This is a genomic window from Neobacillus sp. GCM10027624 (assembly GCF_042675345.1).
Classification (GTDB): Bacteria; Bacillota; Bacilli; order Bacillales; family Cytobacillaceae; genus Neobacillus; species Neobacillus cucumis_D.
In genome coordinates this window covers 805,521-863,191 of sequence record NZ_JBHTHD010000011.1, presented here as the reverse complement: position 1 = coordinate 863,191, position 57,671 = coordinate 805,521, and the positions used below count along the sequence as shown (strand labels likewise).

The window sequence follows — 57,671 nt, the reverse complement described above, 5'->3', positions numbered from 1 at the left end:
GTACAGCTGCATTATCCACTTCAAGGACATCAATAGGATCTTCATTTTCTAACCGATATTTATTGACCCCAATAATTGTTTCTTTTTTAGAGTCGATTAGGGCTTGGCGACGTGCAGCTGCCTCTTCAATCCTCATCTTTGGCAAACCGGTTTCAATCGCCTTTGCCATCCCCCCCAGCGACTCCACTTCTTGTATATGCTCCCAGGCTTTGTGTAGCAATTCATGTGTTAAGGATTCCACATAATAGGATCCGCCCCAAGGGTCGACGACATTACAAATACCCGTTTCTTCTTGTAAATAAAGCTGTGTATTTCTTGCAATCCGTGCCGAAAAATCAGTCGGCAAGGCTATGGCTTCATCCAGGGCGTTCGTATGCAAGGACTGAGTATGTCCTAATGTTGCTGCCATTGCTTCGATGCATGTTCGGGTTACATTATTAAAGGGATCCTGTTCTGTCAAACTCCAACCTGATGTTTGGGAGTGAGTACGTAGTGCCATTGATTTTTCATTTTTAGGGTCAAACTGTTTGATAAGTTTTGCCCACAATAAGCGAGCCGCCCTCATCTTAGCTACTTCCATAAAAAAATTCATCCCAATTGCCCAAAAGAATGATAACCTCGGGGCAAAAGAATCGATCTCAATACCGGCTTTCAGTCCGGTTCGAACATATTCCAATCCATTCGCCAATGTATAACCAAGCTCAATATCCGCAGTTGCTCCTGCCTCTTGCATATGGTAACCGGATATACTGATGCTGTTAAATTTCGGCATATTTTGTGAGGTATAGGAGAAGATGTCTGCAATAATTCTCATAGATGCCTTAGGCGGATAAATATAGGTATTACGGACCATATATTCTTTTAAAATATCATTTTGGATGGTACCGGTTAACTGTGATTGGTGCACACCTTGTTCCTCGGCAGCTACAATATAAAAAGCCAAAATTGGAAGTACAGCACCATTCATCGTCATGGATACCGACATTTTATCCAAAGGTATCCCGTCAAATAATATTTTCATATCCAATATGGAATCGACAGCCACGCCTGCTTTGCCTACATCACCTTCAACCCGAGGATGATCTGAGTCATAGCCGCGGTGGGTCGCCAAATCAAAAGCAATGGACAAGCCTTTTTGTCCGGCTGCCAAATTCCGGCGGTAAAAAGCATTACTTTCCTCCGCTGTGGAAAAGCCGGCATATTGTCTTATCGTCCATGGTTGATTTATATACATTGCAGGATACGGCCCTCTCAAGAACGGCGCCATTCCTGACAGAAATCCCAAATGTTCCATATCCGTTAGGTCAGCGTGTGTATAAAGAGGTTTCACTGAAATGTTCTCTAATGTTTTCCAGCTGTCAGCCATGTCCTTTGGTAGTTGAGGAATAGGTGAAGCAAAAGTGTCACGAAATGACATTTTTGTAAAATCAGCTACTTTGTTCATTCTCTTATTCCTCCTTTCTTTTGAAGATCAACCAACTTTTCATATGCGTTAACATTCGGATGGATAAAGTCATCCACCCCTGCCTCTATATACAAGGCTGTATCTTTTTCAGATGGATTACCAGCCAATACAACTACTGTTTCTTTTTTATATTCTTTAATGCTTCTTACCAATGAAGGAACCAGCTCAAGATAGTCCTCATTCTTTCCCACAATGACGACAATGCCGGAATTAGAACTTCTAAATTGATCCACTGTCTCGGTTATCGTTTGATAGCTTTCCTGCAGGATTACATGAAAACCACCAACCTCAAAAAACTCCGTAACGAAGTCTGCCCAGCTTTTATAGTTAGAAACTGATCCGATATTGGCAACAAATACTAACGGGTGATGACCTGTTCTTTTCTTGTACTCTTTTGCATCCTCACGTAAAGACTCAAAAGGTTCTGCCCCCCTATGAATACGGACAGGACAAACAGAAGGAGTCTGTTCAATTGAAATACAAATTACTTGAAAAAGATCATCGATTGATGCACCGGCGCTTGCCGCTTTAATAGCGTTTTCCATGGTATGATTATTGATAAAATCTTGTATTTCATCTTTTATATAAAAGTAATCGACGGTAGAATAGTTATAATTAACTTTATCGTTACTAGCTGAAATGGAATCATGGCTCTCAATTTTCTCGTTCAAATTTGGATAGATGTTTGTACCAATGATCTTGTCTTTCCGGCTTTTGATATTTTCCATTCTTACATCAGCTGTCTTGGAAACTATATCCTGCGGAAACCCTTCTAAGAGTGCATTGTACATTCCACCTAGTTCTTCTATTTGTTGAAAAAGTTCCCATGATTTTTCAGCTAAAGTATAAGTTAACGTTTCAATGTACCATGAACCTCCCGCAGGATCAGTAACCTTAGACAAATTTGCTTCCTTATCCAAAATCATATGGGTATTCCTTGCGATTCGACGAGAAAACTCATCTGGCAATCCAATGGCCTCATCAAAAGTAGAAACATGAAGACTGTTGACCCCGCCAATAACTCCGGCAAAAGCTTCAGTTGTCCCCCGGAGAATGTTAACGTAAGGATCATGAATCGTTTTCGTCCTTGCAGAAGTTCTTCCTTGAATGAACATCTTTTGGGAATTTTCATTACCGCCTAATTCCTTCACAATTTTGGCCCACAACAAACGAGCCGCTCTGAATTTTGCAATTTCCATAAAAAAATTGGAACCAATCGAAAATGAAAAAAATATTCGCTGTGCTACATCATCGATTGAAATGTCGTGATTCTTCAAATTGCGAAGGTATTGTAAACCTGTAGCAATGGCAAAAGCCAATTCCTGAACAGCATTTCCCCCTGCATCATGGTAAGGATGGGCTTGGACCACAATTGTTTTGAGTTCCGGTGAGTGGTTCAACGACCACCTTGTCATCTCGGACATCATTTCGAATGCTTGATTGATGGGATATGGCAAAACTCCCTTTTGAACTAATTGTCCGATTGGGTCCATCCCGATACAGCCTCTTATTCTATTAAAATCTTGATTTTGCTGCTGAAGATAAGCTATAAATGAGGCGAAAAAAGGGAATCCGCTTATCCCGGTTTCGATAAAAATCGGGACCTCTTCTAAGTTAATCCCCTGGAAAGCCTGTTGAAAATCTTGGAGCGAGTCCATTGAAACACCACTAAGATTTACCTTCTTTTGGTCTGGCAATGCTATAGCCGGGTCGGACCATCTAGTTTCGTTCAGTACTAAATGAAGCATTGTCAGCCCCTTTTCCAAATCATTTTGTGCTGCCAGATTAAACTCTTCCGGATTCGAATAGGCGATTTCCTGACACACTTTCCATGGCTCTTGCTGAAAACCCGATTCATGTGTGCCGCGTAAATAAGGAAAATCTCCTGGCATTGTGGACAAATAAGGATATTTTTCAATATCCTCTTTACGATACAATGGCTGTAAAGCAACACCTTCATAAGTATCCGTAACCAGCTTTTCTTCAATAGTCGCTCCTTTTAGGGTTTTCTCAGCCACTTCTCTCCATTGTTGAAATGTCGGTGTGGGAAAATCATCAAACAAATGTTGTTTAATTTTAGGAATTTCACTTTTCACGTTCATGGTATCGAGCGACTCCCTTCCGATTCTTTGTCTAAAAATCTGATAAAAAAATTTCTTATGATTTCGGTTTCACTAAAAAGAGAGGCTGCCCATGTTCCACCAGCTGACCATTTTCTACGAGGACTTCAACAATTTCACCGTTCATGTCAGCTTCAATTTCATTAAAAAGTTTCATTGCCTCGAGTATACATACAACTGTAGATTTCTCAACTTTCTCACCAATACTAACAAAAGGTGCGGCATCCACAGCTGGTGCTCGATAGAAAGTTCCCACCATAGGGGAAACGATTTTAGAAAGATTTTCGTTGGAACTAATTTGAGGACTTTTAAGTACCTTTTCTCCCCCTTCCTTTGTAGCAGCTGCTTCAACCTGTGTTTTTGTATGCACCTTGATGGCATTAGTATTGGATTCCATAGCTAGTTGAGTGACAGGCTGATTTGCCAGCACCGTATTTTTACTTTCCTGAACGATAGAATGGTTTGTTGAAACATTTCTTTGTATCGAAATTTTCGAATCGCCTTCTTCAATTTCTAATTGTTCAATGGAGGAGTCATCGATGAGCTTGATCATTTCTCTAATTTCCTGGATTTTAAACATTAGTTGTCTCTCCTTTATAAATGTTAATAAGCGTTATGCCTCTATCAGTAACGGATTCAATTCAAGAAATTTTGTATTAAACTCTCCTTTTACAAAAGATTCATGTTCAAGTAATGTTTGATGAAACGGAATCGTGGTGTTGATGCCACTGATGACAAATTCATCAAGGGCCCTTTTCATACGTTGAATGGCTTCCTCGCGGTCTTTTCCCCAAACAATCAACTTTGCGACCATCGAATCATAAAAAGGTGAAATCACACAACCTGGATAAACAGCACTATCCACTCTTACACCATAACCACCTGGAGGCAGATAAGTTTCTACTTTCCCTGGTGATGGCATAAAATTCTTTGCTGGATTCTCGGCATTTATACGGCATTCAATTGCCCAGCCGTTTATTTTAATATCACTTTGGTTAAAGGAAAGCGGATATCCTGCTGCAACTAAAATCTGCTCCTTAATTAAGTCAATACCCGTTATTAATTCCGTAACAGGATGTTCAACTTGAATACGAGTGTTCATTTCCATGAAATAGAAATTACCGTGTTTATCCAACAGAAATTCAACGGTACCCGCTCCATGGTAATCAACAGCTTCTGCAGCGCTTACAGCTGCAACCCCCATCTGTTCCCGGAGCCATTGTTCAAGCGCTGGTGATGGCGCTTCTTCAACCAGCTTTTGATGGCGGCGCTGGATAGAACAATCTCTTTCGCCTAAATAAACAACATTTCCATGCATATCCCCGATAATTTGTATTTCAACATGACGAGGTTCCTCAACATATTTCTCAAGATAAACACCTGGATTTCCAAACGCCGTTTCTGCTTCCTTCTGCGCTTGGCGGATTGCTCTTCGCAATTCCTCTTCATCCTCTGCTACCCGCATGCCCTTGCCTCCACCGCCAGCTGTTGCCTTTACAATAACTGGAAATCCAATTTCCTTTGCAATCATTACTGCTTCTTCCAGGTCTTTGATCAGACCGTCCGTGCCAGGCACAGTAGGTACCCCAACATTCTTCATGGTTTCTCTCGCGACAGACTTATCTCCCATTTTGTTAATGGCTTCAGGGTCAGGGCCGATAAACGAAATATTACAATCAAGGCAAATTTCCGCAAAGGTTGCATTTTCCGCTAAAAATCCATATCCTGGATGAATGGCATCCGCATTGGTTAATAAGGCAATGCTCATGATATTCGTGACATTTAGATAACTTTCCTGAGTGGCGGTTGGTCCAATACAATACGCTTCATCTGCCATGCTCACATGTAATGCTTCACGGTCAGCTTCTGAGTAAACGGCAACCGTTTTAATTCCCATTTCTTTACATGCCCTGATCACACGAACGGCAATCTCACCACGATTAGCAATAAGTATCTTTTTAAACATGTGCCATTTCCTTTCTGACTGCAACTTTATATAACGGCTGTCCAAAGTCGACGAGCTGTCCCTCTTCAACCAGGATATTTTCAATTACACCATTAATATCTGATTTCATTTCATGGGTTAACTTAAGGGCTTCCACGGTACAATGTCCAATTTGTGATCCGATTTCCACGATATCGCCTTTTTTTAATAAAGGATGAAACATTCCTACATATTGGGATTGAAGGACGTGTGGTTGTGGATTCTTATCTATTAAACTTTCCAGTACCTCGGATGTGTCGGAAATTTGCTCCTCAGATCTATTAACAAGTTGTTGTACCGTTTCGTTTACTGTAAAAGTTTGTTTTGCAGAACCTTTTTTGATTGAAATTCGGAAACTCCTATTTAAAACTTCTAATTTTTCGAGAGATGAATGTTCAACTAATCTTAACATTTCTCTGATTTCAAGCATTTTGACCATCGGTTGTACCTCCATATTGATTTCAGCTTAATTGACAAATTATATATTTATATCAAACTTCAAAGTACTAGACCTCCTATTTATATTTAAAAGGATTTACAAAGTTTGATATTCGCTTACAAGTTGGGATCTATTAGGTTTTTATCCCGATGTTAATTTAACCTGTTTTTATATCGTAATTTATTTGCGATAAATGCGATAAATCCATAGGTTGCTTTTTAGTAAAATGGTAGGTCAAGTAAGTATAATGAATTTTTGCACTAGCAAGATTATCACATAGCGAACACTTAATTTGATACGATGCTTTGGTAACATGAGGAGTTTCTAACAATGGCAAGGTTTCTTTCATATGTTTGGTACACACCCACATACTTTCACTCCTTCATTAATTTTTTCCATATTTTCAAATTATCTATGTGTCAAATCTAGTATTTTTTTATTACCCGAAAGTTACTGATAGCAATTAATTGGAAAGAAAGACATTATTAAAAGGATTTATCACGAAATTAAAAATTGCTATATATATTGAAGAAGAACATCCTCTCGAATTTTAAAATTGCTGTTAGAAACCATAGATTTTTAAAACTTAACAGTTGAGTGAGCGCTCGTTCGATTATTTATTCCTTACGTTTAAATTTGTACCAGAACTATCCTATAACCACTGTAATCAGAACAGTTTCTGTTGGCATACCCTGTTAAGTCCTCCTTGTTTTAATTATCTGTTGAAATTCCATTTCATCAGATTTAGAATATTCGAATATTTTTAAATCTTATTTTGATTATAATCATTAATATTAATTAAATAAAATTAAAAATTTTAATTTATAATTAAGTATCACTAATATTGAGAGTCGCATTATTGATACTTTTTGAACTCTGTAGAAGTAGACATAAAAAGATGACTCCTTTAAGAGAAGTCACCTCGAATTCACATAATCAATTTACATAAACTATTTCATAACCTATCACATATATTGTCACATAAACTAGGTTGCTTTGCAGCCTTTAAAATTTCGTTACGTCAATTGGTTCAATACCTTCAGGGGCACGTAGAAGGCTGAATGAAACGATCCTTTCCCTTTTGCAACTGTTGAACCCAGCACAACTCCGGCCTATTTGTTGCTGCGTAATAAATCTTTTCCAGTAATATTGTGTTATACAATATTCAAACCTACTTATGATACGGTTTGTCCTGATATGTGTAACTGCAAGTTTTCGCTTAGACCCAGTGTGCGCGCTGTTAAAGTATGAATTCCGTTATAGAATTCCGGGTTATTTACTAGTGACAGGCCATAAGAAGGAATCATTTCTTTTATTTTCGGTTCCCATGCTTTTAGATGTTGCGGGAAGCATTTCTTTATTAGCTCAAGCATGACGTGAACGGCGGTAGAAGCACCCGGAGAAGCGCCGAGAAGGGCAGCGATCGAGCCATCAGCGGCACTAACAACTTCTGTACCAAATTGAAGCGTTCCTTTGCCTCCTGCAGCAGTATCTTTAATAACTTGTACACGTTGTCCTGCTACTACGATATCCCAATCTTCGCTTTTAGCGTTGGGAACAAATTCTCGTAACTCTTCGATCCGTTGTTCTTTCGATAACATCAGTTGCTGAATCAGGTATTTTGTCAATGGAACGTTTTTTGCACCTGCGGCTAACATAGTTAAGACGTTGTTCGGTTTTACAGATCCGAATAAATCTAAATTTGAACCATTCTTTAAGAATTTTGGTGAGAAGCCGGCAAATGGTCCAAAGAGCAATGATTTTTTGTTGTCGATAAATCGCGTATCAAGATGCGGCACAGACATTGGCGGAGCACCAACTGCAGCTTTGCCGTATACTTTGGCATGATGCTGCTTAACTACCTCCGGATTGTTACATACCATGAATAGTCCGCTTACCGGGAATCCCCCAATATGTTTACTTTCAGGAATACCCGTTTTTTGCAGTAAATGAAAGCTTCCTCCACCTCCGCCGATGAAGACGAATTTTGCCGTATGACGTTCGATGGCACCTCTGTCGTTCCGCACTTTCAATTCCCAAGATCCGTCACTGGTACGTTTAATATCCTCAACCTTATATTTGTATTTGATATCAACGTTTTTATCCTTTAATTGTTCAAACAACATTCGCGTTAAAGCGCCATAGTTTACATCCGTTCCTGAGTCAATTTTTGTTGCCGCTATAGGTTCCTGTGATGTACGGCCTTCCATAACAATTGGGATCCATTCCTTCAATTTTTTCGGATCATCAGAAAATTCCATCCCTTGAAACAGAGGATTGTTCGAAAGCGCTTCAAAACGTTTTTTCAGAAAGGCAACATTTTCTTCCCCTTGTACTAAACTCATATGAGGCAGTTGTCTAATAAAGACCTGCGGATTATGGATCAGATTGCTGTTTACTAGATAAGACCAAAACTGTCTTGAAACATGAAACTGCTCATTAATGTTTATAGCTTTGCTAATATCTATGGATCCGTCCGGTGTTTCGGGGGTGTAATTAAGCTCGCACAGGGCAGCATGGCCTGTACCTGCATTATTCCATTCGTTAGAGCTTTCTTCTCCGGGGGTTGCGAGCTTCTCAAGCACGGTAATTTTCCAGTCCGGTACTAATTCTTTCAGCAGTGACCCCAAAGTCGCACTCATGATTCCAGCACCAATTAAGATAACGTCTGTTCTATTTTGTCTGTTACTCATTTTTCCCATCCTTATCTCCTGAGTTTGTAGAAAATTTGTGGGCGCTCCTGCTTGCACGCTGTTCGAGGGAAGCCATCCAGTAAGAAACCTTTTTGGCAGTCATCTTTTGATAACCGTTCACGAGCCATTCCTATTGTTACCTCATCGGGAACAAGCTCTCCTTTATCCATGAATGATTTCGCTACCTTTGCGGGCGCCCGGGAGTACCATTAATACTAAATTCACCGTAGTCCCCCTCCTGCTATTTAAATAGGTTTTAAGGAGGGCACTGAAGAGAATTAGACATTAAAATAAAGAATGAAAAAACAAAGTGGGAATAGAGCACTCGCTATTCCCACTTTGTCAACAGCCCCTCATGGGGATTCATTTTGGCTTTATACTAATAACTAAACTAAGACCTGAAGATTCTCGGATTGTTTCCCAATATATTTTGCTTCTGGACGGAAAATGGTATTATCTAGTGACTGTTCAATGACATGGGCTGTCCAGCCAACCATCCGGCTTACAGTAAAAGTTGGCGTAAACAAACTAGGAGACATATCAATTGCCTTCATCACTGCAGCTGCATAAAATTCAACGTTCGTATTGAGCTTTCTTCCCGGTTTATATTCCTCCAGCAACTGAACTGCAAGCTGTTCAACAAAAGAGGCGAGTTCCAGCCATGCATCATCCGCTCCAACTTGTTTCACAATTTCACTTAGCGCTTCTGCCCGTGGATCGCGTGTTTTATAAACACGGTGCCCAAAGCCCATTAGATATTCTTTCCTCTCCAGCTTTTGGCGAATCCAAGTTTCTGCAATTTCCTTATCCGTAATCTCATTTAACATGTCTATTACGCCAGTAGGTGCGCCGCCATGCAATGGACCCTTCATTGTTCCAATCGCTCCTGTTACTGCAGAAACCATATCGGATTCTGTAGAGGACACCACTCTGGATGTAAAGGTTGAGGCGTTCATCCCATGCTCCATCGTTAATATCATATAAGCCTCCAGCGCCTTTGTATGGGCAAAAGAAGGTCGCTCTCCGGTTAACATATAAAGATAGTTTTCAACATGCCCCATTTCCTTACTTGGCTTGACAATCTCTTTACCGTTTACTTTTCGATAAATCATGGCCGTAATGACGGGAATAACTGCAGTTAATCGAATGGCTTGTTCAATAGTAGGCTTCCAGCCAAATTCCTCCGTACCTAGAGCAGATATGGCGGTTCGGACTTGGCTCATGATCTCCATGTCAGGAGGAAGTGTTTGAATTAATGAATACATATAGAAAGGTAAATAACGGTTATTTGTCAATAATTCAGAAACAATTTGTTTTTCCTGATCTCCCGGCAAGTATCCAAACCAGATTAAATAGGCAACTTCTTCAAAAGTATAATGTAAAGCTAATTCTTTCGCATTGTAGCCCCTGTAAATTAATCTTCCTTGTTCTCCATCAACCAAGCTTATAGCGGTTTCAGCAGCTACTACATTTTTTAAGCCCTTTTGAAACATATTTACTCCCTCATTTCCTATATTAATCTTTTATTTGATGAAGACTATTTCATTCCCCTCTTTTAGTTAGATCGTTCTTCCAACCAGTCACCAATGGTTGGATACGTAATTTTTGAAGCTTTACTGCCAAAAGCAATAGATGTATGTCCAACAGGTAATTTGATATATTGCTTATCTTTGCTGGAGATGTGATTCATCAATGATTCTACTTGATGCGGCGGAGCAATATTATCTATTTCACCTGATAGGTTCAACACATTTGCAGTGATTTCCTTAAGGCTTACCTGCCGGCCACGGATCATCAGCTCCCCTTTAATCAATTTGTTTTTTTGATAAAAATCTCTAATCCACTGACGGTAGCTTTCACCTGGAAATGGAATCCCGTCGTTTAACCATTTTTGCAAAAGTTTAAAGCTCCTTAGGAAACCTTCATCCTCAGCTCGATCGAAAAGACTGACATAGGGCCCGTAAATGTTAGCCATCGGTTTGAGCAATTTGTTTCCTATGTCAATCATTTCAGGCGGAATATTACCGAGTGTTTGGACCACTTTATCAATATCAAAATACTGTTCATCCAGCATGGCGCCGTATAGTCCAGATTCTTCAAAATCAAAGGGAGTTGTCATAAAAACAAGGTTGCGTATTGGCAATTCGGGATGCAATGATGCAAATATGGATGTTATCGTACCACCCATGCAGTAACCAAGGATTGACACTTCTTTCGCGTTGGATTTCCGCATTATCTTGCGAACTGCACGCGGAATATAGTCCAAAATATAATCATCCAATTTCATATTTTTATCTTCGAGGCCAGGTGTACCCCAGTCGAGAAGATAGACATCAAACCCCCTATTGACCAAATACTCAACTAGACTGCTCCCCTTGGCTAAATCCATGATATAGGGTTTATTGATTAAGGCATAAACCAAAAGAAGCGGAATTCTATGTTTTTTCGGATGTTCAGAAATATATCGATACAGCTTCGTTTTGTTTCTGGACCAGATAACTTCTTTCGGTGTTGGTCCCACTTCAGGATCGGCGTCTTGCATTAATACTTTGGTTGCTTCTTTTGCACGTCTATACATCTGTTGATAATCATTAGGCATGTTTTCAAAAAATTTTTCGAATTCTACTGGAAAAAGAACGCTCATGACTACACCCCTTAAATAGATTAATAATGTATGCTAATTTTAAAGAAACATTTATGAATTATTAGTTTTGATAATACTTGGGGAATTTAATAGATTAATGATATGATTCAGCTTATTGTCAAGACTCTTCATATCCTTTTTTAAATTGGCAAGATCATTTCGCCTTGTCACCAAATCTCCTTGATTATCAATCGATTCTTGGACGAATTCCTCAATATTATCCACCTTGGCATCTAAATTGACAATCTGGGCAGAAATATGGGCAAGATCATTCTTTGATGGCAGATTTACAGATTCAAAATAACGTTCTGTTGTTTCATTCACCATTTTCTTGAATTGAAGGTTCATTTCCAACAGCTGTCCAATCCATTGAGAAGGAAATTCCTTCGTCATTTTCTCATCCAATAAGTTAGTATATTTGGAATAATACTCTTTCCAGGTTTCATAAAAGTTTAAGCTTTCAGTCATCCTTTTCTCCTCCAATTATCCGAATTATTATAAATGAAGATTCGCTATTCTTATTAAAATGGAATTTTTATGTGTTAAGAGTTTACCAATATTTTTTTAAATTCTTCTGTTAAAAGCGGAACCACCTCAAACAAATCACCCACAATACCATAGTCTGCAATTTGGAAGATTGGTGCTTCCGGGTCTTTGTTAATGGCCACGACAATTTTAGAGTTAGACATCCCTGCTAAATGCTGAATGGCACCGGAAATACCACAGGCAATATACAAATCAGGGGTGACGACTTTTCCCGTCTGACCGATTTGCATTGAATAATCGCAGTACTCGGCGTCGCATGCGCCGCGGGAAGAACCCACTGCCCCACCCAGAACATCTGCCAGTTCCTGAAGCAGCTTAAAACCTTCGGGCGATTTAACCCCGCGACCACCAGAAATCACTACTTTCGCTTCTGATAGATCAACACCGACTGAAGATTTTCGTACTACTTCTGTTACAATCGTCCTCAAGTCTTGGATATCAGCATAAAAACGCACAATCTCAATCGGTCTGGTGCTTCCTTCGACTGGGATGTTATTTGGCCGGACAGTTGCGAACGGGATACCAGATATTACTTTCCTTTTTTCAAACGCTTTTCCTGAGTATATTGGACGTGTAAAGATAACTTCATCATCTTCAACCTGAACATCAACAATGTCGGATACAAGTCCAAGACCGTAACGCCCAGCAATGCGCGGTGCAAGATCCTTCCCGATTGCTGTGTGGGGCATGAGAATTGCTTGCGGCTCAACATGTTCAATTATCTGGCATAACGCTTGAGTGTAAGCATCTGTCGTATATGCATCCAGTACTTCATTGCCAACGATAAAAACTTTATTCGCTCCATGTTTCCCTAAAATATTTGCATAATGTGTGGCACTACTGCCGAAAGCGACAGCAATAATTTCCCCATCTTCCGCAATCCGTTGCGCTGCAGCCAGCGCCTCAAGTGAGACACTTCTTAGTTTTCCAGCTTTAGCTTCCGTCATTACAAGTACTTTTCTCATGTTGTTATGACCTCCTATGTTAAATGACCTTCGCTTCACTGCGAAGAAGTACAGCCAGTTCAGAAACTTGAGTCTTAATCTCCCCGTTTAGCATTCGGCCTGCACCTTTTTTCGGTGGAAAAAATATCTCTGTTGGAATAGTTTTTACTTCTAGAAATTTATCGAAATCTAAATCACCAATCTCTAAGCGCTCGATCGGTTTATTCTTCGCTTTCATGATGCCCGGAAGTGAAGGATAACGCGGTTCATTTAATCCCTGTTGTGCTGTGATCAAAACTGGAAGTGAAACAATGACAACCTCTTTGTCTCCTTCCACGTCACGTTCGACAATCGCCCTGTTCCCATCAATCTGCAGTTTTGTAACCGTGGTCACTTGTGGAATATTGAGTGCCTCCGCAAGTCGTGGCCCCACTTGTCCACTGCTATAATCAACCGCCATATTACCTCCGAGTATGATGTTAAAATCCCGATCTTTAATAACAGCCTCAAGGATTTTCGCTGTACTGTATTGATCAAGGTTTAGATCTTCGCTATCCACTCTCACCGCTTTATCTGCACCCATGGCAAGCGCCGTACGTAACGCATTCTCTGACCGTTCTGGTCCAACTGTGATAACCGTTACTTCTCCACCATGTTCTTCACGCAATTGGATGGCTTCTTCAATTGCATATTCATCGTAAGGATTGATGATGAAATTTGCACCTTCTTCACTAATGGTACCGTTTTGGAGTACAATTTTCTCTTCTGTATCGAATGTTTGTTTCATCAAAACCAGGATGTTCATTTTTGTCTCCCCTTGAAGTAATTTTTTAATCTATAAATTCCTTGTAGGCAATGCGGCTTCAAAAATCCCGGAAACTTTTACTTCACCTACACTGTTTTTCGCCAGTACTTCTCCCACTACCAGGTTGTCAGGCTTTTTGTCTATCACTCTGCCAATAATTTCAATAGATTCGCCGGGAAATGTCATTTTACTAAACCGCGCTTGTATTTTCTTAATGTTTTTTCTGGGAATCCATGTTGTAACGCCTTGTGATAACATCCCCATGATCAACATTCCATGAGCAATGATTCCTGTACCGGCTTGCTCCCCAACCTCTTCTACCGTATGCAAGGGATTAAAGTCTCCAGAAGCTCCGGCAAATCTTACGAGCTGTACTCGAGTAATCGGAGCTTTTATTATAGCGGGGAATGGATCCCCTACTTGTACATCTTCATAATACATGCTCCATTCTTCCTTTCTTATCAAATATTATTTAATGCCGATGGATTACCGTAATTCTGGATTTTGCCACCAATTCGCCTCTTTGGTTTGTATATTGGTTTTCTTCGGTAATAAAATCCATACCGCCAGTCGAACCCATTTTTGTATCAGCACGAATAATCTTACTCCTAACAGAAAGCTCATCCCCGGCATATATATCGCTTAAGTATTCGTACTCTTGCTCACCGTGTAATATTTTAACGGGATTTAAATTCAATAATTCCATTTTTTCCTGAAAGCCATAACCGCCATGGTAATCAATGATTTGCAAAAAGGTGAGCGGAACAGGAATACCTTCATAGCCAGCTTCTTTAGCTGCCTCCAAGCTATAGAAAATGGGATTGTCATCGCCAATCGCGATCGCTAATTCTTTTATTTTTCCTTTTTCCACTAGCATGCTGTATGGCTCTAACTCAAGCCCGAGTAATTCTTTCACATTTGCCACAACCCTATCACCTCTATTAACTTTAAATTTCAATTAATCGTTAATGAAATTTAAACTTTCTAATCTTTTAGCAGATTTTCAGCAATAACAAGACGCTGAATCTCTTGCGTTCCTTCATAAATTTGGGTGATCTTGGCATCTCTCATATAGCGTTCTACGGGATATTCTCTTGTGTAACCATATCCGCCAAATACTTGCAGTGCCTCCACTGTTACCTCCATTGCGGTGTCCCCCGCAAACAGTTTGGACATTGCAGACTGAAGGCCATAAGGAATGCCTTGATCCTCACGCCATGCCGCTTGGTATGTAAGTAAACGGGCGGCTTCGATATTTACTGCCATGTCGGCTAGCTTTATTTGGATGGCTTGCAGCGAACCAATCGGTTTCCCAAATTGAATCCGTTCCTTGGCATAAGCAAGAGATTTATCAAAAGCCCCCTGAGCAATTCCAACTGCCTGTGCAGCAATTCCATTCCGGCCTCCATCCAGAGTCATCATCGCAATCTTAAATCCTTCTCCTATTTGCCCCAGAAGGTTTTCCTTAGGGACTCTGCAATCCTCAAAAATCACTTCCGTGGTTGCGGAAGAGCGAATGCCCATCTTTTTCTCCTTTTTACCTACAGAGAACCCAGGGTAATCCTTCTCTACAATAAATGCAGCAATTCCCTTATGCCTTAATTCCGGATTAGTCTGTGCAAATACGATATAGAAGTCTGCATATCCTCCGTTTGTAATAAAAATCTTTGATCCGTTCAAAATCCACTCATCCCCTGCGGGAACAGCTGTAGTTTTCATCCCGCTGGAGTCTGATCCAGATCCAGGTTCTGTCAAGCAATAAGCCCCCATGCTTCTTCCTTCCGCCATGGCCCTTAAATATTTTTGCTTTTGCTGTTCCGTTCCAAACTTATATACCGGCCATCCGGCTAACGATGTATGAGCGGATAGCGTTGTCCCCATGGAAGCATCTACTCGTGACAACTCTTCCACTGCGATCACATAGCTCAAATAATCGGCACCTGCACCTCCATACTCCTCCGGCCAAGGGATCCCGCATAAACCCAGCTCGGCCATTTTGTGCCAAATGTTGATGTCAAAGTACTCTTCTTCATCACGCTGCGAAGCTGTCGGCTCGCATTCATTCAGCGCGAACTCACGCACCATTTTTCGCATCATTTCATGCTCTTCTGACAATTGAAAGTTCATTTTTTGGTCTCCTTTAAATATGTTTTATAAACACAAGCTTTTAAAATTGCTGGAAAAAACCACAGATTCTTTAAACATGACAGCTGATTGAGCGCTCGTTCGTATATTTGTTCCTGATGCAAATTTGTATCGGAACGATCCTTTGAATTGCTCGCTCCATAAATCGCCATCCTTAGATTGAGAATATTCAAATATTTTTAAATCCTATTTTGATTATAATCATTAATTTTAATTAAATAAAATTAAAAAAATTAACTTGTAATTAAGTACCACTAATATTAAAGGTCGCAAATTAAAAAAGATGACTCCTTTAAAAGAAGCCACCTTTATTTACATACTCTCACATATATTGTCACATATATTGTCACCTGAGCTAGGTTGCTTTTCAGTCTTTAAAATTTCGTTACATCAATTACTTCAATACCTTCAGCGGCACAATGCTCATGATATCTTTTCAGGAATGTTTCCCAATTGTCTCTTGCTAGAATTTCCCCATTCTCACCAATGTAATCTAGTGTTCCTTCTACTATATTGAAGGTAATAACATCTTCTTCCCCTACAGCCTGAGGTGTATGTTGAGATCCTGCAGGCTCATAAACCATATCACCAGGCTTGGAGATCCATTCATCCTCTAGGTATCTCCAAGAACCTTGAACGGTGTATACTATGACGGTTCCTGGATGGAAGTGGGCCGGAAGCTGCATACTCGCAGGGACATATAATAACGTAACTGTTTGCCCTGTCACAGGGTTTGCCTTAAGCAGTTTAAATTTAGCATCTCCAAAATAAGGAATCCAAGGTAAATCATCTGGACAAACATTATTTGCATGATATGCTACTACATCTTTTACTTCTTTCATTTCTATCGCCTCTTTCAAAGTATTTTTGTTGTTGTCAGCGCTTCCATTATTCAGCTAAATACAATAGTAAATTGATTAATTTTAGTTTATTTATAATTATCATCTAAGTAAAATGGCTATTTTTAATATATATATAAGTATTAGTAACTTACACTATTAAATTGATAAGTTAAGAAGCTATGTTTTAGCTGAAATTTACTTTGCACCAAGGCCACCATCGAGAACCAATATTTGTCCCGTACAATAATCAGAAGCTGTTGAAGCAAAGTAAAGGACAGCTCCTGCTAAATCATTGTCTCTGCCCAATCTTCTCACTGGAACTTGGGCGGCAATGAAATCACCAGCTTTGTTTACTAAAGTTCCTGGGATTTCTGGGTTATTCATTCCAGTAGTGAACACTCCAGGAGCAATTGAATTAACATTAACTCCATGGCGGCCCCACTTAACTGCTAGATCCTTTGTTAAGGTCATTACTGCACCTTTACTTGTTGTATATCCTACAGAATCTACGGCTTCCGGGTCAGTACCTTTGAAGCCGATACTGGAAGAAATATTAATGATTTTACCATATTCGTTATTAATCATATGTTTTCCAACAGCCTGACACATCAAGAATGTTCCCGTTACATTTGTATTGAGCATTGATTGCCAATGCTCTAAAGGCATATCCGCAGCCGGCGCTTCAAAAACAGTTCCACTGTTATTCACTAAAATTTCGATTTTTCCGAATCGAGAAACAGCTTTTTCCACTCCTTGAACCACAGATTCAGGATTTGTCACATCCAACGCCAGGGCAAGTGCTTGTCCGCCTAACGTTTCAATTTCTTTCACAACTTCTTCGCAAACCTCTTTACGACGTGAGCAAACAACTACGTTTGCACCAGCTTCAGCTAACGCCAGGGCCATTACACGTCCAAGGCCGGCCCCCCCGCCGGTAACAATTGCGGTTTGTCCTGTTAAGTCAAATAATTGGTTTAATGCCATTCTGGGTTTCCTCCTGTATTTTAGAATATTCTAAGATTTTTAAATCTTATTGATATTCATTATACTTATAGTTTATAATTAAATAAAATTAAAGATTTTAATTTTTAAATTAGTTTTACTAATATACAAGGGGTACAGCCATGAATCTTGAACAGTTAAAATATATAGTTGAAGTTGCAAAATACAATTCTCTATCAATAGCAGCCCAGAATCTACATGTAACCCAATCCACAATAAGCCAAGCCATTACACACCTGGAAAAAGAGTTAGGTGTTAAAATTCTCAAGCGTTCACGTGGACACGGGGCTGTGCCAACTGATGAAGGCAGAGAAATTCTCAAACTTTCCTATGAATTACTGAAAAAGCTTGAGGAAATAAACGAGAAAGCTAACTTGATCAATTCCGCCGATGTGGGGGAGCTTAGAATATCTTCTTTACCGGGATTAATGACATTTTTAGTTAAAGCGATTGCTGCTTTTAGAGTTGATTATCCGCATGTAAGGTTAAAGATTGCTGAAAAAAGCGGATCAAATGCCATTGAAACTGTCCGACAACATAAAACAGACATCGGGCTGATTACCTATTCGCCTGATTGGAACATAAACATCGAAGGATTAGTTTTTGAAACATTAATAGAAGGGAAACAAAAGGTATATGTATCCAAGCATTCCCCCCTGGCATTTCTTGGTACCATAACTCCTCAAGAGATAGTTGATCAAACACTAGTCACATATAACGGAGAGTTTATGCAGTATTTTGTTCAAGATTTTTTCAACAAAAATAAGCCCATGAAAACTTTATTCATTTCAGATAATATCGATGGAGTTGGCCAAGCCATCATTGAAGGTCTAGCTATTACATTTGCTCCTGATTTCGTCATGAAAAACTATCCACATGTCATCAATGGAGATATCATACCGATTGATTTAGTGAATTATGATGCTGTGAATATTTCATTAGGGTTGGTTCGCTCAGAGAACAAACATTTATCCTCTTTTGCCAAAAAATATATTCAATATTTAAAATCCGAGATTATTAAGTAGAATTAAGAAAGAAAAAAGAGAAGCATCTTGATCCCTTTTGGGTCTAAGCTTCTCTTTTTACCTCTTTAGTATGAATAAATAAGTATTTTATCTTCTATATTGTTATAGAGGACTTTTGCCTTTCCCCTCCACCATAAGTTAAATGGGAACTAACCGTAAAAGATGCCTCCGTTTTCCCTTTTACTTCATCAAGTGTTACACCCTCTTGAATTTCCATAAGAACCATTCCTTCGGATGTAAAATCAAATACAGCTAAATCCGTAATCAATCGATGGACCACCCCTTGACCTGTCAACGGGAGAGTACATTGTTTTTTGATTTTGGATTCATTGTACTTATTGGTGTGTTCCATTATGACTACAATTCTTTTGGCACCATGGACAAGGTCCATCGCTCCCCCCATACCCTTAATCATTTTTCCGGGGATCATCCAATTGGCCAAGTCCCCTTGCTCGGAAACCTCCATACCGCCCAGGATGGCCAAATCAATGTGACCTCCCCGGATCATGGCAAAGGACTCAGCACTATCGAAAAACGAACCGCCTACTACCGCAGTAACTGTTTCTTTCCCAGCATTGATAAGATCAGGATCTTCATTACCTTCAACGGGATAGGGACCAATGCCAAGCAATCCATTTTCAGATTGCAATAATACTTGGACTTCATCCGGTATTTCGTTTGCCAGTAAAGTGGGCATGCCGATTCCTAGATTTACATTCATTCCATTTTCAATCTCTTGAACAGCACGCTTAATGATTTTTGTTCTGGAATCCATCACTGATTATTCCTCCTAGAAAAACTGCTTTGAATTATGTTTACCAGGTTACCTTTAAGATTGTGCAAATGCAGGTCTGACAGTACGGCGCTCAATTCTTTTTACATACCCGGCTCCTTCCAGTATCCTTTGGACATAGATACCAGTTGTATGAACCTCATCTGGATCAAGGGCACCTGGTTCAACCATTTCCTCCACTTCGGCAATCGTCACTCTGCCTGCTGTCGCAGCGAGCGGATTAAAGTTCCGTGCCGTCTTCCGGTAAACAAGGTTTCCTAATGGATCTCCTTTCCATGCCTTAACGAAAGCAAAATCTCCAACAATACCTTCTTCAAGAATGTGCATTTTCCCATTAAAAAGCCTATGTTCTTTGCCCTCAGCAATTGGGGTGCCAATACCGGTTGGTGTATAGAAACCAGGGATACCGGCTCCTCCAGCCCGAATTCTTTCAGCCAGTGTTCCTTGAGGAACAAGTTCAACTTCTAATTCTCCACTTAAAAATTGCTTTTCAAAGATCTTGTTCTCCCCTACATAGCTGGCCACCATTTTCTTTATCTGCTTATTGGCAAGAAGTAAACCGAGCCCCCAATCATCCACTCCACAATTGTTGCTGACGATTGTCAGGTCTCTTGTCCCCTTCTCTTTTAACGCCAGAATCAGCTTCTCAGGAATTCCCGAAAGACCAAAACCTCCAACGATGATGGTTGCACCATCCTGAATATCTTGAATTGCTGCTTCAAATGTTTCGATTACCTTTCCGAACCTTGTCAATTATTTACACCCCGCATTTTTAAGCTTAATTTTGTACGACATACTTATCATTTTTTACTTACTATGTTCATCAGAGTAAGTCTCGGACATCTTTTCCCGACACTCCCAGCACTCACTGCGATTTTGTTCCATGATGGCTAATGCTTGATTACAATACACACAACGCTCTATTTCGGAAGTTTCCTTTAAAAATTGACTCATTTCTTCCCCCTCCTCGATTCTTCATGGTTTTTATACACTCACTGGCTCCTCAGATTTTACTGTTTTTGGACTTGTCTTTACGGAACGTACCCCGATCCAAAACAACAAACCAATAACGAACATAATCAATGAAGTCACTTGAAACCCATAACGATATCCAATAGACTGAGTCCCGGCATATTGGACTAGGTACCCGAATACAAGAGGAGCAATAATACTGGCTGAACTGGAAAGTGCTACGTAGGTACCTTGAGCTTTTCCTATATTTTTGGGAGAGAAAAAATCCATCAACACAGCTGGTGCGAGTGAAAGAATGACAATCGCAAATCCAGGAGCGAGGATGAAGAGTACAATCGAGATAGCAGAAGAATTTACGACACTTGCGAGATATAGACAAATAGCAGATAGTAGCATCGTAAGACCTGCAAGATTTATCCGAGCTTTACGAATATCTTGTGTTTTGCGATAAAGCCTGTCTGAAATAAGCGCAAATCCAATTTGGCAAACAGCAGCGAAAAGAAACGGTAATGACACTGCCAGTTTTAATGTTTTACCGTTAAAATGTTCAATATTGGTAAAGTATGCCGGAAACCATACCGATTGGACCGCCAATAACCAATAGGCACAACCAGCACATAAAACGGTAATAATAAAATTTCTCGAAAAAAGATGAGGTAGAAACTGGCGCCAAGAAACCTTGGATAGGGTTGCTGAATGCTGTTCCTCTTGCTCCATTTTAGGCAAACCAATTTCTTGTGGACTTTCTTTACCAAAAATCATCCATAAAATAAGTACAATAAAGCCTGTAATCCCCATTGCAATAAAAGCAGCTCTCCATCCATTACGACTAATCAATGAAATTAGTAATGGCGAAGCTATTGCAGGACCGATTGTTGCTCCAAAAAGCACTGCACCAAACCCTATCCCATGTCTGTGTTTCGGGAACCATTTTCCGATTAAAGACGTTGATATGGCAACCGCTGGACCTTCGCCAGCTCCCAAGATCATTCTTGTAGCCACCAGTAAGGACAAACTGGAAGCGAATGGTGTGGAAAATTGAACAAGCAGCCACACAAATGAGATCCAGGTTAGCATTTTTTTCGTATTTTTGGAATCGGCCAAGCCTCCAAGAATGAAAGAAGAAAAGGTAAATAACCAAAAGAAGGTGCTTCCAACAATTCCCCATTGCGAAGGGCTTAAATGCAACTCCTTCATTACGGGAACAGAAACCAAACCAATGATAATCTTATCAACCTGGTTGATCATACCTGTAGCAACAAGAAATATTAAAATTATCCAAGAATATTTTGGTGTTTTCAATATAAAAATCTCCCCTTACTTTTACTATTTTGGGAAATCCTTTGCCAAAATTCTAAAAGAGACTCCCTATCGCACGATTCCAATGGTGTTCCTATGAAACAATTTAAAAAGTAAATTAATGATAGTTAAACCCACGTTATCTATTAATTTTTACTTCATTCATTTCCATTACCTAATGTTTTCTGTCATACCACCAGCTGTTTTTTCACGGATGGGAATACCGCCGCGGCCCGTTTTACCTGTTTGCTCATCCATAAACATTGCAAAATCAGGTGCAATTTCACGTCCATTAGGCATCGTAAGCCATAATCTTAGTAAATGACGTTTACGTTCCGGTTCTTCATAATCTTCATAAACAGTTCGTGAATGAAGAACAGTATAATTATTAACAAATTGCATATCCCCAGGTTCCAACATCATATTAAAATGCATATTTTCATCATGAAGGAGGGAATCTATCAAGTCATATGCTTCCATTTCAGTTTTTGACAAATAGATACCTGTTTTCGCTTGTGCAGATTCCACATATCCACGGTTATATCTACAGCTTAATTTACCTTTGTAATAGCTAAAGACCGGAGAAGAGTAAACTGGTGATTCTCCTGGTGATTCCTCACCACGGCGGTCCAAATAATAGGGACGATAGAGAATACCAAGATACTCCGGGTATTTCTCAAGAATTTCATTATAAACAGCCATCGAACTTACGATACTGCTAAATCCCCCGGTTTTAGCTTTTCGAAGACTTAATAAACCTACTACATCAGATCCATCCGGATGAAAGGGAAGATGAGCTTTCGTTTGGTAACCGCGCACATTCGAATCATTAATGTTAAGTCCTTGGTCAATGACATGCCCCAAGAGGTCCCCTTTTGCATTTTGGGTAACAGGCGTACCCATATGAAGACCGAGACCCCAGAAAACAATGCTCGTTTCCTCATCGGTATACCTTTCTATTGGTAATCCACGAATTAATAAAAAGCCCTTCCCATTCTCCAGTTCTTTGACAAAGTAAGCAATCTCATCGGTGAGTTCCGGAATTGGAAAATCATCCTTGGTAAAATCAGGTGCTTTTAAACCCTTTTGTTTCACTTTAATTAAAGCGTTTTCAAGAGATGTAATCGCTTTTGCAGATAAATAATAAATCCATGAATCATCTTTAGTCAGATCAATTCCTTTCCAAACTGATGGCCCTAGAATTTTTTCCCTTAAAATGGACGGCATATAGACTACTCCCTTCTTTTTTCTAATTTAAATTTACCTTGTTTTTATATGTATCCCCCTTTCACAAAAATGAAAGCGCTTTTAACAATAACTATTACAATGGTGTAAATAGTTATTACATTGATTATATTCATAATTTTCAGTGAAATAAAATTAAAGATTCCAATGTGCAAATAAGTATTTCTTATTTACATACTGGGACACAGTACAATCATGAGCCAGAACCATAATACAACGTAACATCACCATTTTTCTTATTCATTGAAAAACTTTCTCTTATTTCAGATTAAAAATATTAATTTACAAATCAATATCTTTAATTTTATTAAATTAATTCTAATATGTAGAATCAATAATAGAAACAGATTAATCCATTACAAAATCACTTCAACTTTAGGTTGTTGAATTGAAACAGGAGGTTGAACTATGGACTTAAAGTTATCCGGAAAAAAAGCACTAATCGTAGGAGGAAGCCGGGGGATTGGGAAAGCGGTTGCCCGCCAGTTGGCTCTGGAAGGTGCAGATTGTACAATTTGTTCCAGAAACGAATCCACTCTAAATGCTACGGCTGAGGAATTGGCGCAGGAGACAAACAGAAATATTTATCCTATTGTGGCAGATACCACAGATCCTGCCTCAATCCAAAATTTAGTTGAACAATCAGTAGCCGCAATGGGCACCATCGATATATTAATCAACAGCGGAGCCCGGGTCGGCGGTGGAGAGCCAGAAGATTTTCACGGTATTAAAGATGAGCTTATTTTGAAAGACTTTGAAGAGAAGTATATGGGCTATTTCCGCTGCATGCGGGCGGTTACTCCTTATATGATTCAAAATAATTGGGGACGCATTATCAATATAAGCGGTCTAGCTGCCAGAATCGGCGGCAATTATTTTAGTTCCGGTCCTCGCAATGCATCTGTTGTCCATTTAACCAAATCTGCATCACTGGAATTAGGCAAGCACGGAATTAATGTCAATGCAATTTACCCAGGTATTGTCGACACAGAAACGAATAGATCACGAATGACTAATGAGGAAGCATTAAGCCATGCGGCCGCATTGAGTCCGCTTAACCGCTTAATTACAGCGGAGGAAATTGCCAACGTAGTGACCTTTTTGGCATCACCTTTGTCAGCATCGATCACTGGTGACGTTATTTCAGTAACAGGCGGCATTGGGAATAATGTTTATTATTAAGACTATTAGAAAATTGAATATGAAAAATCAAAAAACGAGCCTCTTAAAATCTGAGGCTCGTTTTTTTCGAACTTTTTATAAACGTTAAGATTAATTATTATATTTGGTGTTACTTAAGAACTTGCGGATCTTAGACACAGTCGATTCAATGTTCTTGGGGAATACAGCCATGTGCGCAAAAAAACCGTGGACCATACCGGCTTCACATGCATATTCAACCTGTACGCCAAAGCATTTCAGTCTTTCTGCATAAGCCCTTCCCTCATCCCGAAGCACATCGTTCTCAGCAGTAATCACAATTGCTGGCGGGAGACCAGATAGATTTTTAGCAATCAAGGGAGAAGCACACTCATTACACCGATCTTCCTCATTTCTTAAATACTGATCACGGAACCAAACCAATTGCTCCCGATCCAGACCGAATCCTTTGGAGAATTTTTGATGGGATTCCGTATTGAACTCAAGGTTTGTCGGAGGGTAGATCAGGACCTGTGCGGTGATATCGGGACCTTTTCTATCTCTCGCCAACATTGCGACTACGGTCGCCAAATTTCCGCCAACACTATCCCCGCCTACAGCCAATCTAGTAATATCTCCGTTAAAGATGGATCCATTTTTATAAACCCATTCCAATGCTGCATATGTGTCTTCGACCGGAATCGGGAACTTATTCTCAGGGGCAAGGCGATAGTTTACAGATACCACAATACTTTTCGTTCTAATTGCAATCATTCGGCAACTGGAATCTACCGACTCAATATCGCCCAGAACCCATCCACCGCCATGGTAGTAAACAAATAGCGGGAATGGGCCTTCCCCTTTAGGTATGTATATCCTGCATTTAATTTCATCATCCAGACTCACCGGAATCATTTTATCCTCTACCTTTGAAAGCGGCTCTAAAGTCACTTTAGCACCCGGAGCTTTCGAAAGCATCTCTCTTACAGTCTTTGGATCCATCTTATGAATAGGGGGCATCTGATTAAATGCCTGTAAATATTTCTCTGCTTGCGGATCTAAATTTGCCATGTAACATCATCCTTATCTTTATTTTTTACGAAAATTTAAAATGGTGATTTCTTTCACCATTTTCGGATGAAAAAAATCACCATACTGCTTGTGATAAGAAAAAAGGGTGTTCTAACTATAACTTTGAGATTATTTAACCGGTACACCGTCGATATAAAACTCGAAATCCGGAGCAATTTTTCGGCCATTTGGCATCATAAGCCACAATCTTAATAAATACCGTTTCTTATCTTCCTCTTCATAATCTTCAAAATGAGTTCGCGAATGAAAAACGGTGTAATTATTAACGAATTGCATATCACCCGGCTCCATCATCATATCAATATGAAAGTTTTCATCATGAGTAAGGGAATCAATAAAATCAAAAGCTTCAATTTCCTCTTGTGATAAAGGGATACCTGTTTTCGATTGTGCTGATTCAACATATTGACGTATATATCTGCAGCTCAATTTACCATCATAATAGCTAAAGATCGGTGATTGAACTACGGGAGCTTGACCTTCAGTTTCTTCCCCGCGAAGATCATGAGCGAAAGGACGATAGAGTATGTCGAGGTACTCAGGGTGCTTCTCTAAAATTTCATTATAGATCGCCACAGCACTTGCAATACTGCTTAAACCGCCGGATTTGGCTTTGCGAAGACAAAGTAATCCGACGACATCAGCTAGATCTGTGTGATAGTCAAGATGAACATTTGTTTGGTAACCACGTACTTTTGTATTATCATTAAAGTCTTTACCTACGTTTTTGATGTGCCCTAACAGTTCCCCATTTTTGCTTTGAATGATCGGCAGACCCATGTGTAGTCCGAGTCCCCAGTAAACGATTGCTGCTTCTTCGTCAGTATATCGATCCATAGGTAATCCCCGAATTAAAAGAAAGCCTTGCCCGTTCTCCAATTCGTCAATAAAATAAGCAACCACTTCTGCAAGGTCAGGTATCAAGAAATCCTCCTTTTTAAAATCAGGTGCCTTTAATCCTTTTTGTTTAACATGTAATACAGCCTTATCAAGAGCTGCGATAGTCTCTTCTGACAGATAATAAATCCATGAATCATCCTTTGCCAGGTCAGTTCCTTTCCAGGATGATCTCCCTTGAACTTTTTCATTTAAAATAATTGACATAAATAAGCCTCCTCCAAGAATAAGTTTTCTAGAAATTCGCGTTTGCGAGAAAAATAGACCAACTATTGTGAATTTATCGATTTTAGTATACTTATAATTTTAATTTAAATAAAATTGTTATTTCTAACTAATAAATAAGTATTATTAATATGATCAATCTCTAAAACTGGTACATTCAAAATGCAGAATGCTTTCAAATGTTTAAATTTTCAATTGACCCCCAGCTTTTATTGCAGTTTGACTTTGCTTTGCAGGACGCACACCAATCCAGAACAATAATCCGATCACAGCCATTCCTAAAGCAGTCACTTCAAACCCATAGCGATATCCAATTACCTCTGTCGCCGCATATTGGATTAAATAACCGAATACGAGCGGAGCAATAATACTTGTCGAACTTGAAAGAGCAATGAAAGTTCCCTGTGCTTTCCCAATATTTTGAGGAGAATAGAAATCCATCAATATGGCAGGGGCAAGGGAAAGAATGACATAGGCAAAACCTGGAGCCAGTGTAAACAACAAGATGGAAATCGCACTTGATTTCACAGTAATGGCCAAATATACACAAACGGCCGATAACACCATCATGGAGCTAGCGAGATTAATTCGTGCTTTACGAACATCACCTGTTTTGCGATACAGCCTATCTGATGCAAGCGAAAATCCTATCTGACATAACGCGGCAAAAAGAAAAGGTAAAGACACCGCTAGCTTCAATGTTTGACCATTAAAGTGTTGAATTTTAGTAAAATACGCTGGGAACCACACGGCCTGAAGGGATAATAACCAATAAGCACATCCCCCGCATAACACGGTAAAAATAAAATTTTTAGAGAAAAGATGCGGTAGAAACTCACGCCAAGACACTTTGGAAAGAGTCGATGATTGCTGAACCTCTTTATGATACGAAGGCAGTCCGATTTCTTCGGGACTTTCCTTCCCGAAAATCATCCATAAAACTAGCACAATAATTCCAACGCATCCCATCGCAATAAAAGCAGCTCTCCATCCATGTAGTTGGATTAAGGAGATTAATAGCGGCGAAGCAATTGCAGATCCGCCCGTTGTCCCCAAAAGAACTGCGCCAAAGCCTATGCCATGTCTATGTTTTGGGAACCATTTCCCCATTATCGAAGTGGATAGTGCCGGGGCCGGCCCTTCGCCTGCTCCCAAAAGCATTCTTGTGATGACCAGTAGTGAAAGACTTGAAACAAAAGGTGTTACAAACTGTACTACCAACCAAATCAAAGACATCCAGGCCAGCATTTTTTTCGTATTTATAGAGTCAGCCATGCCGCCAAGAATGATAGAGGAAAGGACAAAAATCCAAAAGAATGAGCTTCCAACGATTCCCCATTGTGAAGGGGTTAAATGAAATTCATTCATAACAGGAACGGAAACCAAACCAATGATAATTTTATCTACTTGGTTGATCATTCCGCTAATAACGAGAAATAGTAGTATAATCCAAGAATATTTTGGAGTTTTCAAGCTGTAATCCCCCTTATGATTACCATTAAGGGAACACTTTTGCTTATATTTAGAAAAAGTGTCCCCCTTATTGTAAGAAATCAGATTGTAACGTTAAGTTTCTGCGGCTAGAGCTATTACTTCAGGTTTTCTACAATCCCGCCGGATGTTTTTTGGCGGACGGGAATACCGCCGCGGCCTGGTTTACCAGTTTCCTCATCAATAAACATCGCAAAATCAGGTGAAATTTCACGACCATTTGGCATGGTTAGCCACAATCTTAATAAATGGCGTTTACGTTCCGGTTCCTCATAGTCCTCATATTGAGTACGCGAGTGCAGAACGGTATAATTATTTACGAATTGCATATCACCTGGTTCCAACATCATATTAAAATGCATCGTTTCATCATGAAGGAGCGAGTCTAGCAAGTCTAAGGCTTCTATTTCAACTTTTGACAACTTAATCCCTGTTTTCGCTTGTGCTGATTCGATAAATAGACGGACATATCGGCAACTCAATTTACCATCATAAAAACTAAAGATTGGTGAAGTAAATACAGGAGATTCCCCAGGTGCTTCCTCACCACGGCGGTCAAAGAAGAATGGACGGCAGAGAATTCCAAGATACTCAGGGTGCTTCTCCAAGATCTCATTGTAAACAGCCATCGAACTTACAATACTGCTGTAGCCCCCAGATTTTCCTTTTCGAAGGCTTAATAAGCCAACTACATCGGATCCGTCAGCGTGAAACGGAAGATGCAGTTTTGTTTGGTAACCGCGAACATTTGAATTTTCTAGGCTCAATCCTTGATCAATGACGTGCCCTAAAAGGTCACCATTTGCATTTTGCGATACTGGAATACCCATGTGAAGCCCGAGCCCCCAGTAAATAATGTTCGCTTCTTCATCGGTGTACCTTTCCATCGGTAATCCGCGAATTAATAGAAAGCCTCTCCCACTCTCCAACTCTTCCACAAAGTAAGAAATCTCATCTGCAAGATCCGGAATCGGAAAATCCTCCTTGTTAAAATCCGGTGCTTTTAACCCCAATTGTTTAACATGATCTAAAGCGTTTCCAAGGGATGCGATTGTTTTTTCAGATAAATAATAAATCCATGATTCATCTTTCGCCAGCTCTACACCTTTCCATGCCACTGATCCTTGAACTTTTTCCTTTAATATAGTTGTCATAAAAAATCCTCCTTAAATAAAATGATTAGTTTTTTATTGAACTTCCAATAATTGTCTTAGCTCTCTGCGTAAAATTTTCCCTGTTGAGTTCTTAGGCAACTCTTCCAAAATTTCTACTTGACTAGGAAGCTTGTACTTTACCAACTTATCCTGACAGAATTGGATAATATCATTTATTGTAATCTTCTCATCCTTGACAGTTACATAGGCTTTTACTATCTCACCGTATTCGCCATCAGGGACACCGATTACTGCCGCTTCCACAATGGCCGGATGCTGATACAATACCTCCTCCACTTCACGTGGATAGACATTGTATCCACCAACAATGATGATGTCCTTCTTGCGGTCCACAATGTAGAGGTATCCTTCTTCATCCATTGTGGCAAGATCACCAGTGTAAAACCATCCATCCATAAATGCAGCTGAAGTGGCTTCTGGCATGCCCAAGTAACCCTTCATGACATTCGGCCCTTGAACTACTAATTCCCCGACTGCTCCTCTTGGCAATTCATTACCCCATTCGTTGACTACCTTGCTTATGACACCAGGAATATTCACACCAATAGAGCCAGGTTTCCGGGTTCCCTTTAAAGGGTTAATGGCGACAAGGGGAGCCGTTTCCGAAAGGCCGTACCCTTCTAGGATAGAGACATTGAACTTATTTTGAAATTTTTGCAGCAGTTCAACCGGTATGGAAGCTCCTCCAGAGATACACACGCGAATGGATGAGAATTCTTCCGCAGTCACTTCGGGTAATTGGTTAATGAAGCTATACATTGTCGGAACTCCAGCGAACACAGTTGCCTTTCTGTCGCTGATAGCCCTGACCACTTCAGCGGGGCTGAATTTAGGCTGGATCAGGATCGTTGCCCCGCAAGCAATTGGTGCACTCAGACAAACTGTCATACAGAAAACATGGAACATTGGCAATACAGCTACTACACGATCTATATTTTGAAGCTCCAATAATTTTGATATCGAGTCAGCATTTGAAGCCAAGTTCCGATGCGATAACATGGCACCCTTTGGTTTACCGGTTGTTCCAGAAGTGTAAAGAATGACTGCAAGATCTTCTTGATTGATGGAAGGGCTTTCATAAAAGTGAGTGCTTGTTCTTGTTAGTTGCTTCCATGTCCATTCCTGATCCTCTGTCTCGGTATAAATGACCAGCTTTAGATTATCCAATTGTTTTCTTACGTCTGTTAATTTTGGTTCTACAGATACATGAGCAATGACTGCTTTCGCTTGACTATTCTCTAATATGTAGCCGATTTCCCCCTGGGTAAACAAGGGATTGATTGGAACAACAAATGCCCCCAGCCGTAGGATACCGTAGTACGAAATAATAAATTCTGGGCTATTCCCCAATATAAGTGCCACTCCATCCCCCTTTCCAACTCCTTGGGCAGACAATCCAGCAGCGACTCGATCAACCAGCTGACTAAATTCCTTATAAGTAACACTTTTATCTTCATAGATATAAGCAATACTATCTGGGAAATTTTTCGCACTCCTTTTCAGATTTTCATCTAAATTAAAACTCATGAAAATAACCCCTCCTTTTACTCACATACAGGCGTTTGAACACCCACTATTGTGAATATTTAAAATTTTGTTACTTTAAGTATACTTATAAATAATAATTAAATAAAATTAAAGATTTTAACTTATAAATAAGTATTCCTAATTTGCATCAATAGCTCAGTTGACACCTTGACTTATTAATAAATAAATGGAAAAAAACCAACACTTTATTTATACGAATTTCTAATAGATGGCATTGTTAGCCCTAGGCAGATTGAATTGTTAAAAGGCAGCATATCAAATTGATATGCTGCCTTTAATTTATTGGTTAACTACCTTTGAATTCAATTTAATTTCCTTATTAGATTTAAAGGACCATTTCATCATCGGAGGTGTTACAACTGTTGTTACAATAACAACAACAATAATTGTAGCAAATAAATCCTGAGTAATTAAATTGGATGCTAGACCCATTGATGCAACGATTAATGCAACTTCACCACGTGAAACCATTGCTGAACCAATTCCCATTGAGCTTTTCCAACCAAATCTAGAAAGTTTTGCCCCTGCACCTGCACCAACAAATTTCGTTAAAATGGCTAAAAAGCTAAGTAAAATAATAAGACCTAAATGATCAAGAATGCCAGTAAACTCAGCCGAAATGCCAATGTAAGCAAAGAATATTGGAACAAAAATTGAATAACTTAGTGTTTCAACTTTTTCAAAAACCTCATGTTTGAATTTTGTTAAGCCGATAGCGATACCGGCAATGTATGCTCCAATAATATTAGCAACACCAGTATATTCAGCCGCAAATGCATATACAAAACATATAATTAGCGCAGATGATATAACAGCCTCACTTACAGGTAATTTTGTGAATTTATTCATTACCCATGGAACAACTTTCCAAGCAATGAAGATAGCTACTACAAAGAACAATACTTTCTTTATTACCAATGTTGTTAAAGATACTTCCCCACCGCCAGCAAAGGACATTAATATTGCCAAAATTAACATTACAACAACATCATCCAAGACGGCGGCGCCCAATATTACACTACCTTCAGTTGTCTTTAATTGATTCATTTCTTTAAGAGTTTGAACGGAGATACTTACACTCGTAGCAGAAAGCATTACACCCAAAAACCAAGATTGCATATTAGATAAATCCATCATGATTCCTGTAAAGTACCCCAAAAATAATGGAACAATAATTCCGCCGAAACCCACAAATGCAGATGATTTTCCAGATCGTTTAAATTCATCAAGATCAGTTTCCAGGCCAGCAATGAACATTAACAAAATAACACCAATCGTACTAAATGTTGATAAAGTGTCTGATGCACTGATTAATCCAAAAACAGATGGCCCTAATAAGACCCCTACAATAATTTCTCCCAACACGGAAGGTTGACCTAGTTTCACACTCAATCCTCCCGCAAGTTTTGCAGCAATGATAATTAGTGCTAAGTGAAGAATAAACATATAATTCCACCTTTCAAAAATTTATAATTTCTCTCTATGGAGAGCAAATAAAGAGGTCATCCACAAAGGACATAGTTATTTTGAAGCAAATAAAATAATCGCCAACTAAAAAATTAACATTTACCCCTCTCCTAATTTGTTTCTAAATGCAAAAAAGAGCCAGTTATTCCAAAAATAGGCTCTTAAAAACATACAAAAAAGCCCGTCAACCAAAGGGCATAAATACCCCTTGGTGACAGGCTCCTCCATACGTGCAATATATAATTAATATCATTTTAACAAACTTTATAGTATTTTTCAATACCGATTTTCTAATCCCATTTCTTTATTTTGTTGATTATTTTTTCCTTCAGCACCATTAAAAAGGTGGTTTCACCCTTTTGGATTTTTTGTTTGTTCCATTCATTGGTGCTGGCAACGGTAATGAGGATAAGTCCTGCAACCAGCAGATATCCCCACCAAGGCATATTCCCCCAATAGGGTCTAGTTTGTAAAAAAACATTTAAAAGCAACACTCCAGAGCCAATAAAGAAGTACGATTTAATTTGCAGGAACATTCCTGCTAACAACGAAAGCAGGGATAATGAACCTAAAATAATCGCATCGTAAATGGTTGAACTAGCCAGCCCATCTTGGATTAAAAGAATTGCAACCACACATAGGACGGCCCATTCAAGTGGTTTTGTCAGGCTTGTATAATGACCTTTTAATTTGACTCGTATTAATATCACCACGACCACTAGCGGCAATACCATTGCCTCACGGTCCCATAATGCCGGAATATTCAAATCTGTTACAACCGAGTAGTAAGGCTGCAATAAATAAAGGCTCCCTAACATCACAATCAAAACAGAATAATTTTCTGGAACCCTTTTTCGCTGCATCCGAATGGAAGCAGAGATAAGCAATCCCGGAAGTGCATCTGTCCAGACAGATTGATCAGTAAAATAATACATAAACGAAAAAAATAAAAATGCAATAACCGTGTATCCATCTAGCTTTATTTCCTGTGGTTGGTTTCCAAGCTCAATAAATTGTTTATAGATCAATTGACCAACCAGAACCAATAATATGCCTATTCCTCCAGAAAGGAGCATCTTTTCAACCGGAACCAAAGTGTCCAAAAAGGAAACTTCAACGGTTGCAATAAAAGCAATAAATAGCGGAAGAACTACAAATTGATCCCATTTAATCTTGTGTAATAAAACCAATACAGCAATCGTATAGAAACAAGTAGTTAAATATGGACCCCACCCGAACGGATAAGCATTCAGTGTACAGCAAAGCCCCAATAAAGAGAAAGGTACGAGATAATATACCGTTCGTTTTTTGTATATTGGGTCAGCCACCAGCCAAAATAAAGCGAGCACGATACTTGTAATTGGGAATTCGTAGTACCGTTTCAGCGAATCAAATAGATGGTCCATACCAAGTGAAGTAACACAAAAAACGCTGGTAAAACATCCATAGAGAAAAAGCTTTATCTTCCACTCGTCCCCTGCCTGCCTTGCGCTTATGGCATAGACAATAATAGCAATGACAAAACTTGCCCAAGCCGTATCGCGATCAAACAACCACGTAAACCCAAGTACTGCCGGGGAAAGGATATGGCCAATCCATGCAAAGGCAGATGATAGATTTTGATCTTTAATTCGCCATAGATAACTAATGAATAGCAATACAACAGCACTCATACTCGCAATCAATGATTTCGTCATATGATTAAATTCAATTTTCAAGGACAGGGCATGAATACAAGAAAAATAGGTCAATAATGTTGCCATTCCAATGAAAAACGGTACCCATTTTGTCCCGATTCTTTTGTACAAATACGAATACATCCCTACCCCAATCAGGAGGACAAGCGGTTGTACCCATGGTTCGTTATCTGAACTTAAATAAGATTGACCAATGGCCAATGTATAAAAAATTTGGGATAAGAATATGGAGGTATGTTCTAACCTCTTTTCTTTTACCTGTTTCCAGCCGAAACTTGACAATAAGACAAGAATTGCCCCACTGGCAAAATTAACTGTGTTCCCATAATCATTTTCATATAATACCGAATGAGCATTTATTTCACTGCCAAAGGCAATAATTGAAAGCCCAAAAGTACTTGGTAACATCCATTGTGATGCTTTTTTATAAAGCAACCTTTTCTCCGATTTTAACAGTAAATAGGCACTAGGGACGAGCAATAAAAGCATTACCCCTAACTCCCACCATTTTTGGAATACGAATGCTGCCAGAATAGCGATTCCCATAACAACTAACCCAACATCCCTTGAGCTAATTCTTACAATTTCCAAGTATGCTCCTAAATGTAAAATCCCAAATAGAATAAATAAAAGGAAACCTGTAAAATACAGTGTTAACGAAAAATGGAAATCTATTACCAAACTTAAAAAGGAGAGTGCTTCCATGATTGCCACCGTCAAGAAGACTGAACTAAAATACGGGAATATTACTCTAGAAGTGTGATGGGATAAATACGTAAAATTAGCAGCAATAATAAGATATGCAATCAAAAGCACTAGTGATGGCTCACCAGAACGCAGCAGAATCCCTTCAAGACTGATATAAATAAAGGCTAAACCCGAAACGACTGCACTCGTGACCTGGAAAACCTTATCTAGTGAAAATTCTTCTTTTATCGCTTTAGGAACAAACATAAATCCAAAGGCAGCTATAGCATAAAGTATTGGCCCAACAGACTCAAAGTTGGAATGTTCGATTAACTGATACAAACCATAGACAATCATGGCACTGAAGATAAAATGATATTCCCTCCTGCCACTGACATACATCATCGATAAGTAAATTACCGCTGTCAGCAAAAGATTGAAACCATACACGATTTGATTATCAAAGATAAACAGCATTAAGAGTGTACATATGATCAGATTAGCTTGGATATAAGGAACAAACTCACTAGTAAATAACCTTAGGTCTTTTCTGTATTTTATCGAATGATAAATAAAAATTAGAATGGCATTGAAGCCCATCAAGGCTAAATAAAATACATCAATTTCAAGCTTCAGACTTGCTAGTAAAAATGCAAACCCGGTAGTCAGCGAAATATAGGTAAACCAAACAAACAATCTTGAATCAAGTTTTTTTGCAAAGTACACATAGTTAATGATGGGGATGAAACTTCCCAGTACTCCGAGAATATATCTTCCATCACCAGTTATGGATAAATAAGGCCCCAAAAGACCGAACCAACCCAGGGACAGAATAAAAATGGGCAAAAATAAACTTCCCAGAATGATAAAGGCAAAAGCGGTTTTCTTTATATGCAAAATCTTTTCGGATAATCCTGATATCCCGAAAAATAACAATGCCACAATCCCGATTGATCCACTTTTCATCAGGCTGGACATGGATTCCCAATTGCTTGTCGCAACAAATAATCCACCAATTAATAAAAAGATCACACCAATATTAAGCAGCCATGTTATATTTCTTTCTCTGATTTCCTCTTGTGATAATACCTTTTTTATTTTTTGAGGCTTTTTAGGAACAGATTTTTGAACGGATATTTTCGTCTCTGGTTCTTTTAATTGTTCTTCAGCTTCTTTTTTGATTAAATCAAGGTGAAATCTATGATGAGCTTTCGCAACCGTTTCAACAATTGCTTCAGATAAGTACCCCTTTTCTTTTAATACATATAATTCCTGCCTGAAAATTTTTCTTCTCTCTTCCCTTAAATTTGTCTCCATTCTATCTCCCCTCAAATCATTATCTTTATATTTCTACCACATTTTCCCTCTATAGTGTAATTTTACACTATCGTTTATTTTTTTCAACAATTTCATAAAATTTTCCTTTTTATTGAGTCGGAAGTTCATCCAAACAAAAGGACTGGCAGTTACATACATTAAAGTAAGTGAATAAAGGGGGTGTAAAATTAATGAGCTACGATGGAAATAACGGTTTCGCGTTAATCGTTGTGTTGTTCATTCTTTTAATCATTGTAGGCGCTGCTTACATGGGAGGAGGTTTCTACTAAACCTCTGTATCAAACCTCTTTGTAAAACAAAACAAGCTGTGCAGTTAGCACAGCTTGTTTTTTATTTCATTTACCTTAAGTTCTTGATCAATCCACTCATCCAAACGAGTGATACTTTGTTTAGCACGTTCATACTCAATTTTTCGGTAGTGGTGCATTCCGCCCGTTTCCTCGTCTTTTTCGTCGGCCCATTTGACAATTTGCTGTAAAGGGGTACGGACAATATCGTTTGATGGTAAAAAGGAATCTGTATGAAAAAGTATTGCAAGAGCAATCGTTTTAGCCTTAACTGGATTTTCTCCTAAGCGAATTAACAGTTTGTGAGCACGTTCAGCCCCTTTTATGGGATGGATATCATTTAGCTTGTACAATTCATAATCCCACTTCCCGTTTTTATACCAGGTATAATGCCCCATGTCATGAAGGAGGCCCGCTTTTGCGGCAATATCGACATCGATTTTATGCTCTTTCGCTAACTTAAACGCATGATAGGCAACGGCAATGGCATGGGCGAGGCCTGAGCGGTTTAAATATTTTTGGGCAATGTGGTGTTCAAATATATTTAATAACGTTACATCTCTCATATGGTTTTCCCCCATCCATTGTAGATTTTTTTATCATACATTATATGACAAACTTGTCTTTAATGCTATTTTTTCATGTAAAAAAGGGAATTCAAATTAATGAATTCCCTTTTTTATTTATTATAAGGCTCTCTTAAACTTAGTTGTTGATTTCCGCTCCAGGCACAAGCGGTTCGTGGGCGTTCCGGGGAGCCTCCTCGTCGCTTCGCTCCTGTGGGGTCTCCCCTGTCCCGTACTCCCACAGGAGTCTTCGTGCCTTCCGCTCCAATCAACGTTGTTCAAAAATTAAAATTCTCCTTTAACACAGCCTATTATAAAAATATTACCGTTTAGATTTCCGGTATCCAGCTTGCTCTGCATCTTGTTCTGAGCAAAACCAGACAATATTGTCCTTTACTGTGTCATAATAGGCTGCATCAGGAACATGATAAATATGAGAGTTGGCATTTCCTTTTATTTTCCCTTTACAATTTAGGTTTGTTTCCTTGTCATCACTTGGATTATTTTGATAATTGCTTCCCGAGGAAGGTGATTTTGAATTAGTAGATTTTGTAGTTGATTGGCCCAAAGCTCCTTTTACCACTTCTTCATGATACCCATCTTCTTCAGCATAATTTTCAATTGACCAAATGCCGATCCCCTTTTTCTGCGCCTTTTTTTGAATCGCATAGAATTGATCGACATATTTTGTATTCGGTGCATAAATATAGGCAACCCGTGCCAAACCCTTTTCTAAAAGCATTTCATTAAACATTTTTCCATCGACATAAATATAGGCGAGTAGACGCCCATATTTATCACGCCCATCCCCGATACCAGTTTCGACTTGTACCTTCTTTCCAACAGGGAGAATTTTTTTGGTATAAGCGGATGCTTCCGGCCCAAACGGCTGAACACCTAAACGAGGATGGTGAGTTTCAGGAGTATCCACACAAAGCATTCTCACCTTTTCCTCACGGCCATTTAATTTAATAACAACCGTATCCCCATCGACATTTTTAACGATTGTTGCCGGAAGTAACTTTTTATCGGTTTGCTGGCTGCTCTCTATTGATTGATTTTCACTTTCATCATCATTTGTAACTGAAGCATGCTGTTGTGGGTGATTTGTATTTGCATTTGTATTTGTACTGTCGCTCGTAGAACAGCCTGAAATCATCATTGTAAAAAGGAAAATAAGGGATACCATGCCAAATCTTTTTCTCATTTATACTCTCTCCTTTAACTTCAAAAAAAGAGAGAAGAACCAAATGTTCTTCTCCCATTACCTAATTAAGGCGTTTCGGTTCCTGTTGCTTTGGCGGTTCCTTTTGGCCCTAAATATTCATAATCATCCGGATTAATCGGTGTATATCCTTCAGGCTTATAGAATCTTAATAGGTCCTTATAAACCACTTCGTCAGACATTTGAAGTTCTGTTTTTACTTTTTCATCAATGTCCTTACATGAGCTGTTATCCGCCAACAATTCCTCTGTATTGGTTGAATAACACTTATCACTTACTTGTATCACTTTAGGAGAAACATAATCACCATTTCTAAATAATGCCCAGTTCCGGTGATCCTTTGATAATAAATCAGAACCAAACTCCATGTAATCCTTCGTATCCACACCTAATAAATGAAGAAGCGTTGGGCGTACGTCGACTTCACCACCGTATTGATGCTGAACCCCGCCTTTTACACCAGGCACATGGATATATAATGGAACCTCTTGTAGTTTTGCGTTCAATGCAGGTGTAATCTTATCAACACCAAGAACCTTTGCCATTGCCTCATTATGGTTTTCAGAAATACCATAGTGATCCCCATAAAGGACAATAACAGTTTTATCATAAAGTCCATCTTTCTTTAAGTCATTAAAGAATTGTTCCAATGCTTGGTCCATATAATGGGCAGATTGGAAATATTGGTTTACCACTGTATCACCGTAATCCCCAGCTGGGAAATCGGTATCCTGCGGATCCATTTCAAACGGGAAGTGGTTGGACAACGAAATAAACTTTGTATAAAAAGGCTGTTTTAAGCTTTCAAGCATTGGCATGGATTCCTTAAAGAACGGTTTATCCTTCATCCCATAGTTTTTAGTATTTTCATCTGACATATCATAATATTCTGCATCGAAGAATTGATCATAGCCTAATGCTTTATACATAACATTTCGATTCCAGAATGTCTTGTAGTTACCATGGAACACAGCTGAATTATAGCCAAGACCCTTTAAAATTGCCGGGCTTGCTTGATAGGTATTTTGTGCTTTATTCACGAAAACCGCACCCTGTGACATTGGATATAATGAGTTTTCCATTAAGAATTCAGCATCCGAAGTTTTACCCTGTCCAGTTTGATGATAGAAATTATCAAAATAGAATGTTTTTCCATCATGTGCTAATGAATTTAAGAATGGTGTAACCTCTTGGCCATTTGGCATTTTATAATCAATCATAAAGTTCTGGAATGATTCAAGCGAGACGTAAATCACATTCATTCCTTTTGCCTTGCCAAAATACTTTGGATTTGGTTTTGCATAGTTCGCTTTGCGATAGTTTTCAACATCGGTAATATCACTGCTGTCAGCAAGTGCACGCTGACTGGATGATTTAATATTTTGAATCATGTCATAAATTGTAAAGTTATATGCCCCAAGATATTTAACTAAATAGTTTCTGTCAAAAGAACGTGATAATAATTGCGGGCGATCCTTTTCTGCCAAACCAAGATTAAAAAGAAAAACAGTAATTGAAAATAAAAGAACGATCTTGAATGATTTCCTTGTTTGAACCGTAACCTTTTTAAATATTGTTAATGCAAGAATAATTAGAATAATAAAGTCTGAAAAATAAAAAATATCTAATGGTGACATTAAAGAAACCGCGCTATCACCAAGCTGTCCTGCATTCGTCTTCGTTTGCATAATAACAGGAATGGTGATGAAATCATTAAAAAATCGGTAATATGCAATATTTGCATACAACAGGAACGACAATAAGAAATTTATGATAATCATCACAAGCTTCACATGCTTTTTAAAAAGCAAAGCGATACCGAAAAATAGTAATGCTGAGCTTAATGGATTAATGAACAATAAGAATTTCTGCAGGTTATTATCAATTCCTAATTTAAATTCAATTTGGTAGGCTGCATATGTTTTAATCCAAAACAATACAACAGCAATTGCAAAAAAAGTAATATGGTTATTATTTTTTAATGTTTTGGGAAGATTAATCTTTTTCATCTAAATTCTCCTCTCACTTACCAATAAAAAACTTCGGTAAACGAACCTCAATTACTATAACACATTTTCTTTAAAAATAAAAACATAAATAATCCCAGTTTACGCATCCTTTAGGACAAAATTTTTCGTCAATTTTCTCACTTTTTCATTAAACTTTTATTACTAATATCATGGTTCAGTTCTTTAATTAGTCATGAAATTCACTTTTTTATTCTTATGCCGATGACTAGTGGGACATGACTATTTTTCCGGCCTCAATTATATAAGACGAATAAAAACCTTTTTAGTTTCACTGCTTATTTAATTTTTTACCGATGAGTTTATTTTTAGCTATCTTAATCGTGAATGTAGTTAGACGCAATAAGCATTTGGTCTTATCTTTAAAATAATGACCTATGGCTTGAATAGTGGAATGCGGTTATGAAAAGGATAAATTTAAATAGAAGGAAAGAGGAGATAAAAAATATGCCGAGAATAAGACCGGAGTTTACAAAAAGCCCTTATTTTGTAGATGAGCCTGGGAATTGGCACCTAAAACCTGGCGCACCAGAGGAGCTACAAGAAGAATTTGAACAATATATGGCATCGCTAAGAGACACAGATGAGGATGGGGCATTTAATGGCATTCATATATCCTATCCTTATAATCGAGGAAGGGATCAATACTGATCCTTCCTCTTTTTCCTAAATTAAACGAATTTCTTCTATTATATAATAGAGAGCGTTTACATTATTCATTGAATAAAAGGACATGTACTAACCAAAAATAAAATGAAAAACTGTTTTAGGAGTGAAGGAAATGAATGTAAATCGTGTAAAACAAATTTTATCTTCATCAGCTGATATTGAAGTAAAATACAATGGTGCATCCGTCTGGATTGACCAATTAAACGAAGATGGAAGGACCGCAACCGTTCATTTACGGGGACCACTTGAAGAGCGTTCTACTGTTGAAATTCATGAGTTAATCGAGGAATAATCATTTAACCACCTATTTTTTCAAATGGGTGGTTTTTTTAAAATAAATAAGACAGGAAGTTTTCCTGTCTTATACCATATCTTCGTTTTCTCTTTCTATTTCACTAGGCTGGGGTTGTTCATTTTGAACGATGCTTCCGAGTACTTCTCTGTCCATCTTGCCGGCATCCTTACCGGCCCCGGGTGCGATATGAGACATTGGCAGTTGTTCTAATTCTTTACCTCTTGGCAACTTTCTTCACTCCTTTTTCTTAGAGTGTGCATTTCCAATAGGTTTTACTCCCCAGTCTTCGCTATTGCATGTTTGGCAAGAAGCTGAATCGTCATATCATCCATAGGCGGATTGTGAAGGCCGGCTCTCACATCACGATAATAACGCTGCAATGGGTTTTTTAATGAAAGGCTCTTAGCCCCGACAATTCTCATTGCAAGATCGACAATGTTTATGGCCGAATTCGTAATGGTCATTTTAACTGCACCTAACACCGGCCCCATCTGATTCCGCTCTTGAACACCTGAAGAATCCCATTGTTTAGCCACCGAATATAAAAAGTACTCAGCCTCCATGATCCGCCATTCAATTTCACCAATTTTTTGCTTGACGTTCGGTAAATCGATAATCGCTCCCTTTATACTACTTGGGGAATACTCTTTGGCAAATTGAATACAATAGTTTTTTGCCGCTTTGGCAATCCCAAGATAACAGGCCGGAATATGGAGAAGCCAGCCGCTTGGTTTTTTCCCCTCTACTCCAAGCTGTTCAACAAAGAATTCGTCAGGCACTTTCACATTTTTAAGTATTAAATCATGGCTTCCCGTACCCCGTAAGGCAATACTATCCCATGTTTCTTCAATGGAAACCCCTTCTGAAGGACGGGTAATAAGAAAATTTCCAACCCTATCTGTTTCTTTGATTGCTGCACTGACAATAAAATAATCAAGCACAGGAGACATGGTAGTAAACGTCTTTCTGCCATTAATTATCCAGCTGTCGCCCTGTTTTTCCGCTACAGTTTCCGGTCTGCCACCTCGCGTCGGACTTCCGGTACTTGGTTCTGTCGCAGCACTGTTAATTAATGCCCCCTTTTTAACTTCCTCACACAGCATTTTAAAGACCGATTCTTTCCAATTATCTTTTTCTCCGAGATTCATCATGATTCCCATATGCCAGCCAATCGAAAGTGCCGTGGCCCCATCACCTTCTGCCATCTTTTCCTGCAGGCGTAGTAATTCATATAAAGAAATTCCTTTACCACCATTCTTTTTAGGAACAGTTAAGGCAGTATATCCTGTATTTTTCAGATCATCCATATTTGCAAACGGAAAACTTCCCTCGATATCCACTTGATGTGCACGTAATGAAAATTGCTTGGCTATGGTACTCATGATTTCGAGACGTTCTTCAACTGAATTTTTTTCTAAAAAACTCATCTAATCCTCTCCAATTCATAAAAACCATCCAAACATTTAAGGATGGTTTTACTATCTGTCTGTCTATTCTATATTCGAAAATTGTTCCAAATCACTATTTTCCCCGATTACGACGAGAACATCGCCACTCGCAATTTTCTTATCAGGAGATGGGGTAATATTGATTTCATTCCCATGTCGAATGGCTATCACTGTTAGATTAAACTTCGCCCTGAGGTCAAGTTCCCTTAATGTTTGTTCCGTCATTTTTTCAGGGATTTTCACTTCCTCCACACTATAATCCTTTGAAATTTCAATGAAATTTAGAACATTTGGAGAAAGAAGCTGATGCGCCACCCTGATTCCCATATCTCTTTCCGGATATACCACCCAATCAGCCCCAACTTTTTTAAGAACTTGACCATGTAATTTATTAAGTGCTTTGGCAATTACTTTTTTAACCCCAAGTTCTTTTAATAGCAGGACACTAAGGATGCTTGCTTGAATGTCATTTCCAATTGCCACTATGACGTTGTCAAAATTACGGATTCCGATTGATTTTAACGCCTCGGCATCCGTCGAATCGGCAATTAATGCGTGTGTCGTATATGGATGAGCGTCATCCACCCGCTCCTCATTAACGTCCACGCCAAGAACCTCTTTACCTGATTCGAATAATTTCGTTGCAATACTAAGGCCAAATCTTCCTAATCCAATCACTGCATATTGTTCTGTCATGGAAATCAACCTCCTGCTGTTAGATTTAACCAATCATAATTTTCCCTTTAGGGTATCGGAACGCATCCGGATTTCTTCTCATTGTCACTGCAAAAGCAATCGTTAATGGCCCAACTCTGCCGGCAAACATCGTAAAAATTATCAATCCCTTACCAACATGAGACAGCTCTGGGGTTAATCCCATTGAAAGTCCTACAGTAGCAAATGCTGACGTTGCTTCAAATAGGATCATTAAAAAGTCTTTGCCACTTTCGGTAATGGTCAAAAGCATCGTAATCACTACAACCAGAAATAATCCGCTAAATGCGACGGTTATCGCTTTATAGATCGTTTCATAAACAATCCGCTGGCGGTAAAAAATAACATCTTCCTTCCCTCGGATTTGGGACCAAACCGCACCGATAAGAGTGGTAAAGGTAGTGGTTTTAATACCGCCCCCTGTGGAACCCGGTGAAGCACCAATAAACATTAAGATAATGATTAAAAATAATGAAGGGTGAGTCATATCACCAATACTGATGGTATTAGCCCCCGCTGTTCTCGCTGTAACCGATTGAAACAATGCACCAAGAAATTTCCCTAAAAAGGATAATGGTTTTAATGTTTTTTCATTTGCATACTCAAATGAAAAAACACCAATTGTTCCAACCACTAATAAAAATAAACTTGTCATCAGGACGACCTTTGTATGTAAAGATAACCGTTTAGAAACTCGAAATTCGTAAATCTCATTCATAACAATAAAGCCAATCCCGCCTAATGTAATTAAAGAGCATATGGTAAGTACAACGGTCGGATCATCTACATAACTTGTCAGGCTATGAAACTCCCCCATTAAATCAAAGCCGGCATTATTAAAATTGGAAATCGAATGAAAAATACCAAAATAAATGGCTTTTCCAAGCGGCATATCTAAAGAAAAACGCAGTGTAAGTAAAATCGCCCCTGCCAATTCGATTACCGCCGTAAAAATTAAAATTCGTCTTGCTAACCTTACGATTCCTTCCATTGAAAGGTTATTCAGCGATTCTTGAAGTAGGATTCTTTCTTTTAATGAGATTCTTTTTCCAATCAGAAAGGCAAAGAGAGTAGCAAATGTCATGAACCCTAACCCACCGATTTGAATCATGAATAAAATGACCAGCTGGCCGAAGATTGTAAAGGTGGTGCCTGTATCTACAACAACAAGTCCAGTTACACAAGTGGCAGAAGTTGCGGTAAATAAGGCATTAAGAAAAGATAACCCTTGTCCATTTGTTGTTGAGATTGGCATTGTTAATAGTAAAGCACCAATTAATATAATCAGCGCGAATCCCAGGACCAGTATTTTTGGAGGGTCAAGATAAAATTTTTTTCGCTGCATAGTTTTCTCCTAACCTAATATGGTGTCTATAATAAATATCTAACATAAATATAAATCATTGAAATAAAAATGGATAATAACATGAGAGGAAAGCCGACCTTTAAATATTTCATAAATGTTATATGGTATCCTTCCTTCGATGCGATTCCAGCTACCACCAAATTAGCACTGGCACCAATAAGGGTTCCATTTCCACCTAAACATGCTCCAAGAGAAAGACTCCACCATAATGGATCCAAATTGGTTATACCCAATTTCCCCATTTCTTTAATCATCGGAATCATGGTCGCAACAAACGGAATATTATCAACAAATGCCGAGATAATCGCACTCATCCAAAGAATTAAAATCGTGGTTGCCTTTGGTTCTCCCCCTGTAAGTGCAATTGCTTTTTTAGCAACTGCAGCAACAAGACCTGTTTCAACCAAACCTCCAACAATGACAAATAAACCAATAAAAAAGAAAAGGGTTGTCCATTCTACTTTTTCCAATACCGTAACTAAATATTTGTCCCCAGTCAGTAAAAGCAAGATAAAAGCCCCGATTAAGGCAATTGTCGCCGTCTCAATATGTATAATTTGATGAGCAAAAAAGCCGCCCAATGTAAGGGCAATGACAAATATACATTTTGCTAGTAAATCATAATCCTTCAATTCCTGTTTCGCATTTTTACCTAATAGATGATTCTTTAATTCATTTGTTGATTTTAGTTGTTTCTTATATATTAACGTAAATATAAAAATGGTAACAACTAAGATGATGATGTTAATCAATGCTAGATTATTGATAAATGTCATAAAATCTAATGATTTTACCGCACTTCCAATCATCAGGTTTGGAGGATCCCCAATCATGGTCGCAGTTCCACCGATATTGGATGCGAATATTTCTGACATTAAAAATGGAATGGGGTGTACCTTTAGCTGATGAGTAATACTTAAGGTAACCGGAACAACGAGAAGAACCGTTGTTACATTATCAAGAAATGCAGAAGCTACAGCAGTAAAAAAACTCAATACAATTAAAATCCGAACCGGTTCCCCCTTTACCTTCTGGGCGGCCCATACAGCAATAAATTCAAAAACACCTGTTTGTGAAGTGATTCCGACAATAATCATCATACCAACCAAGAGACCAATTGTATTAAAGTCAATATGATGAACCGCCGACTTCTGATCTAGTATCCCAAAAGCAACCATCAAAAGACCGCCCAGCATAGCAATCGTCGTCCGATGAATTTTTTCCGAAATAATTGTCGCATATGTAAATAAAAAAATAATCAAGGCAATCCACTCTTGTGATCCCATGCTCCTACTCCCCTTATATATAATAGATACAGAAAAAAATATACTACTCTCATTTATATATGTAAATATTTATTATCTTTTAATAACTCTGATTTTAGGAATTTCAATAAAATATAATTAAAAACTTCGTAAGTGTTAAAAATAAAACTAACAATGAAAGTTTTGTGTCAAACCTCACTGTTTATTCTCCAAAAATCAATTATAATAACAAAAGGAAAATTTCCCCACAAAAAGAATGATTAATTTCTAATGAGGGGAACCTATTCATTTTATAATGAATCATTATTAAGGGGGATTTGAATGAATCAAGGACCAAAACAACTCTTTGTTCAAACCGGAAGCCTTGTTGCCGGTTTTATGGTTTGGGTACTTATTTCTTCACTTATGCCATTTATTAAAGCAGATATTAACTTATCTACAACCCAAATTGCCTGGGCCACTGCTGTTCCGGTCATCCTTGGATCACTACTAAGGGTTCCAATTGGTTTTTGGACGAATCGATTTGGTGCAAGAGCCTTATTTACCATTTGTTTTCTTGTTCTGCTGATCCCTATCGCGGTCCTTAGCTTCGCCAATTCATTTGCCATGCTCATATTGGGAGGGTTTTTACTGGGGATTGGCGGCGCGCTATTTTCTATCGGTGTAACTTCATTACCGAAGTATTATGAGAAAAAAAAGCATGGATTTATTAACGGGATCTATGGTGCCGGAAATATCGGGACAGCTATCACCTCTTTTTCCGCTCCTGTTCTTGCAACTGCGTACGGTTGGAGAAGCACGATTAAAGTCTTTCTAATTGTTGTCTTGGTTTTTGCTGTCATTAATTTCTTATTAGGTGACCGAAAAGAGCGAAAAGTGAATAACTCCTTTTCCGTGGTCATTAAAGAGGTTTATCGGAACCCAAAACTATGGCTGCTAAGTTTATTTTATTTCATCACATTTGGGTCATTTGTTGCTTTTACAATTTATTTGCCGTCCTTTTTAGTCAATCACTTTGAATTAGAGAAGGTAGATGCGGGTCTCCGGACAGCAGGTTTTATTGCTATTGCCACTCTTTTTAGACCTGTTGGCGGCTGGCTCAGTGATAAGCTGAATCCTTTGTTAATCTTAATGTTTGTTTTCTTTTGGCTTACCTTTGCGGGTTTTCTCTTGTCTTTTACCCCATCCTTGCCGATTTATTCCTTTGGCTGCCTATTAGTAGCATTTTGTGCAGGGATTGGCAATGGTGCCATTTTTAAGCTTGTCCCATTGTTCTTTTCAAAGCAGGCAGGTGTGGTAAATGGTATTGTATCCGCAATGGGTGGACTCGGCGGATTTTTCCCGCCATTAATTTTAACTATCCTATTTAACTGGACCGGGCATTACGCGATCGGCTTTATGTCTTTGTCGGAAATTTCATTATCAAGCTTCGTTTTAGTTGTCTGGCTTTACTATCAGGATAAACTTGATATTTCGAATAAAATTGTCAATCATGCCGTCGATGGCATCGTGGTAACTGATCCGAATGGAATTATCCAAAAAATAAATCCGGCATTTACAAAAATCACCGGTTACCGTCAAGAAGAGGTAGTTGGAAAGACACCAAGCGTTCTCCAGTCAGGAGAACACAATAATGATTTTTATAAAAGTATGTGGAATCAGTTGAGAGAAGAAGGATTTTGGGAAGGTCATATTTGGAATAAACGTAAAAATCAAGAACTCTATAAGGAATGGTTAACTATTACAGCCATTAAGGATGAAGCAGGCCAAACAAAAAACTTTGTTGGGATGTTCAGTGAAGAACGCGAAGAAGAAGAAAAAAAATAAAGAGGGATCGACAGCTTTCCAATCGGAAGGCTGTTTTTTTTGCTCATTTTTTATTTAATAAAATGGCTTTTTGACAACTTTTTGACTTTGAACCTATGTTCACATTTCCTTCACTATTTTTGTGACGTACGTCACAAATTTCATGTTACCATCTGTTTTATAGTTTCAATATAAACAACAGACATTCAAAAAATATAAATTTAGAATTTAGGAGGAGTCAATAATGGCACGAATTAATTATTGGAATCCAGAGGACGAAAAATTTTGGAAAACAGAAGGAAGGAAACACGCACAAAGAAATCTATGGATCTCAGTACCATCTCTAATGCTAGCTTTCATCGTTTGGCAAATCTGGTCAGTGGTTGCCGTGAGACTAAACGATATTGGCTTCCATTATACAGAAGAACAACTATTTACACTTGCTGCTATCCCAGGACTTGTCGGAGCAACACTTCGCTTTGTTTATACCTTTGCAGTTGGTACATTCGGTGGAAAGAACTGGACAGTTATTTCCACTGCGATTTTAGCAATCCCTGCCATCGGAATTGGTTTTGCAGTACAAAATCCCGACACACCATTTTCAATAATGCTTTTGTTGGCTGCTCTTTGTGGTCTTGGCGGCGGTAACTTTTCATCATCTTCAGCGAATATCAGCTTTTTCTTTCCGAAAAAAGAAAAAGGTACAGCACTTGGTATTAATGGCGGTTTAGGAAATATGGGCGTTTCCGTTGTACAATTTGTAACACCATTGATTATTACTTCCAGCACCTTCGCATTTGTTGGAGGCAAACAAGTATTATCTACTGGTCAACATGTTTGGTTACAAAATGCTGCATTTATCTGGGTAATCCCTATTGTTATTGTTACATTACTTGCACTATTTAAAATGGATAACGTACCAAATGCAAAACAATCTGTTGCAGATCAATTTGTGATTGTGAAACGTAAGCATACTTGGATTTTGACCATCCTTTATATTGCAACATTTGGTTCCTTTATTGGGTATTCAGCGGCATTTCCGCTTCTATTAAAATCTCAATTTCCTGAGCACCTCTCTCTTGCCTTCCTTGGTGCTTTAGTGGCAGCGGCAGCAAGGCCTGTTGGCGGCTGGTTGGCTGATAAGTTTGGCGGTGCGAAGGTAACCGCGTATGTATTTGTGGTTATGGCAATTGGAGCTTTCGGTGTTATTTATTTCTTAAATGATAAGCAATTTGCTGGTTTCTTGGTAGCATTCCTGGTTCTTTTCTTAGCATCTGGTATTGGCTCTGGATCAACGTTCCAAATGATTCCGAATATCTTTGTTCCAAAAGAAGCAGCACCAGTAATTGGGTTTTCAGCAGCATTTGCTGCCTATGGTTCTTTCTTCATTCCAAAACTATTCGGCTGGTCTATTAATACTACAGGTTCATATGTAACTGCATTTTACTTCTTTATAGGTTTCTATGTAATTAGTTTTGGTCTTAACTGGTTCTTCTATCAAAGAAAATCAACAGCAGCTAAAACATTGGCAAAACAAGTCGGATAATCCGGCTTGTTTTTTTTAATTAAAACCTATATTAAAGTATTGGCATGCTAATGGGCCTGTTGCTTTCCGCTCCAATCAACAAGGAGCAAATGAACCTAAGAAAGCCACACACCTTATCCAATCAGGCTCTAGTCCCGTGGTCAAGGGACAATTTGTCAATCAAGGGAAGAAGGTGTTCATCGGAGCTAATTCATTAATAGAAACAAATTAATATTCACGTTGGATATACCTTTTGGCTTAAACTGTTTTTGCCAAGTTATAATATCAAAAAGTTGATGGTAAAGGATGTCCAGAATTTCTAGATATTTTGACCAAACTAATATATTTGTTTAAAGCATTTATTGTCTAAGTATTGGCAGTATACATTTTTCCGAAGTTGTTGTTATAACAAGCTTTCAGTTTAGCATAAGAAGGATTTTGGATTTTTTTACTGAATATTTTATTATAAACATTTTGCGTTGTAAAAGAAAATTAATGAATGAGGATTAAGAAATGAATTTTCGTATAATTGATATTGAGAAAGACAAGGATTTACTTATTAAGTTTAGGAAGGATACTTATATCCAAAGTTTTGGTACAGAAGAAGGTTTTGATGAAATAACATATTTAAACCGAATGGAAGAAAGGATTAATCAATGCCCTAGTGGTCAGTTAATTGTCGAAGAAGATAATACTTCAATAGGACAATTAGGACTTGGTATCGTTAATTATTGTGGAACACAAATTGGATATATAAATCTAATCTACCTGATATCTGAATATCGCGGAAAAGAACTTGGAAAAGATTTAATTTGGTATGCAGAAAACTTTTTCAGGAATATGAATGTTTCTGAGTATCATTTAAGGGTATCTCCAACAAACGAAAGGGCAATTCGATTATATACCAATTTTGGAATGGTCAAATTGAGGGAAGAGAATGAAGAACACCCAGTATTGAGGTTGAGGAAAATTTTGAGTAGTAACACTTAATCATTAAATTCTCCAATTATCTTATAATTAATTTGGAGTTGAATGTCTTTATTGAATACATCTGTTGATTGGAGCGGAAGGCGCGAAGACTCCTGCGGGAGTACGGGGCTGGGGAGACCCCGCAGGAGCGAAGCGACGAGGAGGCTCCCCGGCACGCCCGCGGAAAGCGAAGCACCTGGAGCGGAAAGCAACATGCCCATTAGCATAGACAATCTTTTAAAAATACATTAACACGGTGAATTGATAGAGAGAGTGAATAAAATAAAAGGCTATCGAAAATTTTTTTTCGATAGCCTGACTGCCGTTGTCGGCAGTTTTAGTTTATAATCGTAACATTTACATGTTTTCTTCCCCAATTGACTGCTTTTGTTTTCGATGGGATAAACACATCGATATGATGACCTTTAATGGCTCCGCCTGTATCTCCGGCAACAGCATATCCATACCCTTCTACGTAAACCTTTGAACCTAAAGGAATAACTTTCGGGTCAACTGAAATAACCTTTGCTTTTGGATTTGCTTTAAGATTAATCCCTGTCGCAGTAATTCCGGAACAACCTTTACATTTTGCAGTGTAGGCAGTTGCTTTCACTGTAATTACTTTTGATTTTTTTACAGCCCTTTTTTTCTTCACATGCTTCTTTTTTGATACATACTTTTTCTTTTTCACATGTTTAGAAGCTTTTTTATTTGAATCTATAGTGAGTTTTTCTCCTGGATGAATCAAACTAGAAGACAGATGATTTTTCTTTTTAATTTTATGTACAGTGGTTTTATGTACTTTAGCAATATCCCAAAGGGTATCTCCCTTTTTTACTGTAATCTCAGCGGCATCAACATTAGCACCTATAGTCCCTGAGAGTGCAGCTACTGCGAATAATGCTATTATTTTTTTAAACATTTTTTTACCCCCCATGTTCTTTCGTTCGCTAACTAGTACCATGATACCATGGAATTTTCTTATACAAAGAACAGGGAGATGTTAATTGCTTTACACAAAATCCAATTATATTACAATAACATTTCGATGGTCAGAAAAATTATTTTTCTTCGAATTATATATATTTCATAAAAAAATCGGAGGTCAAAACCTCCGTTTTCACTATAAAATTAGCTTATTTTGGAAATTACAACTGCACAGGCCTTATATTCAGCTGTTCCGGAAATAGGATCAAATTCATTTAAGGTTAAAATATTGGTAGGAGTTTCGCTCCAGTGAAAACTCATGAACACTAGACCAGGTACCACTTGATCAGTTATTTTCGCCTTAACGTTTAATTCTCCTCTACGGGAACGTACCTGAACAACCTCGCCATCTTCGATTCCTAACAATATTGCATCTTCCGGATGAATATCAACGGTTTCTTCCGTCTGTTTTATCTTTACTCCAGCTGCATAATGACGTGTTTGCGAGTGCGTATTATAGGATTCATAGCGGCGTCCAGTTGTGAGCATAAATGGATATTCCCCATCAGGACGCTCTAATGGCTGTGTATAGTCAACAGGGACAAACGGTGCTTTTTTACTTGGCTGCTTATCTTGGTGGAATCGCTCATGCATGACAAATGTACCCGGATGATTTTCAGTTGGACATGGATAATGAAGGCTGTACTCTTTTTCTAGACGTTCATAGGAAATACCGCCATACATCTCCCAAGCAAGCTTTCTCACCTCATCCCAGATTTCCTCACTGCTGTTATACTTCATCGGATAGCCCATTAATGTTGAAAGTTCACAAAGAATTTCCCAATCTTCTTTCACATCCGGATGGGAAACAACTGCTTTGCGGACCCGCTGAATTCGTCGATCTGTATTTGTATAGGTTCCGTCCACTTCCCCCCAAGAACGTGCTGGCAAAACGACATCCGCCATTTGGGCCGTCTCCGTTAAAAAGATGTCTTGAACAACTAATAGGTCCAGCTTTTCTAATAATGTTTTAGTATGATTCATATGAACATCAGCTAAAAGCGGATTTTCTCCTATTACATAAAGAGCCTTTAAGGCACCAGTTTCAATCTTATCAAAGGTTCTGGTTTGTGTATCACCTGCAATTGGGTTCAACACCACATTCCATTCTTTTTCATACCGACCCCGATATTCCTCATTTGTAAGACTCATTGCCCCTGCCAATTGGTTTGGCAAACAGCCCATATCTCCTGCTCCCTGAACATTATTTTGCCCTCTAAGCGGCATAATTCCGGTACCTTCCCTGCCAATATTGCCGGTTAATAAAGCTAGATTCGCAATATCAAAAACATTATTTACCCCGCAATGGTGTTCCGTAATCCCAAGAGTATAGGCAATCATGGAGCCACTTGAGGCAGCATATTCTCTTGCTGTTGCAACAATATCCGCCGGATTTAACCCAGTAATTTCGGCTGCATGTTCAGGTGTATAAGATTCCACAAGTCTTTCAAGTGCAGCAAAATCAATCGTAAATTGCTTTATAAACTCAGGATTATATAATCCTTCTTTTAAAATTACATGGATAAGCGCATTTATAAGAGCGATATCCGAACCGACATTGATTTGTAAATGACGATGGGCGACTTTCACCATATCAATTTTTCTTGGGTCAATGACAATAATTTTAAGACCTGCTTTGGCTGCTTTTTTCATTCGATTCGCGATAATTGGATGTGCCTCTGTTGTGTTTGACCCCATTAACAGCAATACTTCCGCTTTATCAAAATCTTCAAGTGTATTGGTTGGGAAACCGCTTCCAAAAACAGTTGCCAGACCGGCAACGCTAGGAGCATGTCACGTTCGGTTACAACCATCGATATTATTACTGCCAATCACAGTCCTCATAAATTTTTGCGTGATAAAATTGGATTCGTTCGTGGTCCGTGCACAAGCAAACATAGAAATCGCATTTGGACCCCACTCGTCTTTAATTTCTCCCAATTTCCTAGCGATAAATTCATAAGCTTCATCCCATGTTTTTTCAACCAGTTTTCCGGCTATGCGAATTAGGGGAGAGGTTAGTCTATTTTTTGCGTGAACATATTCATAGGCAAATGCTCCTTTTACACAGGTTTGTCCTTTGTTGACAGGAGCCTCCTTATCACCGCGGATCTTCAAAATTTTATTATCCTGGACCTCGAGCACTAAGCCGCAGCCAGTTCCACAATAACCACAAATAGTCTTTACCAAAGATGTTTCACCCATTGTCTTCCCTCCTTTGATTAAACAAAAATCCCTACTATCATCATATTAATCTATTCTTTTCATCATGTAAGTTTCTTTTTTGACTCAAATTTGTCTATTTTTTGAAAACTAGAAAAGCAGAAACGCCTTGCTCAGCCCCGACAAGCGTTCGAGCCAGACAAATAAAAAACGGAAAAATTGATCTCCCGTTTTTTGTCAGGCCGTTTTAGCCGGTAGTAATATATTAAAGGTGGTACCTTTATTTGGTTCGCTTTCAACAAACACTTTTCCATTATGGCTTTCAATGATTTTAAAGCTGACCATTAATCCTAACCCGTTTCCATTTTTCTTTGTGGTGAAAAACGGTTCTCCCAAGTTCTTTAATTTCTCTTTTGGGATCCCAACACCCGTGTCTTGAATCGAAATTTGTACGTTATTCTCATGAATAAGCGTTTTAACGTGCAGCTCACCGCCATTCGGCATCGCTTCGATTCCATTTTTAATAAAGTTCAAAAAGACTTGCTTTAGACGGTTTTCATCGCATTCAATCTGAATAATTTCTTGATTACACTCAAAATGCAGGCGGACATTTTTCTTTCTTGCCTCAAATTCCAATAATGATACCACATTTTTAATGACTGGAACTACATTCTTTTCCTCTAATTCTACCGCTTTTGGTTTTGCCAACACCATAAAATCCTCAACAATCGTGTTAACCCGTTCTATTTCATCAAGAATGATGTTCAAGAACTCCAACCGTTCTGGGTCCTTTTCATCTAATTGAAGAAATTCAGCATAACCTCGCATCGAGGTTAACGGATTCCGTATTTCATGAGCTACCCCTGCCGCCAATTGCCCGACGGCCGCAAGCTTATCCTGACGATGGAGGACTTCTTCCGTACGTTTACGTTCGGTAATATCATTCCGAATCGCTAAATACTGATATGGTTTACCCTGGTCATTCAAGAATGGAATTATGGTTGTATCGACCCAATAATAGGTGCCATCCTTGGCCTTATTTCTAATTTCCCCTTTCCAAACATGCCCCTCGCCAATTGTTTTCCATAAATTTTTGAAATATTCCTTGGAATGGAAACCGGAATTTAATATATTATGATCTTTTCCAATGATCTCATCACGGCTATACTTCGAAATCTCACAAAACTTATCATTTACACTGGTAATCTTACCTTGTGCATCGGTAAAAGCAACAATAGAAGACTGGTCAAGGGCAAATTTGATATCGGTGTTTTCCTTAACCATTTGTTTTAAATGTTCTTCCGCTTTCTTCCTATTTGAAATATCGGTTCGAATCGCAACATATTGATAGGGCTTGCCGTTCTCATTGAGGAATGGAACAATCGTTGTATTTACCCAGTAATTACTGCCATCTTTTGCCCTGTTACAAATTTCACCCTTCCAGACATTTCCCTGTCCAATCGTTTTCCATAACTCTTTAAAAAATTCTTTTGAGTGGTAGCCCGAATTTAATATCCGATGATCCTGACCGATTAATTCATTTCGCTGATACTTCGAAATCTCACAGAATTTATCATTAACAGTCGTAATTCGCCCCTTCTCATCTGTTATGGCAACAATAGAGGATTGGTCCAAAGCGAATGTAATGTCACGAACTTCCTTAAGCGAATCCAACAAATCCTGCTCGGCCTGCTTTCGCTTTGAAATATCAGAACGAATCGCAATATATTGGATCGGTTTTCCTTTTTTATTAATAAAGGGAACAATCGTCGTGTCCACCCAATAAAATGAGCCATCCTTCGCCTTGTTACGAATTTCTCCTCTCCAGATTTTTCCGGAACTAATTGTATTCCATAGCTCTGCAAAAAATTCTTTTGAATGGTATCCCGAATTTAAAATTCGATGGTTTTCACCAAGAATTTCTTCTTTATTGTATTTTGAAATTTCCTCAAATTTATCATTTACATACATAATCGTTCCACGTTTATCGGTAATCGCAACAATTGATGATGCATCAAGAGCGGCTTTTATATCCTTTAAATTCGTATCCGAAGCTACCAGTTGTTTACTAATTAATGTACTGGAGGCAATAAGTCCACAAATAATTAAAATGGATACAAATAAGACTAAATAAATAATAAAGGTATCCTCACCGCTTGAAGGCTTAATGATTTCAGCTGTTGATAGAATCGTTGTTGCTCTTTTAATTAGAAAATGCCCTTCAGCAATCGCTCCCGCCATAATTACCGCACTAACTGGTTTCAGCCATACCTGATTAGCGTGTGTATAATTCTTTGATGAATATAAAATCCATAATGAGAACATGAAGGTACAAAAAATTAGAATCCCAGAAAAAATACATAGCGGAATATTGTATTTTAGGGTCACATTCATTGCATAAAGACTTATGATGTGAGTAGCATAAACTGCAACTGTTAAAAGTATTGCACCAATCATTAGCTGAAATAACCGAATTTTTTTACCAAAGAACGGGACAAAAGCCATCCCTGTAAAAGCAATCCCGATAAAAATGGATAAAATGGTAAATGGAATTTGATAACTTGCAAACCGGCTGCTATCTGCCGCAATAAGCCCCATAAAATTCATTACCCATATTCCAACACCTAATGTTACTGATCCTCCTAAGAATAAAAGGCGTTTATTAGGTTCAGCTGATTTAATTAAGGTAAACATATCTAATGCTGTATAGGAAGCCATTATCGTTAATCCTATGGCAATCAAAATAAAAAAAGGATGAATCGCTCCAAGAACTATATTCATTAACGTGCATCCCTCCAATCTCCATCATTACTATTATGATTGTAATGTAAAGTATTTTATTAGGGAAGTACCAAATAGTGAAAGCAAGCTAATTTTCTACTATCATTTCCTAAAAGCTGTTATTCATCAGAAATAAAAAACACATTCAGGAATCGGGACAAAAGAACTATTTTTAAAAAAGTTAAAATTTTTTGAAAAAAGGTCTACACATTTTTAATTTTTTTGTTTATACTGTACTACAACAGATGAATTATTAATAAACTGTATTAAACAAAGGGGGAGTTTTAAATGTTAATGAATCCAGTTGAGTTTTTCCGTAACCTACCTAAGAAGGAATGTCCAGAATGTGGTCAGCATATGGAGGAGCAAGCTGAATCCTATATGATGGAATGTGACCGATGCCTGTCAAAAAAAGAGGAGTACTAATTTTTTGTCCCTACTGTACTACAACAAAAAAAATATTAATAAGCTGTATATAACAAAGGAGGAGATTTAAATGTTAATGAGTCCGGTTGAATTTTTCCGTAATTTGCCTAAGAAGGAATGTCCAGAGTGTGGTCAGCACATGGAGGAACAAGCTGAATCCTACATGATGGAATGCGAACGCTGTTTATCTAAAAAAGAAGAGTAATCCAACTCTCCAGGAAACTGGAGAGTTTTTAATTTGCAATTACTTCCGCCACAGAATAAGAATAAACCCATCTCTTGTTGCAAAACATGTAACAAAGGAGTTGAATGAAGTGGCAAAGGCAAAAAAAGAAGATTATCTTACAAATGCACCAAGGCAAGAACAGGTAACAATTGAGAACGGATCTATTTTTCCAAACTTAAAAAATGTTGCCGGTGATTCCGTTGACCGTCACATGGAACTCACTGAAGCCAACATTGTCATTACCGGAGATGAAATCAAACAGCAGAATGAAAACCTGTAAAATGAAAAAAGACTGTCATAGTACAGTGACAGTCTTTTCAAAATATCTTATATTTTTGGAAGCTCTCTAATTTCAGACATCATTTCATTTCCACACATTGGGCAAAGTAAATCATCTGTAACAAAATCCTTTCGCATCCAACCAATGCAGGAGTCATCTATACATGAATAAATTTCGGTATCCACAAGGATATTTTCGATCTCTTCTTCTTTTGCTCTTTTACCATAAAAAATGGGAACCGCCTCCTTTTTACTACTCCTAGTATGCACAAAAACAAAGCTTTTCATTTCTAAAAATGGGAATTATCTTTTTTCTAATGAAGGGGGAATACAAATGAGCATAAATTCAAAAAAATTTACGAGTGTTGGGACCGATATTGAAGAGGTTAAAAGATTAAACAGCCAGTCGGGTCTTAGTTATAACGAAGTTAAAAAATTGCTGGCAGAACAATACCAAAAAAATAGAAGAGGCTGATTCTTCAGCCTCTTTACGGAAAATAGATCTCAATTTTTTTCTTTTCAATATTTAATGAATAATAATTTTTAAACACTGCTTCTTTGTTTAATTCTATTCCATCAGTTAGTTCAATCTCGTTAACTGTTTTTCCCTCTTTCATAAAAGCAAGTGTTGAACCGTTCATGATAATCTCTTCAAACCAAAACCCATCCCGTTTAACTAATTCTTCGTCTACATACGTATTCACAACAACCTGCCGATGATGAAATTTTGTTATTTCCTTAGGCATATCAAAGACTCCCTTGGTTCATTTATATCATATATTTTCCACCTTTTTTCAAGGTTTGACAAGAAGAAAAGTAATCGCTTCCCTATTCAGTATGATCAATGATGATCTCTTCATGATGCCTTTTAGACAAGATTTTACTTTTCTTGCGGGTTTCCTTTGACTGAAAAATAATATCAAAATC

54 protein-coding genes and 1 pseudogene (2 of these 55 cut by a window edge) are annotated in these 57,671 nt (G+C 38.4%); 12 read left to right on the top strand and 43 right to left on the bottom strand.

What is annotated here, in order from left to right; genetic code table 11:
- The 17 genes and pseudogenes from scpA to ACFQZ9_RS20645 form a co-directional block, all read right to left on the bottom strand.
- On the bottom strand, positions 1-1,444 hold the 5' portion of the coding sequence (scpA, locus tag ACFQZ9_RS20725; protein WP_498945162.1) for a methylmalonyl-CoA mutase. Its footprint begins 713 nt before the window's first position; the window shows 1,444 of its 2,157 coding nt (coding positions 1-1,444); it begins with the start codon at positions 1,442-1,444; its stop codon lies off the left edge, out of view.
- Positions 1,441-3,567 (bottom strand): methylmalonyl-CoA mutase family protein, encoded by a 2,127-nt coding sequence (locus ACFQZ9_RS20720; protein WP_498945161.1) that lies wholly within the window; start codon positions 3,565-3,567, stop codon positions 1,441-1,443. The genes scpA and ACFQZ9_RS20720 overlap by 4 nt, the downstream gene beginning before the upstream one ends.
- Positions 3,568-3,622: 55 nt before the next feature.
- Complete coding sequence (accB, locus tag ACFQZ9_RS20715; RefSeq protein WP_498945160.1) at positions 3,623-4,165, bottom strand: acetyl-CoA carboxylase biotin carboxyl carrier protein; 543 nt, start codon at positions 4,163-4,165, stop codon at positions 3,623-3,625.
- A 33-nt stretch (positions 4,166-4,198) separates the two neighbouring features.
- Entirely contained in the window at positions 4,199-5,551 is a 1,353-nt protein-coding gene (accC, locus tag ACFQZ9_RS20710; RefSeq protein WP_498945159.1) for an acetyl-CoA carboxylase biotin carboxylase subunit, read from the bottom strand.
- Positions 5,544-6,008: an acetyl-CoA carboxylase biotin carboxyl carrier protein gene (locus tag ACFQZ9_RS20705; RefSeq protein ID WP_498945158.1), complete on the bottom strand. Its 465-nt coding sequence runs from the start codon at positions 6,006-6,008 to the stop codon at positions 5,544-5,546. Before ACFQZ9_RS20705 ends, accC begins: the two co-directional genes overlap by 8 nt.
- A 1,175-nt stretch (positions 6,009-7,183) precedes the next feature.
- Entirely contained in the window at positions 7,184-8,701 is a 1,518-nt protein-coding gene (locus tag ACFQZ9_RS20700) for a malate:quinone oxidoreductase (protein ID WP_498945157.1), read from the bottom strand.
- Between the two features lie 44 nt (positions 8,702-8,745).
- Positions 8,746-8,883: pseudogene (locus ACFQZ9_RS20695) on the bottom strand (nucleoside monophosphate kinase); the annotation flags it as partial.
- A 204-nt stretch (positions 8,884-9,087) separates the two neighbouring features.
- Positions 9,088-10,194, bottom strand: a complete 1,107-nt coding sequence (locus tag ACFQZ9_RS20690) for a citrate/2-methylcitrate synthase (RefSeq protein WP_498945156.1) — start codon at positions 10,192-10,194, stop codon at positions 9,088-9,090.
- Positions 10,195-10,256: 62 nt separating this feature from the next.
- On the bottom strand, positions 10,257-11,345 hold the full coding sequence (phaC, locus tag ACFQZ9_RS20685; protein WP_498945155.1) for a class III poly(R)-hydroxyalkanoic acid synthase subunit PhaC: 1,089 nt from the start codon (positions 11,343-11,345) through the stop codon (positions 10,257-10,259).
- Positions 11,346-11,396: 51 nt separating this feature from the next.
- Positions 11,397-11,813, bottom strand: a complete 417-nt coding sequence (locus tag ACFQZ9_RS20680) for a hypothetical protein (RefSeq protein ID WP_498945154.1) — start codon at positions 11,811-11,813, stop codon at positions 11,397-11,399.
- Between the two features lie 74 nt (positions 11,814-11,887).
- Complete coding sequence (locus ACFQZ9_RS20675; protein ID WP_498945153.1) at positions 11,888-12,856, bottom strand: electron transfer flavoprotein subunit alpha/FixB family protein; 969 nt, start codon at positions 12,854-12,856, stop codon at positions 11,888-11,890.
- A 19-nt stretch (positions 12,857-12,875) separates the two neighbouring features.
- Positions 12,876-13,640, bottom strand: a complete 765-nt coding sequence (locus ACFQZ9_RS20670; RefSeq protein WP_198308806.1) for an electron transfer flavoprotein subunit beta/FixA family protein — start codon at positions 13,638-13,640, stop codon at positions 12,876-12,878.
- A 30-nt stretch (positions 13,641-13,670) separates the two neighbouring features.
- Positions 13,671-14,081 (bottom strand): hotdog family protein, encoded by a 411-nt coding sequence (locus ACFQZ9_RS20665; protein WP_498945152.1) that lies wholly within the window; start codon positions 14,079-14,081, stop codon positions 13,671-13,673.
- 31 nt (positions 14,082-14,112) lie between these two features.
- A complete protein-coding gene (locus ACFQZ9_RS20660) occupies positions 14,113-14,565 on the bottom strand; it encodes a MaoC family dehydratase N-terminal domain-containing protein (protein WP_498945151.1) in 453 nt (150 codons plus the stop codon).
- A 59-nt stretch (positions 14,566-14,624) separates the two neighbouring features.
- Positions 14,625-15,767 carry an acyl-CoA dehydrogenase gene (locus ACFQZ9_RS20655; protein ID WP_498945150.1) on the bottom strand — a complete coding sequence of 381 codons (1,143 nt, stop codon included), beginning with the start codon at positions 15,765-15,767 and terminating at the stop codon, positions 14,625-14,627.
- 392 nt (positions 15,768-16,159) lie between these two features.
- Positions 16,160-16,627, bottom strand: a complete 468-nt coding sequence (locus tag ACFQZ9_RS20650; RefSeq protein WP_498945149.1) for a 2,4'-dihydroxyacetophenone dioxygenase family protein — start codon at positions 16,625-16,627, stop codon at positions 16,160-16,162.
- 195 nt (positions 16,628-16,822) lie between these two features.
- On the bottom strand, positions 16,823-17,611 hold the full coding sequence (locus ACFQZ9_RS20645; protein WP_498945148.1) for a Rossmann-fold NAD(P)-binding domain-containing protein: 789 nt from the start codon (positions 17,609-17,611) through the stop codon (positions 16,823-16,825).
- A gap of 140 nt (positions 17,612-17,751) precedes the next feature.
- Between ACFQZ9_RS20645 and ACFQZ9_RS20640 the strand changes: the two genes are divergently transcribed.
- Positions 17,752-18,654, top strand: coding sequence for a LysR family transcriptional regulator (locus ACFQZ9_RS20640; RefSeq protein ID WP_498945147.1), 903 nt, complete (start codon positions 17,752-17,754; stop codon positions 18,652-18,654).
- Positions 18,655-18,748: 94 nt separating this feature from the next.
- Here the strand turns inward: ACFQZ9_RS20640 and ACFQZ9_RS20635 are convergent, their stop codons facing one another.
- From ACFQZ9_RS20635 to ACFQZ9_RS20615, 5 genes are all read right to left on the bottom strand, one after another.
- A complete protein-coding gene (locus tag ACFQZ9_RS20635; protein WP_498945146.1) occupies positions 18,749-19,429 on the bottom strand; it encodes a 3-oxoacid CoA-transferase subunit B in 681 nt (226 codons plus the stop codon).
- Between the two features lie 54 nt (positions 19,430-19,483).
- Complete coding sequence (locus ACFQZ9_RS20630; RefSeq protein WP_498945145.1) at positions 19,484-20,200, bottom strand: CoA transferase subunit A; 717 nt, start codon at positions 20,198-20,200, stop codon at positions 19,484-19,486.
- A 54-nt stretch (positions 20,201-20,254) separates the two neighbouring features.
- Positions 20,255-20,401, bottom strand: a complete 147-nt coding sequence (locus ACFQZ9_RS20625) for a hypothetical protein (protein ID WP_198308815.1) — start codon at positions 20,399-20,401, stop codon at positions 20,255-20,257.
- Positions 20,402-20,431: 30 nt separating this feature from the next.
- Positions 20,432-21,721, bottom strand: coding sequence for an MFS transporter (locus ACFQZ9_RS20620; protein WP_498945144.1), 1,290 nt, complete (start codon positions 21,719-21,721; stop codon positions 20,432-20,434).
- A 168-nt stretch (positions 21,722-21,889) separates the two neighbouring features.
- The gene (locus ACFQZ9_RS20615) at positions 21,890-22,945 is read right to left on the bottom strand and encodes a TauD/TfdA family dioxygenase (RefSeq protein ID WP_498945143.1); all 1,056 of its coding nucleotides are present in this window, start codon (positions 22,943-22,945) and stop codon (positions 21,890-21,892) included.
- Positions 22,946-23,371: 426 nt separating this feature from the next.
- Between ACFQZ9_RS20615 and ACFQZ9_RS20610 the strand changes: the two genes are divergently transcribed.
- A complete protein-coding gene (locus ACFQZ9_RS20610) occupies positions 23,372-24,145 on the top strand; it encodes an SDR family NAD(P)-dependent oxidoreductase (protein WP_498945142.1) in 774 nt (257 codons plus the stop codon).
- 90 nt (positions 24,146-24,235) lie between these two features.
- On the opposite strand, the gene lipP1 is transcribed toward ACFQZ9_RS20610, so the two are convergent.
- The 7 genes from lipP1 to ACFQZ9_RS20575 all read right to left on the bottom strand — a co-directional run bounded on the left by lipP1 (position 24,236) and on the right by ACFQZ9_RS20575 (position 35,699).
- Complete coding sequence (lipP1, locus tag ACFQZ9_RS20605; RefSeq protein ID WP_498945141.1) at positions 24,236-25,174, bottom strand: alpha/beta hydrolase; 939 nt, start codon at positions 25,172-25,174, stop codon at positions 24,236-24,238.
- A 129-nt stretch (positions 25,175-25,303) separates the two neighbouring features.
- Positions 25,304-26,299: a TauD/TfdA family dioxygenase gene (locus ACFQZ9_RS20600; protein ID WP_498945140.1), complete on the bottom strand. Its 996-nt coding sequence runs from the start codon at positions 26,297-26,299 to the stop codon at positions 25,304-25,306.
- 201 nt (positions 26,300-26,500) lie between these two features.
- The gene (locus tag ACFQZ9_RS20595; RefSeq protein ID WP_498945139.1) at positions 26,501-27,790 is read right to left on the bottom strand and encodes an MFS transporter; all 1,290 of its coding nucleotides are present in this window, start codon (positions 27,788-27,790) and stop codon (positions 26,501-26,503) included.
- A 116-nt stretch (positions 27,791-27,906) separates the two neighbouring features.
- Positions 27,907-28,962 (bottom strand): TauD/TfdA family dioxygenase, encoded by a 1,056-nt coding sequence (locus ACFQZ9_RS20590; protein WP_198308821.1) that lies wholly within the window; start codon positions 28,960-28,962, stop codon positions 27,907-27,909.
- 33 nt (positions 28,963-28,995) lie between these two features.
- Positions 28,996-30,510 (bottom strand): long-chain-fatty-acid--CoA ligase, encoded by a 1,515-nt coding sequence (locus tag ACFQZ9_RS20585; protein WP_498945138.1) that lies wholly within the window; start codon positions 30,508-30,510, stop codon positions 28,996-28,998.
- Between the two features lie 300 nt (positions 30,511-30,810).
- Positions 30,811-31,977 (bottom strand): cation:proton antiporter, encoded by a 1,167-nt coding sequence (locus ACFQZ9_RS20580; RefSeq protein ID WP_498945137.1) that lies wholly within the window; start codon positions 31,975-31,977, stop codon positions 30,811-30,813.
- Positions 31,978-32,288: 311 nt separating this feature from the next.
- Entirely contained in the window at positions 32,289-35,699 is a 3,411-nt protein-coding gene (locus ACFQZ9_RS20575; protein WP_498945136.1) for a hypothetical protein, read from the bottom strand.
- A gap of 191 nt (positions 35,700-35,890) precedes the next feature.
- Between ACFQZ9_RS20575 and ACFQZ9_RS20570 the strand changes: the two genes are divergently transcribed.
- Entirely contained in the window at positions 35,891-35,989 is a 99-nt protein-coding gene (locus ACFQZ9_RS20570; protein ID WP_498945135.1) for a YjcZ family sporulation protein, read from the top strand.
- A gap of 44 nt (positions 35,990-36,033) precedes the next feature.
- On the opposite strand, the gene ACFQZ9_RS20565 is transcribed toward ACFQZ9_RS20570, so the two are convergent.
- The 3 genes from ACFQZ9_RS20565 to ltaS all read right to left on the bottom strand — a co-directional run bounded on the left by ACFQZ9_RS20565 (position 36,034) and on the right by ltaS (position 39,807).
- The gene (locus ACFQZ9_RS20565) at positions 36,034-36,573 is read right to left on the bottom strand and encodes an HD domain-containing protein (RefSeq protein ID WP_498945134.1); all 540 of its coding nucleotides are present in this window, start codon (positions 36,571-36,573) and stop codon (positions 36,034-36,036) included.
- 322 nt (positions 36,574-36,895) lie between these two features.
- Positions 36,896-37,780, bottom strand: a complete 885-nt coding sequence (locus tag ACFQZ9_RS20560) for a thermonuclease family protein (RefSeq protein ID WP_498945133.1) — start codon at positions 37,778-37,780, stop codon at positions 36,896-36,898.
- A gap of 65 nt (positions 37,781-37,845) precedes the next feature.
- On the bottom strand, positions 37,846-39,807 hold the full coding sequence (gene ltaS / locus ACFQZ9_RS20555) for an LTA synthase family protein (RefSeq protein ID WP_498945132.1): 1,962 nt from the start codon (positions 39,805-39,807) through the stop codon (positions 37,846-37,848).
- Between the two features lie 465 nt (positions 39,808-40,272).
- On the opposite strand from ltaS, the gene ACFQZ9_RS20550 reads away from it, so the two are divergent.
- On the top strand, positions 40,273-40,476 hold the full coding sequence (locus tag ACFQZ9_RS20550) for a hypothetical protein (protein ID WP_198308829.1): 204 nt from the start codon (positions 40,273-40,275) through the stop codon (positions 40,474-40,476).
- 130 nt (positions 40,477-40,606) lie between these two features.
- The gene (locus tag ACFQZ9_RS20545) at positions 40,607-40,786 is read left to right on the top strand and encodes an H-type small acid-soluble spore protein (protein ID WP_026576515.1); all 180 of its coding nucleotides are present in this window, start codon (positions 40,607-40,609) and stop codon (positions 40,784-40,786) included.
- 69 nt (positions 40,787-40,855) lie between these two features.
- Here the strand turns inward: ACFQZ9_RS20545 and ACFQZ9_RS20540 are convergent, their stop codons facing one another.
- The 5 genes from ACFQZ9_RS20540 to ACFQZ9_RS20520 all read right to left on the bottom strand — a co-directional run bounded on the left by ACFQZ9_RS20540 (position 40,856) and on the right by ACFQZ9_RS20520 (position 45,603).
- Complete coding sequence (locus tag ACFQZ9_RS20540) at positions 40,856-41,017, bottom strand: hypothetical protein (RefSeq protein ID WP_026576516.1); 162 nt, start codon at positions 41,015-41,017, stop codon at positions 40,856-40,858.
- A gap of 44 nt (positions 41,018-41,061) precedes the next feature.
- Positions 41,062-42,216 (bottom strand): acyl-CoA dehydrogenase family protein, encoded by a 1,155-nt coding sequence (locus ACFQZ9_RS20535; RefSeq protein WP_498945131.1) that lies wholly within the window; start codon positions 42,214-42,216, stop codon positions 41,062-41,064.
- 63 nt (positions 42,217-42,279) lie between these two features.
- Entirely contained in the window at positions 42,280-42,933 is a 654-nt protein-coding gene (locus ACFQZ9_RS20530; RefSeq protein WP_498945130.1) for a potassium channel family protein, read from the bottom strand.
- Between the two features lie 25 nt (positions 42,934-42,958).
- Positions 42,959-44,296 (bottom strand): TrkH family potassium uptake protein, encoded by a 1,338-nt coding sequence (locus tag ACFQZ9_RS20525; RefSeq protein ID WP_498945129.1) that lies wholly within the window; start codon positions 44,294-44,296, stop codon positions 42,959-42,961.
- Positions 44,297-44,322: 26 nt separating this feature from the next.
- Positions 44,323-45,603: an ArsB/NhaD family transporter gene (locus ACFQZ9_RS20520; protein WP_198308833.1), complete on the bottom strand. Its 1,281-nt coding sequence runs from the start codon at positions 45,601-45,603 to the stop codon at positions 44,323-44,325.
- Positions 45,604-45,903: 300 nt separating this feature from the next.
- On the opposite strand from ACFQZ9_RS20520, the gene ACFQZ9_RS20515 reads away from it, so the two are divergent.
- From ACFQZ9_RS20515 to ACFQZ9_RS20505, 3 genes are all read left to right on the top strand, one after another.
- Entirely contained in the window at positions 45,904-47,409 is a 1,506-nt protein-coding gene (locus ACFQZ9_RS20515) for a nitrate/nitrite transporter (RefSeq protein WP_498945128.1), read from the top strand.
- Positions 47,410-47,632: 223 nt separating this feature from the next.
- On the top strand, positions 47,633-48,934 hold the full coding sequence (locus ACFQZ9_RS20510) for an MFS transporter (RefSeq protein ID WP_498945127.1): 1,302 nt from the start codon (positions 47,633-47,635) through the stop codon (positions 48,932-48,934).
- Positions 48,935-49,426: 492 nt separating this feature from the next.
- On the top strand, positions 49,427-49,903 hold the full coding sequence (locus tag ACFQZ9_RS20505) for a GNAT family N-acetyltransferase (RefSeq protein WP_498945126.1): 477 nt from the start codon (positions 49,427-49,429) through the stop codon (positions 49,901-49,903).
- A 316-nt stretch (positions 49,904-50,219) separates the two neighbouring features.
- Here ACFQZ9_RS20505 and ACFQZ9_RS20500 read toward each other — a convergent pair whose 3' ends face one another.
- The 3 genes from ACFQZ9_RS20500 to ACFQZ9_RS20490 all read right to left on the bottom strand — a co-directional run bounded on the left by ACFQZ9_RS20500 (position 50,220) and on the right by ACFQZ9_RS20490 (position 55,813).
- Positions 50,220-50,804, bottom strand: a complete 585-nt coding sequence (locus tag ACFQZ9_RS20500) for a 3D domain-containing protein (RefSeq protein WP_498945125.1) — start codon at positions 50,802-50,804, stop codon at positions 50,220-50,222.
- 209 nt (positions 50,805-51,013) lie between these two features.
- A complete protein-coding gene (fdhF, locus tag ACFQZ9_RS20495; RefSeq protein ID WP_498945124.1) occupies positions 51,014-53,074 on the bottom strand; it encodes a molybdopterin oxidoreductase family protein in 2,061 nt (686 codons plus the stop codon).
- A 195-nt stretch (positions 53,075-53,269) separates the two neighbouring features.
- Positions 53,270-55,813 carry a PAS domain S-box protein gene (locus ACFQZ9_RS20490; protein WP_498945123.1) on the bottom strand — a complete coding sequence of 848 codons (2,544 nt, stop codon included), beginning with the start codon at positions 55,811-55,813 and terminating at the stop codon, positions 53,270-53,272.
- Between the two features lie 288 nt (positions 55,814-56,101).
- On the opposite strand from ACFQZ9_RS20490, the gene yhfH (ACFQZ9_RS20485) reads away from it, so the two are divergent.
- From yhfH (ACFQZ9_RS20485) to ACFQZ9_RS20475, 3 genes are all read left to right on the top strand, one after another.
- Complete coding sequence (gene yhfH / locus ACFQZ9_RS20485; RefSeq protein WP_081810901.1) at positions 56,102-56,239, top strand: protein YhfH; 138 nt, start codon at positions 56,102-56,104, stop codon at positions 56,237-56,239.
- Between the two features lie 70 nt (positions 56,240-56,309).
- A complete protein-coding gene (gene yhfH, locus ACFQZ9_RS20480) occupies positions 56,310-56,444 on the top strand; it encodes a protein YhfH (RefSeq protein WP_081810903.1) in 135 nt (44 codons plus the stop codon).
- Between the two features lie 109 nt (positions 56,445-56,553).
- Positions 56,554-56,745 carry a hypothetical protein gene (locus ACFQZ9_RS20475; protein WP_198309585.1) on the top strand — a complete coding sequence of 64 codons (192 nt, stop codon included), beginning with the start codon at positions 56,554-56,556 and terminating at the stop codon, positions 56,743-56,745.
- A gap of 47 nt (positions 56,746-56,792) precedes the next feature.
- Here the strand turns inward: ACFQZ9_RS20475 and ACFQZ9_RS20470 are convergent, their stop codons facing one another.
- On the bottom strand, positions 56,793-57,032 hold the full coding sequence (locus ACFQZ9_RS20470; protein ID WP_232489968.1) for a cold-inducible protein YdjO-related protein: 240 nt from the start codon (positions 57,030-57,032) through the stop codon (positions 56,793-56,795).
- 46 nt (positions 57,033-57,078) lie between these two features.
- Between ACFQZ9_RS20470 and ACFQZ9_RS20465 the strand changes: the two genes are divergently transcribed.
- A complete protein-coding gene (locus ACFQZ9_RS20465; protein WP_198308842.1) occupies positions 57,079-57,219 on the top strand; it encodes a hypothetical protein in 141 nt (46 codons plus the stop codon).
- 13 nt (positions 57,220-57,232) lie between these two features.
- Here ACFQZ9_RS20465 and ACFQZ9_RS20460 read toward each other — a convergent pair whose 3' ends face one another.
- Positions 57,233-57,490 (bottom strand): hypothetical protein, encoded by a 258-nt coding sequence (locus ACFQZ9_RS20460; protein WP_198308843.1) that lies wholly within the window; start codon positions 57,488-57,490, stop codon positions 57,233-57,235.
- Positions 57,491-57,572: 82 nt separating this feature from the next.
- On the bottom strand, positions 57,573-57,671 hold the final stretch of the coding sequence (locus ACFQZ9_RS20455) for an endonuclease MutS2 (RefSeq protein ID WP_498945122.1). It continues 1,827 nt past the right edge of the window; the window shows 99 of its 1,926 coding nt (coding positions 1,828-1,926); the start codon falls outside the window, past its right edge; it ends in the stop codon at positions 57,573-57,575.

Coding starts and splice junctions, on each gene's coding strand:
- ACFQZ9_RS20720 (WP_498945161.1), bottom strand. CDS start 3,567: ATGAACGTGAAAAGTGAAATTCCTAAAATTAAACAACATTTGTTTGAT.
- accB (WP_498945160.1), bottom strand. CDS start 4,165: ATGTTTAAAATCCAGGAAATTAGAGAAATGATCAAGCTCATCGATGAC.
- accC (WP_498945159.1), bottom strand. CDS start 5,551: ATGTTTAAAAAGATACTTATTGCTAATCGTGGTGAGATTGCCGTTCGT.
- ACFQZ9_RS20705 (WP_498945158.1), bottom strand. CDS start 6,008: ATGGTCAAAATGCTTGAAATCAGAGAAATGTTAAGATTAGTTGAACAT.
- ACFQZ9_RS20700 (WP_498945157.1), bottom strand. CDS start 8,701: ATGAGTAACAGACAAAATAGAACAGACGTTATCTTAATTGGTGCTGGA.
- ACFQZ9_RS20690 (WP_498945156.1), bottom strand. CDS start 10,194: ATGTTTCAAAAGGGCTTAAAAAATGTAGTAGCTGCTGAAACCGCTATA.
- phaC (WP_498945155.1), bottom strand. CDS start 11,345: ATGAGCGTTCTTTTTCCAGTAGAATTCGAAAAATTTTTTGAAAACATG.
- ACFQZ9_RS20680 (WP_498945154.1), bottom strand. CDS start 11,813: ATGACTGAAAGCTTAAACTTTTATGAAACCTGGAAAGAGTATTATTCC.
- ACFQZ9_RS20675 (WP_498945153.1), bottom strand. CDS start 12,856: ATGAGAAAAGTACTTGTAATGACGGAAGCTAAAGCTGGAAAACTAAGA.
- ACFQZ9_RS20670 (WP_198308806.1), bottom strand. CDS start 13,640: ATGAACATCCTGGTTTTGATGAAACAAACATTCGATACAGAAGAGAAA.
- ACFQZ9_RS20665 (WP_498945152.1), bottom strand. CDS start 14,081: ATGTATTATGAAGATGTACAAGTAGGGGATCCATTCCCCGCTATAATA.
- ACFQZ9_RS20655 (WP_498945150.1), bottom strand. CDS start 15,767: ATGAACTTTCAATTGTCAGAAGAGCATGAAATGATGCGAAAAATGGTG.
- ACFQZ9_RS20650 (WP_498945149.1), bottom strand. CDS start 16,627: ATGAAAGAAGTAAAAGATGTAGTAGCATATCATGCAAATAATGTTTGT.
- ACFQZ9_RS20645 (WP_498945148.1), bottom strand. CDS start 17,611: ATGGCATTAAACCAATTATTTGACTTAACAGGACAAACCGCAATTGTT.
- ACFQZ9_RS20640 (WP_498945147.1), top strand. CDS start 17,752: ATGAATCTTGAACAGTTAAAATATATAGTTGAAGTTGCAAAATACAAT.
- ACFQZ9_RS20635 (WP_498945146.1), bottom strand. CDS start 19,429: ATGGATTCCAGAACAAAAATCATTAAGCGTGCTGTTCAAGAGATTGAA.
- ACFQZ9_RS20625 (WP_198308815.1), bottom strand. CDS start 20,401: ATGAGTCAATTTTTAAAGGAAACTTCCGAAATAGAGCGTTGTGTGTAT.
- ACFQZ9_RS20615 (WP_498945143.1), bottom strand. CDS start 22,945: ATGCCGTCCATTTTAAGGGAAAAAATTCTAGGGCCATCAGTTTGGAAA.
- ACFQZ9_RS20610 (WP_498945142.1), top strand. CDS start 23,372: ATGGACTTAAAGTTATCCGGAAAAAAAGCACTAATCGTAGGAGGAAGC.
- lipP1 (WP_498945141.1), bottom strand. CDS start 25,174: ATGGCAAATTTAGATCCGCAAGCAGAGAAATATTTACAGGCATTTAAT.
- ACFQZ9_RS20600 (WP_498945140.1), bottom strand. CDS start 26,299: ATGTCAATTATTTTAAATGAAAAAGTTCAAGGGAGATCATCCTGGAAA.
- ACFQZ9_RS20590 (WP_198308821.1), bottom strand. CDS start 28,962: ATGACAACTATATTAAAGGAAAAAGTTCAAGGATCAGTGGCATGGAAA.
- ACFQZ9_RS20585 (WP_498945138.1), bottom strand. CDS start 30,510: ATGAGTTTTAATTTAGATGAAAATCTGAAAAGGAGTGCGAAAAATTTC.
- ACFQZ9_RS20580 (WP_498945137.1), bottom strand. CDS start 31,977: ATGTTTATTCTTCACTTAGCACTAATTATCATTGCTGCAAAACTTGCG.
- ACFQZ9_RS20575 (WP_498945136.1), bottom strand. CDS start 35,699: ATGGAGACAAATTTAAGGGAAGAGAGAAGAAAAATTTTCAGGCAGGAA.
- ACFQZ9_RS20570 (WP_498945135.1), top strand. CDS start 35,891: ATGAGCTACGATGGAAATAACGGTTTCGCGTTAATCGTTGTGTTGTTC.
- ACFQZ9_RS20565 (WP_498945134.1), bottom strand. CDS start 36,573: ATGAGAGATGTAACGTTATTAAATATATTTGAACACCACATTGCCCAA.
- ACFQZ9_RS20560 (WP_498945133.1), bottom strand. CDS start 37,780: ATGAGAAAAAGATTTGGCATGGTATCCCTTATTTTCCTTTTTACAATG.
- ltaS (WP_498945132.1), bottom strand. CDS start 39,807: ATGAAAAAGATTAATCTTCCCAAAACATTAAAAAATAATAACCATATT.
- ACFQZ9_RS20550 (WP_198308829.1), top strand. CDS start 40,273: ATGCCGAGAATAAGACCGGAGTTTACAAAAAGCCCTTATTTTGTAGAT.
- ACFQZ9_RS20545 (WP_026576515.1), top strand. CDS start 40,607: ATGAATGTAAATCGTGTAAAACAAATTTTATCTTCATCAGCTGATATT.
- ACFQZ9_RS20535 (WP_498945131.1), bottom strand. CDS start 42,216: ATGAGTTTTTTAGAAAAAAATTCAGTTGAAGAACGTCTCGAAATCATG.
- ACFQZ9_RS20530 (WP_498945130.1), bottom strand. CDS start 42,933: ATGACAGAACAATATGCAGTGATTGGATTAGGAAGATTTGGCCTTAGT.
- ACFQZ9_RS20525 (WP_498945129.1), bottom strand. CDS start 44,296: ATGCAGCGAAAAAAATTTTATCTTGACCCTCCAAAAATACTGGTCCTG.
- ACFQZ9_RS20520 (WP_198308833.1), bottom strand. CDS start 45,603: ATGGGATCACAAGAGTGGATTGCCTTGATTATTTTTTTATTTACATAT.
- ACFQZ9_RS20515 (WP_498945128.1), top strand. CDS start 45,904: ATGAATCAAGGACCAAAACAACTCTTTGTTCAAACCGGAAGCCTTGTT.
- ACFQZ9_RS20510 (WP_498945127.1), top strand. CDS start 47,633: ATGGCACGAATTAATTATTGGAATCCAGAGGACGAAAAATTTTGGAAA.
- ACFQZ9_RS20505 (WP_498945126.1), top strand. CDS start 49,427: ATGAATTTTCGTATAATTGATATTGAGAAAGACAAGGATTTACTTATT.
- ACFQZ9_RS20500 (WP_498945125.1), bottom strand. CDS start 50,804: ATGTTTAAAAAAATAATAGCATTATTCGCAGTAGCTGCACTCTCAGGG.
- ACFQZ9_RS20490 (WP_498945123.1), bottom strand. CDS start 55,813: ATGAATATAGTTCTTGGAGCGATTCATCCTTTTTTTATTTTGATTGCC.
- yhfH (WP_081810901.1), top strand. CDS start 56,102: ATGTTAATGAATCCAGTTGAGTTTTTCCGTAACCTACCTAAGAAGGAA.
- yhfH (WP_081810903.1), top strand. CDS start 56,310: ATGTTAATGAGTCCGGTTGAATTTTTCCGTAATTTGCCTAAGAAGGAA.
- ACFQZ9_RS20470 (WP_232489968.1), bottom strand. CDS start 57,032: ATGAAAAGCTTTGTTTTTGTGCATACTAGGAGTAGTAAAAAGGAGGCG.
- ACFQZ9_RS20465 (WP_198308842.1), top strand. CDS start 57,079: ATGAGCATAAATTCAAAAAAATTTACGAGTGTTGGGACCGATATTGAA.
- ACFQZ9_RS20460 (WP_198308843.1), bottom strand. CDS start 57,490: ATGCCTAAGGAAATAACAAAATTTCATCATCGGCAGGTTGTTGTGAAT.